The 56,837-nt window shown below is 61.0% G+C and carries 54 protein-coding genes (2 of these 54 only partly in view); 27 read left to right on the top strand and 27 right to left on the bottom strand.

Annotated elements, in window-relative coordinates; all coding sequences use genetic code 11:
- On the top strand, positions 1–917 hold the 3' portion of the coding sequence (locus CUJ91_RS29335) for an MFS transporter (RefSeq protein ID WP_114158100.1). Its footprint begins 397 nt before the window's first position; the window shows 917 of its 1,314 coding nt (coding positions 398–1,314); its start codon lies off the left edge, out of view; its stop codon occupies positions 915–917.
- A 163-nt stretch (positions 918–1,080) separates the two neighbouring features.
- On the opposite strand, the gene CUJ91_RS29330 is transcribed toward CUJ91_RS29335, so the two are convergent.
- On the bottom strand, positions 1,081–1,878 hold the full coding sequence (locus tag CUJ91_RS29330) for a hypothetical protein (RefSeq protein ID WP_107707020.1): 798 nt from the start codon (positions 1,876–1,878) through the stop codon (positions 1,081–1,083).
- 352 nt (positions 1,879–2,230) lie between these two features.
- Here CUJ91_RS29330 and CUJ91_RS29325 point away from each other — a divergent pair, with 352 nt between their 5' ends.
- A complete protein-coding gene (locus CUJ91_RS29325) occupies positions 2,231–2,524 on the top strand; it encodes a DUF1330 domain-containing protein (RefSeq protein WP_006047268.1) in 294 nt (97 codons plus the stop codon).
- Between the two features lie 105 nt (positions 2,525–2,629).
- Here CUJ91_RS29325 and CUJ91_RS29320 read toward each other — a convergent pair whose 3' ends face one another.
- From CUJ91_RS29320 to CUJ91_RS29310, 3 genes are all read right to left on the bottom strand, one after another.
- On the bottom strand, positions 2,630–3,481 hold the full coding sequence (locus tag CUJ91_RS29320) for a carbohydrate ABC transporter permease (RefSeq protein ID WP_006047266.1): 852 nt from the start codon (positions 3,479–3,481) through the stop codon (positions 2,630–2,632).
- The gene (locus tag CUJ91_RS29315; protein WP_029967068.1) at positions 3,478–4,368 is read right to left on the bottom strand and encodes a carbohydrate ABC transporter permease; all 891 of its coding nucleotides are present in this window, start codon (positions 4,366–4,368) and stop codon (positions 3,478–3,480) included. Before CUJ91_RS29315 ends, CUJ91_RS29320 begins: the two co-directional genes overlap by 4 nt.
- Before the next feature lie 98 nt (positions 4,369–4,466).
- The gene (locus tag CUJ91_RS29310) at positions 4,467–5,699 is read right to left on the bottom strand and encodes an ABC transporter substrate-binding protein (protein ID WP_006047264.1); all 1,233 of its coding nucleotides are present in this window, start codon (positions 5,697–5,699) and stop codon (positions 4,467–4,469) included.
- Positions 5,700–5,976: 277 nt separating this feature from the next.
- Between CUJ91_RS29310 and CUJ91_RS29305 the strand changes: the two genes are divergently transcribed.
- From CUJ91_RS29305 to CUJ91_RS29295, 3 genes are all read left to right on the top strand, one after another.
- Positions 5,977–6,747 (top strand): SDR family oxidoreductase, encoded by a 771-nt coding sequence (locus tag CUJ91_RS29305; protein WP_114157786.1) that lies wholly within the window; start codon positions 5,977–5,979, stop codon positions 6,745–6,747.
- A gap of 27 nt (positions 6,748–6,774) precedes the next feature.
- The gene (locus CUJ91_RS29300) at positions 6,775–7,851 is read left to right on the top strand and encodes an ABC transporter ATP-binding protein (protein ID WP_114157785.1); all 1,077 of its coding nucleotides are present in this window, start codon (positions 6,775–6,777) and stop codon (positions 7,849–7,851) included.
- Positions 7,852–7,914: 63 nt separating this feature from the next.
- Positions 7,915–8,775, top strand: a complete 861-nt coding sequence (locus CUJ91_RS29295; protein ID WP_114157784.1) for a MurR/RpiR family transcriptional regulator — start codon at positions 7,915–7,917, stop codon at positions 8,773–8,775.
- Here the strand turns inward: CUJ91_RS29295 and CUJ91_RS29290 are convergent.
- The 3 genes from CUJ91_RS29290 to CUJ91_RS29280 all read right to left on the bottom strand — a co-directional run bounded on the left by CUJ91_RS29290 (position 8,772) and on the right by CUJ91_RS29280 (position 12,272).
- The gene (locus tag CUJ91_RS29290; RefSeq protein WP_167450678.1) at positions 8,772–10,310 is read right to left on the bottom strand and encodes a Fic family protein; all 1,539 of its coding nucleotides are present in this window, start codon (positions 10,308–10,310) and stop codon (positions 8,772–8,774) included. The genes CUJ91_RS29295 and CUJ91_RS29290 overlap by 4 nt on opposite strands.
- Positions 10,311–10,554: 244 nt before the next feature.
- Positions 10,555–11,421 (bottom strand): IclR family transcriptional regulator, encoded by an 867-nt coding sequence (locus tag CUJ91_RS29285; protein ID WP_167450677.1) that lies wholly within the window; start codon positions 11,419–11,421, stop codon positions 10,555–10,557.
- On the bottom strand, positions 11,418–12,272 hold the full coding sequence (locus CUJ91_RS29280; protein ID WP_053859861.1) for an IclR family transcriptional regulator: 855 nt from the start codon (positions 12,270–12,272) through the stop codon (positions 11,418–11,420). The genes CUJ91_RS29285 and CUJ91_RS29280 overlap by 4 nt, the downstream gene beginning before the upstream one ends.
- A 277-nt stretch (positions 12,273–12,549) precedes the next feature.
- Here CUJ91_RS29280 and CUJ91_RS29275 point away from each other — a divergent pair, with 277 nt between their 5' ends.
- The 5 genes from CUJ91_RS29275 to CUJ91_RS29255 all read left to right on the top strand — a co-directional run bounded on the left by CUJ91_RS29275 (position 12,550) and on the right by CUJ91_RS29255 (position 17,781).
- The gene (locus tag CUJ91_RS29275; RefSeq protein ID WP_006047257.1) at positions 12,550–13,509 is read left to right on the top strand and encodes an MBL fold metallo-hydrolase; all 960 of its coding nucleotides are present in this window, start codon (positions 12,550–12,552) and stop codon (positions 13,507–13,509) included.
- A gap of 65 nt (positions 13,510–13,574) precedes the next feature.
- Positions 13,575–15,284, top strand: a complete 1,710-nt coding sequence (locus CUJ91_RS29270; RefSeq protein WP_114157783.1) for an FAD-dependent oxidoreductase — start codon at positions 13,575–13,577, stop codon at positions 15,282–15,284.
- Positions 15,285–15,331: 47 nt separating this feature from the next.
- Positions 15,332–15,568 (top strand): DUF2783 domain-containing protein, encoded by a 237-nt coding sequence (locus CUJ91_RS29265; protein ID WP_006047255.1) that lies wholly within the window; start codon positions 15,332–15,334, stop codon positions 15,566–15,568.
- Positions 15,569–15,669: 101 nt separating this feature from the next.
- Complete coding sequence (locus CUJ91_RS29260; protein ID WP_114157782.1) at positions 15,670–17,010, top strand: MFS transporter; 1,341 nt, start codon at positions 15,670–15,672, stop codon at positions 17,008–17,010.
- 69 nt (positions 17,011–17,079) lie between these two features.
- On the top strand, positions 17,080–17,781 hold the full coding sequence (locus tag CUJ91_RS29255) for a 4'-phosphopantetheinyl transferase family protein (protein ID WP_114157781.1): 702 nt from the start codon (positions 17,080–17,082) through the stop codon (positions 17,779–17,781).
- A gap of 124 nt (positions 17,782–17,905) precedes the next feature.
- Here the strand turns inward: CUJ91_RS29255 and CUJ91_RS29250 are convergent, their stop codons facing one another.
- The 7 genes from CUJ91_RS29250 to CUJ91_RS29220 all read right to left on the bottom strand — a co-directional run bounded on the left by CUJ91_RS29250 (position 17,906) and on the right by CUJ91_RS29220 (position 23,031).
- A complete protein-coding gene (locus CUJ91_RS29250) occupies positions 17,906–18,379 on the bottom strand; it encodes an Lrp/AsnC family transcriptional regulator (RefSeq protein WP_029967054.1) in 474 nt (157 codons plus the stop codon).
- A gap of 532 nt (positions 18,380–18,911) precedes the next feature.
- Positions 18,912–19,712, bottom strand: a complete 801-nt coding sequence (locus CUJ91_RS29245; protein ID WP_029967052.1) for an SDR family oxidoreductase — start codon at positions 19,710–19,712, stop codon at positions 18,912–18,914.
- 141 nt (positions 19,713–19,853) lie between these two features.
- Positions 19,854–20,009: a DUF3309 family protein gene (locus CUJ91_RS29240; protein ID WP_006047249.1), complete on the bottom strand. Its 156-nt coding sequence runs from the start codon at positions 20,007–20,009 to the stop codon at positions 19,854–19,856.
- A gap of 143 nt (positions 20,010–20,152) precedes the next feature.
- Positions 20,153–21,382, bottom strand: a complete 1,230-nt coding sequence (locus CUJ91_RS29235) for a YbfB/YjiJ family MFS transporter (RefSeq protein ID WP_114157780.1) — start codon at positions 21,380–21,382, stop codon at positions 20,153–20,155.
- Positions 21,383–21,458: 76 nt separating this feature from the next.
- On the bottom strand, positions 21,459–22,085 hold the full coding sequence (locus tag CUJ91_RS29230) for a TetR/AcrR family transcriptional regulator (RefSeq protein WP_114157779.1): 627 nt from the start codon (positions 22,083–22,085) through the stop codon (positions 21,459–21,461).
- 177 nt (positions 22,086–22,262) lie between these two features.
- Complete coding sequence (locus tag CUJ91_RS29225; protein WP_029967048.1) at positions 22,263–22,469, bottom strand: hypothetical protein; 207 nt, start codon at positions 22,467–22,469, stop codon at positions 22,263–22,265.
- 343 nt (positions 22,470–22,812) lie between these two features.
- On the bottom strand, positions 22,813–23,031 hold the full coding sequence (locus CUJ91_RS29220; protein ID WP_114158097.1) for a hypothetical protein: 219 nt from the start codon (positions 23,029–23,031) through the stop codon (positions 22,813–22,815).
- A gap of 482 nt (positions 23,032–23,513) precedes the next feature.
- Between CUJ91_RS29220 and CUJ91_RS29215 the strand changes: the two genes are divergently transcribed.
- Complete coding sequence (locus CUJ91_RS29215) at positions 23,514–25,697, top strand: serine/threonine protein kinase (RefSeq protein ID WP_114157778.1); 2,184 nt, start codon at positions 23,514–23,516, stop codon at positions 25,695–25,697.
- A 61-nt stretch (positions 25,698–25,758) separates the two neighbouring features.
- Here CUJ91_RS29215 and CUJ91_RS29210 read toward each other — a convergent pair whose 3' ends face one another.
- Positions 25,759–27,753 (bottom strand): SUMF1/EgtB/PvdO family nonheme iron enzyme, encoded by a 1,995-nt coding sequence (locus CUJ91_RS29210; protein ID WP_114157777.1) that lies wholly within the window; start codon positions 27,751–27,753, stop codon positions 25,759–25,761.
- Between the two features lie 378 nt (positions 27,754–28,131).
- Here CUJ91_RS29210 and CUJ91_RS29205 point away from each other — a divergent pair, with 378 nt between their 5' ends.
- The 9 genes from CUJ91_RS29205 (at position 28,132) to CUJ91_RS29165 (ending at position 40,795) form a co-directional block, all read left to right on the top strand.
- A complete protein-coding gene (locus tag CUJ91_RS29205) occupies positions 28,132–28,635 on the top strand; it encodes a DUF4399 domain-containing protein (RefSeq protein ID WP_114157776.1) in 504 nt (167 codons plus the stop codon).
- Between the two features lie 38 nt (positions 28,636–28,673).
- Complete coding sequence (locus CUJ91_RS29200; protein WP_107707005.1) at positions 28,674–29,108, top strand: DUF4399 domain-containing protein; 435 nt, start codon at positions 28,674–28,676, stop codon at positions 29,106–29,108.
- A gap of 265 nt (positions 29,109–29,373) precedes the next feature.
- Positions 29,374–29,655 (top strand): hypothetical protein, encoded by a 282-nt coding sequence (locus tag CUJ91_RS29195; RefSeq protein ID WP_006047240.1) that lies wholly within the window; start codon positions 29,374–29,376, stop codon positions 29,653–29,655.
- A 215-nt stretch (positions 29,656–29,870) separates the two neighbouring features.
- Positions 29,871–31,310, top strand: a complete 1,440-nt coding sequence (locus CUJ91_RS29190; protein ID WP_107707142.1) for an efflux transporter outer membrane subunit — start codon at positions 29,871–29,873, stop codon at positions 31,308–31,310.
- Between the two features lie 259 nt (positions 31,311–31,569).
- Complete coding sequence (locus tag CUJ91_RS29185) at positions 31,570–34,197, top strand: FHA domain-containing protein (RefSeq protein ID WP_107707004.1); 2,628 nt, start codon at positions 31,570–31,572, stop codon at positions 34,195–34,197.
- Positions 34,175–35,548: a beta-barrel domain-containing protein gene (locus tag CUJ91_RS29180; protein ID WP_006047237.1), complete on the top strand. Its 1,374-nt coding sequence runs from the start codon at positions 34,175–34,177 to the stop codon at positions 35,546–35,548. Before CUJ91_RS29185 ends, CUJ91_RS29180 begins: the two co-directional genes overlap by 23 nt.
- A gap of 37 nt (positions 35,549–35,585) precedes the next feature.
- Positions 35,586–36,338, top strand: coding sequence for a peptidylprolyl isomerase (locus tag CUJ91_RS29175; RefSeq protein ID WP_107707003.1), 753 nt, complete (start codon positions 35,586–35,588; stop codon positions 36,336–36,338).
- Between the two features lie 42 nt (positions 36,339–36,380).
- Positions 36,381–39,437 (top strand): peptidase domain-containing ABC transporter, encoded by a 3,057-nt coding sequence (locus tag CUJ91_RS29170; protein WP_029967038.1) that lies wholly within the window; start codon positions 36,381–36,383, stop codon positions 39,435–39,437.
- The gene (locus CUJ91_RS29165) at positions 39,437–40,795 is read left to right on the top strand and encodes a sigma-54 interaction domain-containing protein (protein ID WP_006047234.1); all 1,359 of its coding nucleotides are present in this window, start codon (positions 39,437–39,439) and stop codon (positions 40,793–40,795) included. The genes CUJ91_RS29170 and CUJ91_RS29165 overlap by 1 nt, the downstream gene beginning before the upstream one ends.
- A 19-nt stretch (positions 40,796–40,814) precedes the next feature.
- Here CUJ91_RS29165 and CUJ91_RS29160 read toward each other — a convergent pair whose 3' ends face one another.
- Together CUJ91_RS29160 and CUJ91_RS29155 are read right to left on the bottom strand one after the other, a co-directional pair.
- Complete coding sequence (locus CUJ91_RS29160) at positions 40,815–41,585, bottom strand: PP2C family protein-serine/threonine phosphatase (RefSeq protein ID WP_114157775.1); 771 nt, start codon at positions 41,583–41,585, stop codon at positions 40,815–40,817.
- Positions 41,586–41,590: 5 nt separating this feature from the next.
- Positions 41,591–41,878 (bottom strand): hypothetical protein, encoded by a 288-nt coding sequence (locus CUJ91_RS29155; RefSeq protein WP_006047232.1) that lies wholly within the window; start codon positions 41,876–41,878, stop codon positions 41,591–41,593.
- Positions 41,879–42,340: 462 nt separating this feature from the next.
- Between CUJ91_RS29155 and CUJ91_RS29150 the strand changes: the two genes are divergently transcribed.
- Complete coding sequence (locus tag CUJ91_RS29150) at positions 42,341–42,835, top strand: lecithin retinol acyltransferase family protein (protein WP_006047231.1); 495 nt, start codon at positions 42,341–42,343, stop codon at positions 42,833–42,835.
- A 40-nt stretch (positions 42,836–42,875) separates the two neighbouring features.
- Positions 42,876–43,130 carry a hypothetical protein gene (locus tag CUJ91_RS29145; protein WP_006047230.1) on the top strand — a complete coding sequence of 85 codons (255 nt, stop codon included), beginning with the start codon at positions 42,876–42,878 and terminating at the stop codon, positions 43,128–43,130.
- On the opposite strand, the gene CUJ91_RS29140 is transcribed toward CUJ91_RS29145, so the two are convergent.
- A complete protein-coding gene (locus tag CUJ91_RS29140) occupies positions 43,127–44,005 on the bottom strand; it encodes a LysR family transcriptional regulator (RefSeq protein WP_114157774.1) in 879 nt (292 codons plus the stop codon). The two genes, CUJ91_RS29145 and CUJ91_RS29140, sit on opposite strands and share 4 nt — an antisense overlap.
- 99 nt (positions 44,006–44,104) lie before the next feature.
- Between CUJ91_RS29140 and bla the strand changes: the two genes are divergently transcribed.
- Positions 44,105–45,052, top strand: a complete 948-nt coding sequence (gene bla / locus CUJ91_RS29135) for a class A beta-lactamase (protein ID WP_114157773.1) — start codon at positions 44,105–44,107, stop codon at positions 45,050–45,052.
- Between the two features lie 37 nt (positions 45,053–45,089).
- On the opposite strand, the gene CUJ91_RS29130 is transcribed toward bla, so the two are convergent.
- The 3 genes from CUJ91_RS29130 to CUJ91_RS29120 form a co-directional block, all read right to left on the bottom strand.
- Positions 45,090–45,440: a response regulator gene (locus CUJ91_RS29130; protein WP_006047227.1), complete on the bottom strand. Its 351-nt coding sequence runs from the start codon at positions 45,438–45,440 to the stop codon at positions 45,090–45,092.
- A gap of 5 nt (positions 45,441–45,445) precedes the next feature.
- Positions 45,446–46,918 carry an ATPase domain-containing protein gene (locus CUJ91_RS29125; RefSeq protein WP_006047226.1) on the bottom strand — a complete coding sequence of 491 codons (1,473 nt, stop codon included), beginning with the start codon at positions 46,916–46,918 and terminating at the stop codon, positions 45,446–45,448.
- A 242-nt stretch (positions 46,919–47,160) separates the two neighbouring features.
- Positions 47,161–47,631, bottom strand: a complete 471-nt coding sequence (locus CUJ91_RS29120; protein ID WP_181324824.1) for a MarR family winged helix-turn-helix transcriptional regulator — start codon at positions 47,629–47,631, stop codon at positions 47,161–47,163.
- A 95-nt stretch (positions 47,632–47,726) separates the two neighbouring features.
- On the opposite strand from CUJ91_RS29120, the gene CUJ91_RS29115 reads away from it, so the two are divergent.
- Positions 47,727–48,773, top strand: coding sequence for a squalene/phytoene synthase family protein (locus CUJ91_RS29115; protein WP_114157772.1), 1,047 nt, complete (start codon positions 47,727–47,729; stop codon positions 48,771–48,773).
- 118 nt (positions 48,774–48,891) lie between these two features.
- Entirely contained in the window at positions 48,892–49,140 is a 249-nt protein-coding gene (locus CUJ91_RS29110) for a hypothetical protein (protein WP_107706996.1), read from the top strand.
- Between the two features lie 213 nt (positions 49,141–49,353).
- Here CUJ91_RS29110 and CUJ91_RS29105 read toward each other — a convergent pair whose 3' ends face one another.
- From CUJ91_RS29105 to CUJ91_RS29085, 5 genes are all read right to left on the bottom strand, one after another.
- Complete coding sequence (locus CUJ91_RS29105; protein ID WP_114157771.1) at positions 49,354–49,671, bottom strand: DUF4148 domain-containing protein; 318 nt, start codon at positions 49,669–49,671, stop codon at positions 49,354–49,356.
- A 165-nt stretch (positions 49,672–49,836) separates the two neighbouring features.
- Entirely contained in the window at positions 49,837–51,366 is a 1,530-nt protein-coding gene (locus tag CUJ91_RS29100) for an alkaline phosphatase family protein (protein WP_114157770.1), read from the bottom strand.
- Between the two features lie 227 nt (positions 51,367–51,593).
- Positions 51,594–52,457: an ABC transporter permease gene (locus CUJ91_RS29095; protein WP_006047220.1), complete on the bottom strand. Its 864-nt coding sequence runs from the start codon at positions 52,455–52,457 to the stop codon at positions 51,594–51,596.
- Positions 52,458–52,473: 16 nt separating this feature from the next.
- Positions 52,474–53,268 (bottom strand): ABC transporter ATP-binding protein, encoded by a 795-nt coding sequence (locus CUJ91_RS29090; RefSeq protein ID WP_006047219.1) that lies wholly within the window; start codon positions 53,266–53,268, stop codon positions 52,474–52,476.
- 38 nt (positions 53,269–53,306) lie between these two features.
- A complete protein-coding gene (locus CUJ91_RS29085) occupies positions 53,307–54,326 on the bottom strand; it encodes an ABC transporter substrate-binding protein (protein ID WP_006047218.1) in 1,020 nt (339 codons plus the stop codon).
- A 242-nt stretch (positions 54,327–54,568) separates the two neighbouring features.
- Between CUJ91_RS29085 and CUJ91_RS29080 the strand changes: the two genes are divergently transcribed.
- Both CUJ91_RS29080 and CUJ91_RS29075 read left to right on the top strand, forming a co-directional pair.
- The gene (locus CUJ91_RS29080) at positions 54,569–55,246 is read left to right on the top strand and encodes a response regulator (protein ID WP_053859881.1); all 678 of its coding nucleotides are present in this window, start codon (positions 54,569–54,571) and stop codon (positions 55,244–55,246) included.
- Positions 55,236–56,633, top strand: a complete 1,398-nt coding sequence (locus CUJ91_RS29075; RefSeq protein ID WP_114157769.1) for a sensor histidine kinase — start codon at positions 55,236–55,238, stop codon at positions 56,631–56,633. Before CUJ91_RS29080 ends, CUJ91_RS29075 begins: the two co-directional genes overlap by 11 nt.
- A gap of 7 nt (positions 56,634–56,640) precedes the next feature.
- Here the strand turns inward: CUJ91_RS29075 and CUJ91_RS35280 are convergent, their stop codons facing one another.
- Positions 56,641–56,837, bottom strand: partial view of a transposase gene (locus tag CUJ91_RS35280; protein WP_006047215.1) — the 3' portion only. The gene runs 91 nt beyond the window's last position; 197 of the gene's 288 nt are visible here — the last part of the coding sequence; its start codon lies off the right edge, out of view; the stop codon is at positions 56,641–56,643.

Raw genomic sequence — 56,837 nt, 5'->3', positions numbered from 1 at the left:
CGAAAATTACCGCTGCATGGTTTCCCGCGAAGGAGCGAGGATTCGCGACGGGCGTGTGGGACTCGTCTTCGAAATGGGGACCGGCCATTGCACCGGCTCTACTCGTCGCGTTGATGGTCGCATTCGGCTGGCGCTCGCTCTTTCATGTGACAGGCGCGGTGGGTGTTGCCTTCGCGTTGCTGTTCCTGATGCTGTATCGCAACCCCGTGGACAGCAAGCGTCTTTCGAAAGATGAACGCGAGTACATCGAGGCGGGCGGCGGCGGGCATGAACGCTCGCTCGCCAATTCATCGCTACGGTGGCGTTCGCTATTCGCGCGACGCAGCGTGTGGGGCATGATTCTCGGCTACTTCTGCACGATCTGGCTGTGGAATATTTTCCTCGTGTTCTTGCCGCTCTATCTACTCGACCGCTTTCATATTTCGTTCGCACAGCTTGGCGTGTATGCGGGTATTCCGTGGGCAGGCGGCGCGCTGGGCGAGATTGCCATCGGCTATCTGGCGAAGAAGATGGTCGACCGCGAGATCGCTTCGCCGATTGCCGCAAAGCGTCTGTTGATTGCATGCTGCGCGGTGGGCGCCGCTGTATGCGCGATTGCGTTGCCGTTTAGCCATACGTTGAACGTGACGCTTGCACTCTTCACCGTCGGGCTGGCGTTCATTGCGGCCGTGGTGGGTTCCGCGTGGGCGCTCGCGGCGGACATCGCGCCTTCGTCGATGATCGCCTCCGTCAGCGCGATCCAGAACTTCGGCGGCTATTTCGGCGGCGCGTTTTCGCCGGTCGTCGCGGGATTTATTGTCGACCGCACCGGCTCGTATGCGCTGGCGTTTATTTCAGGCGGCGCGATTGCGGGGTGCGCGGCGCTGTTCTACTGGTTCATGGCTCGCGAACCGATTGTCGATGATGCGGTTGCGTGAGCGGTAGCGCGGCGATAACCACTGGAATGTGGGCAGTTCGCCGTTGCGGGGATTACGGAGTCGTGAAGGCGCTCGATGCGTGTGGGCGCGAGTGGATGGGATCGGGAGAACGCATATCTGCCGAATTCCATCCAGACGCGCGAGCGTACAACGCGCTCCGCGTCTACTGCGTGCCCGGCTGCTTTTGCGCGCCGGACGCGGGCGCCACTCGTGCCGATTCCTTGACCAGTTGATCGGTCATCGCGTCCGCGACCGGGTTCGAACTGCGGCGATTGAGTTCGACCGGAGCGGTCGGCGGCGGCGGGGGCAATGACGGATCGAGTTTCGCCGACTCGCGCACGAGCAGTTCCGTCATCAACGCACCAACGTCACTTGAACCGCGGCGGCGCAGGTCATCGTGACCACGCGAATCTTCGGCAGCGCGCTGCGCGGTCTTCGATCTGGTGTTGTTTGCGTGTTGCGGTTGTTGCCCTTGTTGCGGCGGTTGTACCTGCTGCTGCGTTTGCACGGGTTGCTGCGCTTGCACCGGTTGCTGCTGTATCGGCTGCGTCGGTTGCTGAACCTGCGGGAGCTGCGCCTGCGTTTGCATGTCCGCCGCGGGCACGTTCGCGACGCTGGTGTTCGGAACGCCCTGCAACGCCGGTGCCGCCGGCAGCGCAGGCTGCGGCGCAACGGTCGGGGTCGGAGCCGGCGACGGCCGCACGTCCACGCGGCTCACCTTCGTGCCGCCAGGCGCGTTGCTATTAGCCTTCGCCGATGTCTCCGGCGACGCCGGGCGAGCAATGCTGCCCGCAATCACGTGGGTCTCGGCAGGGCGCGAATCGGTAATCTCGGGTGCGGTCAGCGCGGCCTCGGGCGCGGCAGCCGACTTCTTTTCCTCGCGCGGATAGAGCAAATAGGCGCAGATCACCAGGTCAGCCAGCACAAGGCCGATGATCAACGTCTTTCCGGTATTGGTCATATCTAAAACTGAATCTTCATCGAAAGGCACAGGTTCATGATAAACGACGACTCGTTGCCTTACCGCGAACAGCGGTCGCTGCGTTTCAAACACGAGCGGCCAGCCATCGACACGTCGCGTGGATCGCAGGGAAGAGTTTCCATACAAGTTGGCCGTTTGTCATGCGCCGTGGTTCAACTTTTTGGGCCATCTTTTTCGGACATGTGGCGCGATTCGCAGGGCAAACATTCGGATCGGCCCGCCGCGCCGATAGTCCTTTACGCAATAGGGCCATGACTGGCCGCCGCGTATTCTCCGGGGCGTTCTCTGTTACGCTCCTGCATTCATGACCGTCACTAACGAGGAGCGTCAAATGAGCAAGGGGTATTGGGTCACCACGTATCGCAAGATCAACGATCCGTCGAAGCTGGCCGCCTACGGTCAGTTGGCCGGGCCGGCAGTAGCGGCTGCGGGCGGCAAGTTCCTCGTGCGCGGCGTCGCGGACGAAGTTCATGAGCAGGGCTTGAAGGAGCGGACGGTGGTGATCGAGTTTCCGTCGTATGAAGATGCAGTCGCAGCGTATTCACGCGACGACTACAAGAAAGCGCTCGACGCTTTGGGCGACGCAGTAGAACGCGATCTGCGCATTGTGCGCGGCGCGGAATAAGCACAAGGATAACGGCAAGCGGGCTCAGCGGAACACGCACTAATTGCCAGCATCACCATGACCGCGCCGAAGATTGCAAACCTCGGCGCGGTGGGCAAAAACGTACTACTTCACCGCCCCCAAAGCCAGGCCCTTCACCAGATACCGCTGCAACCACGCAAACACGACCGAAACCGGTAGCGTTGCGCACAGCGTCGCGGCCATCACGAGATGCCACTGGACCACATACTTGCCGGCGACCATGTCGGTGACCTGCACGGTGAGCGTTTTGTTTTCCGGCGAGCGGATTAGCGTATACACAACGGCGAATTCGTTCCACGCGTTGATGAACGTGAAGATCGCGGTGACGACAATTGCCGGCACGGCAAGCGGCAGGAACACTTTGAAAACGGCACGCGTTCGTCCACATCCTTCCAGCCACGCCGCTTCCTCGAGATCGCGCGGCACCGTTTGAAAATACGAAGAGAGCATCCATACGGCGAACGCAATATTGAACGCCGCATACGAAACGATCACGCCGATTTTCGAATCGACAAGATTGCCGTCGCCATAAGGGATCATGGCGGCAAGCCGGAATAGCCCGACGACCAGCAGGATAGGCGACAGCATCTGCGTGACGAGCAGGAACTGGCGATACGGTCCGCGTCCCCGGAACGGGAAGCGCGCCAAGGCGTAAGCGGCGGGCAAGCTCACCGCGAGTGCGAGCAATGTCGACAGCAAGCTGATAACCGCACTGTTGCGCAGCGCCACGCCGAAATTGGCCGCTTGCCACATATCGGCGAAGTTGCTCCACTGCCAATGCACCGGCAACCAGCGCGCGGGGTAAACGAAAATCTCCGAAGCAGGTTTGAGTGCGGTGAAGAGCATCACCGCAAACGGGAACAGCACCACGATCACCAGCGGCGACAACGCGAGCCAGCACCACAGCGAGCGTTTCGTTTTCGTGCTGAGCGTCATGACGGTTCTCCTTCTTTTGCCGGCTGCATGCGCAAATACGCCATCGAGAAAACGAACAGCATGACGAGCATGATCAGCGACACGGCCGCGGCCTCGCCGGGTCGTCCGAGCCTGAAGCCGAGTTCGTACAGATACGTGACGAGAATATGCGTGCTGTTATCCGGGCCGCCTTGCGTCATGACCCAGATGATCGGGAACGAGTTGAACACGTAGATCACGTTCAACAGAATGGTCATGTTGATGAACGGCCGCATCAACGGCAGCGTCAGCTTGCGAAACTGCTGCCACGCGCTCGCGCCGTCGATGCGCGCCGCTTCGTAAATGTCGCCGGGCACCGAGGACAATCCGCCGAGCAGAATCGTCACCGTGAATGGAATCGACACGAGAATGCCCACCGCGATTTCCACGGGAAACGCGAGTTCCGGGGTCGCGAGCCAATGAATCGGGCCGCCGATCAAGCCGAGGCGTTGCAGCGTGACATTGACCATGCCGTAGTCGTCGTTAAACGCCCAGCGCCAGACAACCGCGGTCATGGTGAGGGAAACCGACCACGGCAGCATGACGATGGTTCGCGCGACGCCGCGCCCATAGAAGTCCTGATTCAGCACCAGTGCAACAGGCACCGAAATGGCGACTGTGCCGCCCACCACGAACACGGTCCACACGATCGTACGGCGCGCGGCCGCCAGGAACGTGGGGTCGCTGAAGATCGAATAGAAGTTCTGCAAGCCCGTGAAGTCGCGAATCGCCCCGAAACGCGATACCTCATGCAGCGATTGCCACACGATGTTGAAGATCGGATAGCTGATGATAAAAAGCGCCAGCACCAGGCTCGGTGCAATCAGTAACCACGGCGCTTGCAGACGCGAAGATGCGGAACGGCTCATACATGCTCGATCGTGAGACGCGCCCGCATGAAGCATGCGGGCGCGTCGGAATGGGCCGGATAGTGACGGCTTACCGCGACGTCAGAGCGTCGCCCCGATCAATGGCCGAGCGACTTGTTGGCTTGCGTAGCCGCCGCATTCAGCGCATCGGCGGGCTTGGCCTTGCCCAGGTAGATGGACTGCATCGCGTCGGTCACGGCCTTCGCGGTGTCTTCCCAACCGGTCACGGTCGGTGCAAAACGCGCAGTGGGCAGCAAGGCGACAAATGCTTTGGTATCCGGATCATTGAACGCCGGGTCCGACGATTCCGCCTTGGTGGTCGGCAGGAAACCTTCGGTTGTCGTGAACTCGACGCGCGGTTCTTTGGTGAACAGATAGTCGAGGAACTTCCACGCGGACTTCTTCACCTTCGAGTTCTTGAACATCACGATCGAGTCCGTGACTGCGTAAGTGGCGTGCGTAGTGCCCATCGGAATCGGATCGATGCCGTACTTCAGGTTAGGCGCTTCCTTCTTGATCTGCTTCGCGAGGAACGGCGCCGAAATCATCATCGCCACGCGGCCTTGCTTGAAGAGGTTCTGTACGTCTTCGCGGCTGTAACCGGTAACGCCCGGTTGCGTCAGACCCTGATCGATCAGCGATTTATACAGCGTGGCCGCCTTGACGCCCGCCGCCGAGTTGAACGCCGCCTTGTTGTCCTTGCCGACTACTTCGCCGCCGTTCGTCCACAGCGCATAGTAAAAATAGACGTCCGTTTCGATTTCCTTGCCTTGCAGACCGAAGCCGGCAATGCCTTGCGCCTTCAGTTTCTTCGATGCCTCAATCACGTCGTTCCATGTTTTCGGGCCGTCCGGATAGCCGGCTTTCGCGAGCAGATCCTTGTTGTAGTACAGCGCGCGTGCGGACGCGGCGATCGGCAAACCGTACACCTTGCCGTTGATTTCGCCGGGTGCCAGGAACGGACCGATAAAACGTCCCTTGAAATTGGCGTCCATATAGCCGTCGAGCGGTTCGGCCACGTCGTCCTTCACGAAGTCGAGCAGCCAGCGCGTGCCGACAATCGCGAGGTCGGCGTTCGCGTTGCCGGAGATGTCCGTTTGCAGTTTCTGTTGCAACGTATCCCAGTTCACGTCTTCGATCTTGATGGTGGTGCCGGGATTGGCCTTTTCGAAATTGCGAGCCATCTTTTCGAAGTACGGCGCGGTTGCGTCGCTGTAATGCGCGACGGTCACGCGAACCGTGTCGGCCTGAGCCGACACGGCGATACCTGCAAACGCGAGCGCCACGGCGACTTTGCCAAGCGCGAGGGAAGCACGGGCATGCAACGACATCTCTCTCTCCTCATAGGTCCGCTGCCGTCGCCGGCTGCTGTGGGTTGAATTGTTTGAAAAAATCCTACACGGCTAAAAATGCGTTGTCACGTAGGGTCTGCGATATTTTTTCTCGCCGCGGTTTGTGCATAAGATGCCTGTAAAACAGGGATATTCTCGATGCGGGCTGCGCGCCCGTTACCCAATATCCGGGACGAAGCGGCTTGTGCGGTGCGTCGCGCTGTAAGAAATTTACACGGTCTGCGAAGTGCCGGGCGTGTGGAAAAGCGAGGGCAAAATGAATCGAGTCGTATTAGTGACGGGCGCTTGCGGTGGCATCGGCAGCGTGTTGTGCAAGCGTTTCGTGGAGGAAGCCGATACGGTGCTGGCGCTCGACATCGACGGGGCCGCGCTCGATCGCCTGGCGAAGCAGCTCGGTGCGCAGGTCACGCCGATTGCAGTCGATCTCGGCGACGCCGCCGCGGTGCAACAAGCCGTCGCCGCGGCGGTGGCGAAGCGCGGACCCGTTGACGTGCTGGTCGCCAACGCGGGCGCAGCCGAGGGCCTCACGCTCGCCACCACCGACGCCGCAAGCTGGCAGCGCGACATTCATCTGAACCTGAACGGCACATACAACACGGTCGAAGCCGTGCGCGCGTCGATGATCGAGCGCGAGCAGGGCGCGTTGGTGTTGATCGGCTCGGTGAATGGCATGGCCGCGCTCGGGCATCCCGCGTATAGCGCGGCCAAAGCGGGCTTGATCAGTTACACGAAGGCGCTCGCGCTCGAACTGGGCCGCTATGGCATTCGCGCGAACATCGTGTGTCCGGGCACGGTGAAGACACAGGCATGGCAGGCGCGCGTCGACAAGAACCCGCAGGTCTTCGAAGATTTGAAAAAGTGGTATCCGTTGCGCGATTTCGCCACGCCTGACGACATCGCCGATGCCGTGCTGTTTCTCGCGTCGCCTATGGCGCGCGTGATTACCGGCGTCGCGCTGCCCGTCGACGGTGGCTTGATGGCAGGCAACCGGCTGATGGCGCAAGAACTGACGCTCGAATCGCTTTGAGCGAAACCTGCAGACGACGAGGACAGCATGGCAGCAGTGCAACTGAGCGGCATCTTCAAACGCTACGGCGACACGCAGGTGGTGCACGGCATCGACCTTCATATCGACGACGGCGAGTTTGTCGTGCTCGTCGGCCCGTCGGGCTGCGGCAAGAGCACGTTGATGCGGATGGTGGCCGGGCTCGAGGAAATCAGCGGCGGCGATCTGATGATCGGCGGAACGCGTGCGAACCATCTCGCGCCGCAGCAGCGCAATATCTCGATGGTGTTTCAAAGCTACGCGCTGTATCCGCATCTTTCGGTCTACGAGAACATCGCGTTCGGGCCGCGCATTCGTAAAGAGTCGCCGGCGAATTTCAAGCCGCGAATCGAGGCCGCGGCGAAGATGCTCAATCTCGGCGGCTACCTCGACCGCTTGCCGCGCGCGTTATCGGGCGGTCAACGTCAGCGTGTCGCGATGGGCCGCGCGGTGGTGCGCGAGCCGTCGCTGTTTCTGTTCGACGAGCCGCTGTCCAATCTCGATGCGAAGCTGCGCGTCCAAATGCGCACGGAGATCAAGGCACTGCATCAGCGCCTGAAAAACACGGTGATTTACGTTACGCACGATCAGATCGAAGCCATGACGATGGCCGACCGCATCGTCGTGATGAACGCGGGGCGGATCGAACAGATCGGGCGTCCGCTCGAACTGTATGACCGCCCGGCCAATCTTTTCGTCGCGAGCTTTCTTGGCTCGCCGTCGATGAATTTCGCCGAAGGCATCGTAGTGGATCACTCGCAGGGACTTGCGCTGAAACTCGCGGACGGTGGCGAGATCGTGCTCGAAGGCGCGCCGCTGTCGGCGAACGTGGGCGCGAGAGTCACGTTGGGCGTGCGGCCCGAACACATCGAGACGATCACGCAGACGCCCGACGCAATCATGGAAGTCGAGGTGGTCGAACCGACTGGCGCCGAGACGCATTTGTACGGGAAAATAGGCGGCAACACGTGGTGCGTGACGACGCGTCAACGCTCGAAGGTTGAGCCCGGCGAGCGCGTCGCGTTGCGCTTGCCGGCTGCTCATATTCATCTGTTCGATACGGAGAGTGGACGCAGACTGGTCTGAACCGCGTGTTGCCGATTGAAGCTGCGAGCGACGCGGATTCATTTAACCCTTAAGGAACACCGGGTGTCCGCACCGAACTTGATTCCCCATATCCGCAGCGCACTCGCCAGTTTGCGGCCCGCAGAACGCAAGGTCGCGGACATGGTGCTGAACGACGTGGACTTCGCGATGCGCGCGAGCATCACCGAACTCGCGCAGCGCGCCGATGTCTCCGAGCCTTCGGTCACGCGTTTTTGCCGCGCGATCGGCGCGCATGGTCTGCGCGACTTCAAGATGCAACTGGCGCAGAGCGTGGCGGGCGGAATGCCATATTCGTCGGCGGCCATTGCGCGCAGCGACGACGTGCAGACGCTGATGGACAAGGTAGGCGAAGCCGCCGTCGACGGCATCACGCACGCGCGCGGCGCGCTCGATCCGGCGGTGGTCGAAAGCGCGATTGCAGCGCTGTCCAGCGCGCGGCGCGTGTTCTTTTTCGGCGTCGGCTCAGGGTCCGGTCTCGTCGCGCAAGATGCGGCGTTGCGGTTCCTACGGCTCGACATCGCGTCCACTGCGTTTACCGACGCGCACTTGCAGCGCCTCTACGCCGGGATGATGGAGCCAGGCGACGTCGCCTTTGCCATCTCGCATTCGGGCCGCAGCGTCGAGGTGAACGAGAGCATTCAGATTGCCAAGGAACGCGGCGCGACGACGATCGCCCTGACCAATGTCGGCTCGCGGCTTGCATGGCTCGTGGATATTGCGCTGCTGCTGCGCGTGCCGAGTCCCATCGATCCGAATACGCCTGGCGTATCGCGCCTCGTGCATCTTTGCATCATGGACGCGCTCGCAATCGGCGTCGCACTCAAAGCGGGTCCGAAGACGCTGGAGAAGATGCGGCATGCGAAGGCGAGGTTGTCGTCGCATGGACCGCAAACGGGCGATTAGGGAATGTTGTCTTCGGAGAAAGCTTCGGTGATCGCATTGACGATTTGCGCGGCCAGATTCGGCCGCTCATCGAGAAGCGGATAGCGTTTGCGCAAGCTGTTGGAAATGCTGTTGCCGTTTTGCCGGACGCTGCGAATGATGCTGTCGAGATCGTTGTCCGGCGCTTCCAGGAAATTTTTGATCGCACGCCGCGCCGTGTCGTTGGCATGCAGAAAGCGCGCTTCGTTGCGCATCTCGTGGCGCAGCGTCACGTCGATGACATCCGCGAGATAGCTGACGTGGGCGGTGAAGTCCGGGTAGCGCCACGCGGGCAGCGCGTCGTCGTAGGCGCGAAAGTGCAGGTTGAACTCGACGCCGTCGTCGGCCGTTTCCGTTTTCCCGAACGTGTACTGATCCGCGTAGTGCTTCATCAGCGGGCGCGAAAACCGTTCGAGCACCTTGTCGTAAGCGGCGCGATCGCGCGTGCTTTGTGTGATCGTCGCGGACACAGGCAGGATGATCGGCGCGGGCACGGCTCCATCGCGGCGCAATACGTCGTTGATCAGAAAGCGCGAGATGCGGCCGTTGCCGTCGGCCATCGGATGCACATAGACAAAGCCGAACGATGCCGCCGCCGCGCGAACAATCGGCGCACCGCCTTGCGTGCGTTGAAGAAACTGGCTCAAGCCCGCGAGCATTGCTTCGACCTGCTGCCAATGCGGAGCAATGTAATCGACCACCGGCTCATAGCGCGCGACGTGTCCCACATAGACCGGCGAGCGGCGAATGCCATAGCGCAACGCCGACTTCCCCAGGATGCCGCGTTGCAGGGCAACGAGCGTCTCGGCATCGAACGGATTGGCATGCCGGCCGCACTCGCTTTCCATGACCGCGGCAAAGCGGCGGATGCGATCCTCCTTGTCCTGTTCGTGCTCGATGAGAAAACTCGCGCGGCTCTCCTTCACCGTCAGCCAGACGGCACTGCGCATGATGAGGTCCACGCCGTAATCGGCTTCGAGTTCGGCCAGTGGCGACGCAAGGTCGTACGTTTCTGCGCGCCGCACCGACTCCGCGCGCCGGATCACCGGGCAGAAGTCGCGATTGCCCGGCAGATTGTCCCGCACGCGCCAGCGCGAGTTGTTGACGGTCGTGCCCACGACGAACTCGTCGGGGTTCAGCGCATCGACGTAATTGCCTCGCGACGCGCCTTGCGCATCAAGACGCTCGGGGCGCAGCCATTCGTAAAAAAAGCACGCGCGGCGCGCATACGCGCCGGTCGGTTCTCTCGCGATCCACGCTTCCAGTTCCCCGCGAACGGACTTCAGCGCGAACAGCCGCGCGAGGAATTCCAGATGGATGCCTTCGTGGCGGAAGGCGAATGTCAGATGATCGGTCGGGCTCGAAACGGGGCGATAGGCGGCGGGATAGACCTCGCGGCTGATGTCGCCGTCAGTGGCGCTCGAGCGCGTCCGGCCGATTTCGCTCTGAACGGCGAACGGGTGGACCGGTACGACGCCGTACGTGTTGGCCAGCCATTGATATCCGATGTGCGGCATGGGGTCGATCCGGGTGCGCTCGAGAGGGCGGGAAGCAGGTCGTCTGCATCAGTTTCGATTATTCCACGTTCAAAACGATTACAAACAGCGCTTTTTCCAAAAAAACGCTTATTTGGACCCCGGCCGTCCGCATCGTTTCGATTATTTCTCTGCCGAAACGATTACAAACCGCCGTTTTTCAAAAAAACGATTACCGGACCGAGGCCGCCGACGACGCGGCCGACGCCGCGCAGAAACCCTTGATTCAGCCCATCCAGCCAAACCGCCGCGACAACCGCAGCGTTGCCGCGCGCAGCGTCTGCGCCGGGCCGGCCGCGGCGGCGCTGTCGAAGCTGCCGCTCGGTCCCATCAGCGCGAGCACGAGGCAAATGCTGCCCGTGTGGTCGAACACGGGCGCCGCGAGCGTGTCGATGCCCGGCACGGGCCGGCTCAGCGCGGTATCGATTCCGTCGGCCCGAATCTGCGCGAGACGCTGCGCATAGCTTGCGTTCAGCGTGGGCGGCGCGCTTTTGCCGGCGAAAACATCGGCCTCGTTCGCCCCTGCGAGCCGCAAGTGATCCTGCGCGAGCAGCCCGGCACGCACGTCGTCGGCGACATGGGCGGCGAAAACGCGCCCGATCGCCGTGTTCACCAGCGACATCACCGTGCCCACCCGCAAGCTCACATGCAAGGGCCGCGGCGATTCTTCCAGCCGCACGACCGTCGGTCCAAGCGGACCGAGCACCGCCATGGCGACGCTCATTCCCGTCGATGCCGCCAGTTCGACCACTTCGGGCTCGGCCTCGCGCGTCGGCGAAAGACGCTGCAGGCTGATCAAGCCAAGCTCCAGCGCAAGCGGCCCGGCTTCGAAACAGCCGGACGCGCCGCGGCTCAGCAAGCCGGTCTTGAGCAGGCTCACCAGATGCGGAAACGCTTTCGCCGGCGGCATGCCGGCTGCGGCGGCGAGGTCGCGCAAGGTCAGCGGCCGCGCTGCCGCGACGAGCGCGGCCAGCAGTTCGCCGGTGCTGTCGAGCGACTGGATGCCGCGCTGCGGCTTTGTATCCGTGGAAACAGCCGTGGAAGCAGGCGCGGAAAGCGGCGTGGAAGAAGGGTTGTCAGTACGAGCGGTCACGATGCGGACGATGCAAGCAGTGAGGGTTGGGCGGCAAGCTCGGCGCCGATCTCGCGAGCCGCGCCGAGCAACGCGCGGGCGATGCGGCCATCGGCGGCCACGTCGATCGAGCCGGTCGAGCCGATCACCGTCAATGCCAGCGCGAGGCGCCCGTCCGGATCGAACACGGGCGCGCTCAGGCTGCTGATGCCAGGACTCGGCGCATCGACACTGCTTTCGAGGCCGCGCGCGCGAATCTTCTCGAGCGACGTCTGGAACGCGGCGTCGCGCGGCGCGGCCGTCGCGCTTTGGTCGGCGCCCGACTGATTCGCCCACATCGCGTCGAGCGTTTCGCGCGGCAGGTACGCACAGAACACGCGTCCCGTCGACGTCGCCGGCAGCGACATGACCGTGCCGACATGCAGATTCACGTGCAGCGGAAAACCCCCATGTTCATAGCGAACGATGGTCGGCCCCTGCGGCCCGGCGATACAGATCGCGACGCTAAAGCCGATTGCTTCGGCGAGCGCCGCCACCCGCGGCACGGCGGCGCGAAACGCCGGCTGATTTTCCAGATGCAACAGACCCAGCCGCAGCGACAACGGCCCCGGTTCATAACGGCCCGACAGCTCGTCGCGCTTGACGAGACCAAGCCGGCTTAGGCTCACGAGATAAGCATGGGCCTGTCCGGGCGCCAGGTCGGCGGCGATGGCGAGGTCCGATAGCGCGAGCGGCATGCGCGCCTGCGCGAGCGCGAGCAGCAGCCGGCCGCCGACTTCCACGCTCTGAATGCCGCGCTGCGTCTTGCCGCCTTCCGCTATTTCAGTACCGCTCGCGCCTTTGCCGGGGGCCGCTTTCGCTGCTTTGCTCACGCCTGCGCTCGTCCGTAAAAAGGGTCCATGTTAACCGAACCGCGACTGCGAACTGTCACCGTCCACGCTTCAATGTTAGGCGTTTGGTGATTTGCGTATAGCGATACATTTCGCTATTGACAAATAAACAGGCGCGGCCATAAGATGCAATCACCCCGACACACCGGCGCAGTCACAGAGTCAAAAACGGGGCGAGACAACCTTCAATACCGCCAGCCCGCGCCGCAGCGCGCAGCCGGCCGTCTCGCCTCACATCCAACTTTTGAGGGAGACGAGCATGGCAAAGGCATTTGCATCGCAGGCCGATCTGGAAGTCAAAAAAGTCACGTGGACGAAGTTGTCCGAGAACGCCTACGCCTACACGGCCGAAGGCGATCCGAACTCGGGCGTGATCATCGGCGACGACGGCGTGCTGATCGTCGACACGACCGCCACGCCGGCCATGGCGCAAGACCTCATCGCGAAGATTCGCAGCGTCACCGACAAGCCGATCAAATACGTCGTGCTCTCGCACTATCACGCGGTGCGCGTGCTCGGCGCGTCGGCGTATTTCGAGGAAGGCGCGCAGGAAATCATCGCGAGCCGCGGCACGTACGAGATGATCGTCGAGCGCGGCGAAGCGGACATGAAGTCGGAGATCGAACGCTTTCCGCGTCTTTTTGCCGGCGTTGAAACGGTGCCGGGCCTCACGTGGCCGACGCTCGTGTTCGAAAAGGAAATGACGCTGTTCCTCGGCAAGCTCGAAGTGCGCATCGCGCATCTCGGCGCGGGTCATACGAAGGGCGATACGGTCGTGTGGCTGCCGTCGCAAAAGGTGCTGTTTTCCGGCGATCTCGTCGAATACGACGCGGCGTGCTATTGCGGCGACGCGCAACTCGAGCAATGGCCGGCGACACTCGAAGCACTGCGCGCGCTCAATGCCGAAAAGCTCGTGCCGGGCCGCGGCCCCGCGCTGACCACGCCGGAAGACGTCAACAAAGGTCTCGATTACACGAAGGATTTCGTCACCACGTTGCTGCAGCAAGGCCGTGAAGCGGTCGAGCAGAAGCTCGATCTGAAGGCCGCGATGGCGCACACGCGCAAGGCGATGGACCCGAAATTCGGCCACGTGTTCATCTACGAACATTGCTTGCCGTTCGACGTTTCGCGCGCTTTCGACGAAGCAAGCGGCATCACGCATCCGCGCATCTGGACCGCGCAGCGCGACAAGGAAATGTGGGACGCGCTGCAAGCCTGACGGCATCGCATACAAAAGAACAGGCAAGCGCAGCACAGCAAAGCGGAGCAGGACGGAGACACAACATGAGCATCAACTACCAGACGCTGTCGTTCGAATATCAGCCGTGCCGCGAACAGGACGCGCGAAACGGCGCGGAGCAGACGGTCTATCCGGTGATCGTGGTCGGCGCGGGGCCGGTGGGTCTTGCCACCGCAATCGACATCGCGCAGCAGGGCGTGCCCGTCATACTCGTGGACGACGACTGCTCGTTGTCCACGGGTTCGCGCGCGATCTGCTTCTCGAAGCGCTCACTCGATATTTTCGATCGCCTCGGATGCGGGCAGCGAATGGTGGACAAGGGCATTAGCTGGAATGTCGGCAAAGTGTTCCTCAAGGATGAACTCGTCTACTCGTTCAATCTGCAGCCCGAAGCAGGTCATCATCGTCCGGCGTTTATCAATTTGCAGCAGTACTACGTCGAAGGCTTTCTGCTCGAACGCGCGCAGCAAATGCCAAACATCGAGATTCGCTGGAAAAGCAAGGTGGTCGGTATCGAGCAGTGCGGAACGCCAGGCGCGCGCGACGCGTCGGTTACGCTGACGGTGGAAACGCCCGACGGGCAATATGCGTTGCGTGGCCGGTATGTCGTCGCCGCCGACGGTTCGCGCAGTCCGATCCGCAATCTGATGGGACTCGATAGTAAAGGCGTGACGTTCAAGGACCGCTTCCTGATCGCCGACGTGAAGATGGAAGCGGACTTTCCGACCGAGCGCTGGTTCTGGTTCGATCCGCCATTCCATCCGAATCAATCGGTGTTGCTGCATCGTCAGCCGGATAACGTGTGGCGAATCGACTTTCAGCTTGGATGGGACGCCGACCCGGTGCTTGAGAAAACGCCCGAGCGCGTGATTCCGCGTGTGCGTGCCTTGCTCGGACCGGATGCAAAGTTCGAACTGGAATGGGTCAGCGTCTACACGTTTTCGTGTTTGCGCATGGAACGCTTCCGGCACGGCAACGTGCTGTTCGCGGGCGATTCCGCGCATGGCGTCTCGCCGTTCGGCGCACGCGGTGCGAACAGCGGCGTGCAGGATGCGGAGAACCTCGCATGGAAACTGGCAATGGTATTGGAGGGCAACGCATCGGATGCGTTGCTCGACACCTATGCCAGCGAGCGCGAATTTGCCGCCGACGAGAACATCCGCAACTCCACGCGTTCTACTGACTTCATCACGCCGAAGAGCCCGGTTAGCCGCGTGTTTCGCGATGCCGTGCTGAAGCTCGCGCGTCACCATCCGTTTGCGCGGCAACTGACGAACAGTGGTCGGCTGTCGGTGCCGGCGGTGTTGAGCGATTCGCCGCTGAATACGCCGGATAGCGACACATTCGAGGGCCCCATGGTGCCGGGCGCCTCATGTGTCGATGCACCGGTGCAGGCGGCCGGCGAATCGGCGTGGCTGCTTCAGCATCTCGGTCAGCAATTCACAGGCGTGCTTTTTTGCGGCGATCAAGGCATCGACGCCGCGACCGAAACTGCGCTGAAAGCGCTTCGTACAAGCACTATTCCGTTGAAGCTCGTGGTGATCGCGCGCAGCGAAACGCCGCTGGCAGCAATCGCAGATGCAAAGATTCTGCGCGACACCGAGGGTCTCGCGAGCGCGCGCTACGACGCGCGACCCGGCACGTTCTATCTGATCCGCCCGGACCAGCATGTGTGCGCGCGCTGGCGGCAACTCGAACCGCTTGCTGTCGAGCATGCGTTAAAGCGCGCGTTATGCGTGCAAGGCACGGCCTGAAAGAACGCCCCGCGTTCGCAGCAAAAAATAGAATCCGGAGACACATCATGGCACTGATCACGCAACCGAACCTCGCGCGTCCCGATGACTTTTACGAGGCGTTGATCGACATGCATCGCGGCCTCGACGATGCGCGCAGTCAGTCGGCGAATGCGCAACTCATTCTGCTGCTCGCGAACCATATCGGCGATCACGCGACGCTGCTCGAAGCAATCCGGCACGCGCGCGAAGGCGTGGCGGACGTATCGCCGGAAGGCGGCGAAGTTCATCCGCTCGCGGCCTGATCAGAGCACGCGCACTTCAGCGACAACCACAACGCGGCGCATCAAGACGCCGGACCCGCGGGTCCGTTGGACCCATCACGCCTCATGTCTGGAGATAACCGATGAGTCAGTCCCTCTCGCCAGCGCTCGAGCCTGGTTCAAGCGCCGCTGCGCACGACGATCTGCTATACCGCAAGGTATCGCTGCGCATCATTCCATTTTTGTTTCTTTGCTACGTCGTGTCGTTTCTGGACCGCATCAACATCGGCTTCGCGCAGTTGCAGATGAAGCACGACCTCGGGTTCAGCGACGCAATGTACGGACTCGGCGCCGCTGTGTTTTACATCGGCTATGTACTGTGCGAAGTGCCAAGCAACCTGCTGCTTGCGAAGTTCGGCGCGCGCCGCACGTTCACGCGAATCATGTTGCTGTGGGGCCTGGCGTCGGTCGGCATGATGATGGTGTCGACGCCCGCGCATTTCTATGTGCTTCGCTTCATGCTCGGCGTGTTCGAGGCGGGCTTCTTTCCTGGCATCGTGCTGTATCTGACGTACTGGTATCCGGCGCGGCGGCGTGCGGCGGTGCTGTCGATATTTTTCGCCGGCGTGGCAGTCGCGGGCGTGCTCGGCGGGCTCGTGTCGGGCTGGATCATGCGCGATATGGGCGGCGTGCTCGGCCTGTTCGGCTGGCAGTGGATGTTCATCATCGAAGGGGCGCCCGCGCTTATCCTCGGTCTGATTGCCGCGGTTTATCTCGTCGACGGTCCGCAGCACGCGCAATGGCTCACCGCTGATGAGAAAGCGCAATTGATCGCGCAACGCGACGAGGACCGCGCGGCTTTATCGCAGCCGTCGCACGCATCGCATTCATCGCGCTCGTTCACGCAGGCGCTGCGTAATCCGCGCGTCTATCTGTTCGCGTTCATCTATTTCTCGCTGACTTGCGCATCGTTGACGCTCAATTTCTGGATGCCGTTGATGATCCGCGACTTCGGCATTCGCGATGTTCTCGCGATCAGTCTGTACAGCGTCATTCCGAATGCAGTCGGCGCGGTCGGGCTGATTCTGATTGCTCGCCATTCCGATCGGCGCGGAGAACGGCGCCGGCACTTCGCGGTATGCACGATCGGCGGCGGCATCGCGCTTTCGCTTTTGACCCTGCATTTGAGTAGTTTTCCTGCGATGCTCGCGATTCTCTCGCTTGCCGCCGTGCTGATTTTCGCCGCGTTGCCGATCTTCTGGACGGTGCCGGCGAGCTATCTGTCGGGCACCGCGGCGGCGGGCGGCATTGCGCTGATCAGCAGCATCGGCATTACGAGCGGCATTGTGAGCCCGTGGGTGATCGGGCAGATCAAGACGCATACCGGCAGCATGGACAACGCGCTTTATCTGCTGACCGTGTTGCTGTTCACAAGCGGGATTGCATTGCTGCTCGGCGTGCCGAAGGAAACCAGACGGGTTTAACGGCGCGGTGCTTTATAAAAGGACCATCGTGTAGAGTCGCGGTAATTCCATTGCGCCTCGACTCTTGCGATGTCCGCCCTTATCGCCCCCGTTCCGCTGCAGCATGAAGGCCCGCATGACCTGTCGTTGTGGCGTGTCGATCTGTCATTCGACACGTCGCTCGACGCCGCGGTGTTCGCATCGCTTTCCGACGACGAGCGCGCGCGAGCACGCAGCTTCCGCCGCGCCGAAGACGCGCTGCGCTTCGCCACAACGCGCGCTGCGTTGCGCGAGTTGCTTGCGCAACATATCGGCGAAGATGCGCGCGCTCTGCGCTTCACGGTCGATGCAAACGGGCGACCGCGTCTCGCAGATTCGACGGCATTCGACTTCAACGTGTCGCACGCGGGCGCATGTGGCTTGATCGCGATGTCGTCGGCGCGGCGCGTGGGTGTCGATATAGAGCAGTGCAGCGATACGTTCGATTGGCGCTCCATCGTCACGTTGACGCTTGATCCGCACGAGGCGGCGTGGACCGAGCGCCTTGATCGTTCCGCGCAAATGGCCGCGTTCTACGATGCATGGACCGCCAAGGAAGCGCTCGTCAAAACGACAGGCGCGGGCATCGCGCGCGGGTTGCAGCATTTGAGCGTGCTGCCGCGCGAGGGCCAGCGCGTGACGCTGCGCGGCTCGATTCCCGATGATATGCGTGCGATCGCCGCGCAATGGATAGCCGCGCCGCGCGGCTACGCGGCGTGTGTTGCGTGGTCGTCGACGCCGCTTGCTTCGTAGCAAACCCACTGTTGGGCTCTTTTTGCAGCGCTTGTTATTGCGCCCATGACGCAACTAACGGTCAGCCCCGCCCGGCGCCTCCGGACAACAGCGCAAAGCGCTCGCAACGACTCCTCAGCGCGCATTAAACCTGCACAGACGGAATGCTCTTCATGCAGCGCAGCGCGAACATCGAGCGGCTATGACGAATGCCCGCGATCTTGTATAGCTTCTCGCGCAGGAAGCGCTCATAACCCGCCGTGCCGTCCACAGCCACCTTGACCAGATAGTCGTAATCACCGGAGACGAGATACGCCTCGAGTACTTCGGTGAGTGTCGCGAGTTCCGCGCCGAAACGCGCGAGCGCGTCGTCGTCGTGACGATCGAGCGTGACTTCGAGCAGAACGATATCCGCCAAGCCGAGCTTCTGCTGATCGAGCAGCGCAACGTAGCCGCGAATGTAGCCTTCGGTTTCGAGTTGGCGTGTGCGGTTCCAGCATGCCGTGGTCGACATGCCGACGAGTTCGGCCAGTTCCGCATTGCTCACGCGTGCGTTCTTTTGCAACGCGCGGAGGATTCTGCGGTCCTGATTGTCCAGCTCGCGGGTCCGGCTGTTCATGGGCTGACTCGGAAGATTGTTCGTTCAGACGTGATTCTATCGGAAGAACGTTCCGTTAGTCGCCGCATGGCACACCGCTTTAGGAAGCCTATCCAGCGAGCGTCCCGGTATATTTTTAGGGTGCATTCGCGCCCGGGAGAACCGTCCGGATCGCCGATCTTATGGCGTCCACGCGCGGCCACAAGCCGCTACCGGTATGACGCTGCTTTTACCGAAGCAGCCTGAGCGGAAACCGCGGCGCTACCCCGTCGCAACGAACGCTCGCTCGGGCCCGAACGCATGTATGGCATTACGTGAAAGAGACGCGCGGCCACAGAAGGGCCGCGCCGTGGAGCGTGTTTCGAATGATCAATGGAAGATGAGGTACAGAATGACCAGCACGATCACCGGAACACCGAGAAGCCAGCCGAGTAGGTAAGGCATGATGTATCTCCTTTCGTATCGAGTTGGAATACGGAGAGCATTCAGCATGGGCCGTGCCTGAGGTGTCCGCGATATTCGTGTGATTAGCGCGTGAACGCTGCACCACCGTCTAGCCGTTGTCGATGAATCCAGGATAGAGCGTCATGCCGCCGTCGACAAATAAGGTTGTGCCCACAACGTAGTCGCTTTCATCCGATGCGAGCCACACGGCCGCCTTGCCGATGTCTTCGACTTCACCCACGCGGCCATAAGGAATCAATTGCAGTAGCTTTTGCTCTGCCGCGCGAGTCTCCCACGCGTCGCGATTGATCTTCGTGCGAATCGCGCCGGGCGCAATCGAGTTGACGCGAATGCGCTCGGGCGCGACTTCCTGTGCGAGCGATTTCATGAACATCTGAATCCCGCCTTTCGACGCAGCGTAGTTCACATGCCCGGCCCACGGAATGACTTCGTGCACCGAACTCATGCAAATGATCTTGCCGAGTGCTTTGGATGCGGAGGTCGGCCCGCGTCGCCGGAACTCTTTGACAGCGGCTTGCGCAGTGAGAAACTGTCCCGTCAAATTGGTGCCCAGCACTGTTTGCCATTCTTCCATCGACATATCGGCAATAGCGCTGTCCCTCTGCAAACCCGAATTCGCGACGACGATGTCCAGTGTGCCGAAGCGCGCGCGGCACGCGTCGAACATCGCATCGACATCGGCCGGATTCGATACGTCCGCTTTAACTGCGAACGCGGTGCCACCCGACTGGTTGATCTCGTCAGCGAGCTTCTCCGCCGATTCCGCATGCGAGTGATAGTTCAGCGCGACGGACGCGCCCGCATCCGCAAGCGCTCGCGCAACGCCATAGCCAATGCCGGAGCTCGCGCCCGTGACCAACGCAAACTGATTGGCGAGTAACTTTTCCATCGCAATTCCTCGGCGCTGAAAAGCGCATTCGTCTAGCTTCAGATGTAGCGAGGCCGCCGGATCTGCGAGCAGTTCACTGCATCGCAATCCGGCGGCCGGGCCTGCGTTTGACTTACTGATGTGAACGTGTCACCGCAATCGTTATATCACGCCGGCGACAAGCAGCACGATCACGACGATCAGCACGACGCCAAGACCACCCGTTGGCCCATAGCCCCACGAACGGCTATGCGGCCAGGTCGGCAACGCGCCAAGGAGAAGAAGAATCAGCACAACCAGAAGAATAGTTCCCAACATGTATGACCTCCGCTTGGTTGATGAAGCTCTCCTGTCCGCGGCTTTGCGCACTTACATAGTGAGCGCGCAAAGAGAAGACGGACCGGACAGCATCGTCACCTTTGAGGAGCAAGGCATGTGCCCAACGCGGAACATACGCAGTGTCACGCCGCTAAAGAACCCGCGGTTCTGATCCGCGAAACAATCAGATCAGCGATGAACGCGACGCCAAGCGCCGCGGCGCCGCACATGAAGATCAACGCGTAGTTGTTATGCGAGTGCGAGAACAGATACGAGTAGCCATACCCGCCGAGCGCCTGGAAGAGAGCGAACGCTGTCGTCGCGCGGCTCCATGAGGCACGCTGTTCCGTGTGGTCGTGCGGCACGAGTTCATGAATGCGGCCGAGTGCGAGCGGCACGATGCCGGGCGTGAAGACTCCGAGAATGACAGTCGACAGTGCCAGCACCCACGCATTGCCGGAAAGCGCGATCATCGCGACGGCCACTGCCTGCAGCAACAAAGCCACGCGATAAGCCTTGCCGTAACCGATACGATGCGCAATGTTGCCCGCGATCAGCGGCCCCGCGATGGCGGCGAGCCCGTACAACACCCAATAGTTCGCGCCGATTGCCGCGCCCCGGCCCAGACCGCGCGCCACGTAATCGACGAGAAGAATCATCGCCGGCACGAGTCCGAGTGCGTTCGCGGCGTATTGCGCGTACAGCACGCGAAGCGCAAGCGTGCTGGTCTGCGCGCCATGATGATGAGCGGGCGCCGCGGCGGGAGCGGGCGGATTCGTCGACGGCCAGCCGAACCAGCTCACTACTGTCAATACGAGTGCAACAGCGCCGAGCCCGAGCCATGTGGTTTGCAGGCCGAAGTGCAACAGCTCGGGAATCAGCGTACCGGACGCAGCAATGCCGAGCCCGAGTCCGAGAAAGATCATGCCGCTGACAAAGCCACGGCGCGCTGCGGGAATATGCGGAAGAATCGAGGTCGCCACCAAAACCATGATGGCGCCGCCGGAGATCCCCGACAGCAAACGCCACACGAAGAACCAGCTTATCGACAGCGGATACGCACACGCGAAGAACGCCGCGGTCACCACGGCCATCAGCATGCGCAACGCGGTCCGGTTCGATAACGCGGACGCAAGCGGACGGCCGATCAGCGCGCCGATCAGATAGCCCGCGAAATTCGCGGCGCCCAATGTGACTGCTTGCGACGACGTGAACCAGTGCGCCTGGATCAGAGACGGAATGAGCGGCGTGTACGCAAAGCGCGCGAGGCCGATGGCAACGAGACTGCCGGAAAGCCCGGCGAAAGTGGCAAAGAGCGCGCGGGCGTCGAGCGATGTCGAGCTCGACGAGGACAAGGAGGGCGCTGTGGACATGACGGTTCCTTTACCGGCCAACGTGCATGACGCCGCGCCGGATGTCGGTGAAAGTGCGAAGGGATCGCTCGTTAGGTTAGACGCGTGTCTTTGACGCGCCGTGTTTGGCCGGCAGCGCCGGCAAGCCGAGCAGCTTCAGCGCGCCGGCAACCGCGCTCGTCAGCACGGCACGCTGCGGATCGACGCGTGCCAGCACACGCATGCCTAGAATTGTGGCGAGTAGATGAGTGGCGGTTTCGTCGGCGGAAACGGTTTTGGCAATCGCGCCGCTCTTTTGCGCCGCCACCAGGCAGCGATAAAAGAACTCGCGGATCTCGGCGATTTCGGTTGCAACGAGCTGACGAAATGCTTCGTCCTCCGATGAAATTTCGAGCGCCGAATTAACCAGCATGCAGCCGCGCTTGTGCGGATCGGACACCGACCGCTCGATGGTTTCTTCGAAGAAGCCGGTAATGGCCTCGGCAGGCGGCATGGTGCTTTCAAAGCGCTTGATGCGCTCGCGCAGCGAATGATCCAGGTAGTGCTCGAGCGCGCGCAGATACAGCCCGCGTTTGTCGCCAAAGGCGTTGTAAAGGCTCGGCTGCGTGAGACCCGTGCATTTGACGAGATCGCGCGTGGACGTCGCCTCGTAGCCTTTCAGCCAGAACGTTGCGCTTGCTGCTTCGAGCACCTCTTGCTCGTCGAATCCGCGGGGTCGCGCCATGATGAATGTCCTTTACCGCCTGCGTCGGTGGTTTTGTATCAATCGATATAGAACCGCATTATATATCGATCGACACAGAATGCAAGGGACGATGTGTGGCGGCGCGCATGGACGCCGCCGCGTCACGAGCGCAATGACGTGGCGCGGCGGTTTCCAATTGAGGACATCTCGAGCGTCCTACAGATAAGTGCCTTTGATGCGGCCTTCGAAGATGGCGGTGTTGATCGAGAAGTCGTCGACATGGCCGAGCGCGCCACCGTCGACGGTGACGACGACGGAACGGCCGCCGCGCACCAGCTTCAACTGCTCGGCGCTGAGCGTGACTTCTTCGTGGGCGGCCTCGGCGCCGCGAGGCAGGTCCTTGATGATGACGGTGGATTTCATGGCGATACTCCTTGAGGTGAATGGGCGAGCACGGCGGAGTGCTCGCTCATGTTTCTGCAAGGGATATGCCAATTTGCACGCGATAAAGAGCCGATCCGCAACGCGTCCGCCGATGCCAGGCCAGGCAAGGATGTGCATTGCGCGGCCTTTAATCGCAAAGCGCGACGATGCAAAACCAGCGGCCAGATGTATGGACACAGCAGACAGAACGCACCCGAACTGTTGGGCCGCGTGTACGCCGAACGACGCACGAGATGCACGCGTCCCGAAACGCCTCGCGGCAACAACAAAAGCGGCACGCGTCGATGACGCGTGCCGCTGTACTGCCTTGATAAACGCGAATCTAGCTGTGCCGTGTATTGCGCGTCGCCGCCACTTTCACGATGGTTTGATGCGCCGCGGGAAAGCCGGGCGGATATTCGACGACGCGAGTCGCGGTCGGCACGAGCGGCGCGGCGCTCGAGAGCCGCGCCCCAATGCGTGCGCCGCCGACAATGGCGGCCATCGCCTCACGGTCGAGTTCGACGTTGTCTGCGAGATCGTTGATGAGAAGCTTGGCCATGATGTGTTCGCCGCGAAAGTCGAGCGATTGGCCGGTGCGATGATCCGGCGTGCGCTCGCGGGTGTCGTCAGATGTGCTGAGGTCTCGTCGCACTATGAGTATAGGAAATCTGTTTTTAATCTGCCTGCCCGATTCAAGGATGCACGGCCTGTGCCAGATTTATTCAAGGTTCCTAATAAAAGTTATGGTGCCTTTATGGATAAGGCTTGCAGCGCTAAGCCGCGCGTCTTTTCCTATCCGTGGAAGCTGCGACGAGCAAGGCGAGTGGTGGCATTCACCCGACAACCCGCCGCATTATGTTGGACGGCGCGCGACAAGCGCGAGCCGCGCATCGCGCGGGGCAATCCTGGTTTGCGAAAGAACAGGCCGGGAGCTAGTATCGAAGCGGCACATGTAACTGGTTACGACAGCTTTCCTAACGGCCGGCAGAGCCTTGGTCGAACGCGATCGGGGCTCACGGCAACGGCGGCAATTCGCACAACATGGCTAGCCTTGCGCGTGTGATTCACGACTTCCAGAACGGCGAGCTGTCACGTGACGAGTTCGTCGCTCAACTCGACAGCACGTTGGTGACCGAAGGCCTCGGTCCGACGCAGCTGCTGGAGACGCTTGGCGCCGCGCATCGTAAAGCGCCGCTGCCGGAGGACCTTTATATCGAAGTGCGGCGGCGCATCGAGCAACTGCGTGTATCGAACGTGGCGGCCGGCGGCGAGGAAACCGGCATACAGACTACGGTGGAGATGCCCTCAGTGGTGCCGGCCGGCGCGGGGCGCACGGGCGCGTCCGCGAGTAGCGCGAACGTGCCCAACGGCGCAGGCTTTGACCAGATCAAAGGTATCGGCGATACGCTGAATAACCGCTTCGTTCTCGAAGAGTGCCTCGGCGTCGGCGGAATGGGGACGGTTTATAAGGCGCTCGATCTGCGCAAGCTCGAGGCGTCCGACAGAAAACCGTACCTTGCCGTCAAGGTGCTCAACGTTCAGTTCCGCGGCAATCCGAATTCGCTCGTCGCGTTGCAGCGCGAGGCGCGCAAGGCGCAGGTGCTCGCGCATCGCAACATCATCACGGTGTACGACTTCGATCGCGACGGCCCCATCGTTTATCTGACGATGGAGTACCTGTCGGGCAAGCCGCTCAGCCAGTTGCTGCGCACGCCGGGCTATCAGGGCATGCCGGTTCGCGCCGCGCTGCCGATCGTGCGCGGCATGTGCAGCGCGCTCGCGTACGCACACGAACGCGGCTTCGTGCATTGCGATTTCAAACCCGCCAATGTTTTTCTCACGACGAATGCCGAAGTGAAGGTCATCGACTTCGGTATTGCCCGCGTGTTTCAGCGGCCCGAAGAAGAAAGCGATGCAACCGTGTTCGATCCAGGCAGCCTCGGCGCGTTGACGCCTGCGTATGCGAGCCCGGAGATGATCGAGCATCGCGAGCCCGATCCGCGCGACGATATTTATGCGCTCGGCTGTATCACGTATGAGTTGCTGACGGGGCATCATCCGTTCGACCGCTTGTCCGCGACGCAGGCGCGCAATGCCGAATTCAAGCTGCAGCGTCCGCCGAATCTCGACGCGACGCAGTGGCGTGCATTACGGGCCGCGCTTTCCTTCGACCGCGCGACGCGCATGCCGAGCGTCACGCGCTTCATCGCCGAGTTCGACAACGAGGCGCGCGCGGAAAAGTCGGGGACATTGGCGAAGGCGGGACTCGCCGGCTTCGCGGTGATTTGCGCAGCGGCCGTGGCCGTGTATGCGTGGCGCTCGGCGCCGAATCGTCATAGCGAAACGCAGTTGGCTGCGAGCGCGTCGCAGGGGCGGGTGGAGGAAGCGGCGTCGTCGGCGACGCAAGCGAGCGAGGCAGCGGCGACAGCGGCGACCAGCACCGCAAGTGCAGCAACAACGAATCCGACCACAGCAACGTCCCCATCGGCGACCGCTTCAGCGGCAGTAGTAGCCCCCACCCCGCCTGCTGCACCCAAACCCAAGCCCGCACTGACACTCGCAGCGGTCGCTCCGACGCTCGCACAAGTGCCGTGCTCGGCGTTATCCGCGTCGACGCAGGACCACACGTTGACGGTGCGCGGCTATCTTTCGCAACGCTATGGCGTCGCGCGACTAAAAGACGGCCTCACAGCGCTACCCGGCGTGGACACGCTAAAGCTCGACGTCGATCCGGTCGCGGACGACAAATGCGACACCGTCAAGGCGCTTGCGCCCTACTGGACGCAGAACTGGCAAGCGGGGCACGTCGCGGGCTTGCAGGTGCGGCCGCCGAGCGGCCAATTGAACGAGGGCGATCCACTGGTTGTCGACGTGAGCACGCCCGGCTACGACTCGTATGTGAATCTGGACTACTACCAGCTCGACGGCAATGTCGTTCATATGGTGCCGAGTCCGCGCGCGAAGGACAACCAGGCGCCGCCGCACTATTCGGCGACGGTCGGCAGCGGGGGCGACTGGGTCATTTCAAAGCCGTTCGGTTCGGAGATGGTCGTGTTGCTGATCACGCCCGCGCCGCTCTTCGATAAGCCGCGCCCGGAAGCCGAATCGCGCGCCGACTATCTGCGCGCACTGGACACACGGCTCTCGCAAATAGCGACGAAATACGGCCGCGAGCGGATCGTGGCGGACTTCGCGCCGATCACCACGAAGCCGCATACGCCATGATGTTTTCGTCGAGCGAGCGCTGCGGAGCTTGATGCAATGAGTTAATTGCCGGCGCGGCGGATCACTTCAGATCTTTGACTACGCGGAAACCATCTTGCGATTGACGCACGCCCGCGCTGTATTTGAAGCGCGTCGCGCTCAGCATGTAGCCGCCGCCTTCACGCCACGAGCCGCCGCGAATCACGCGCATGTCGCAACCGGGGTTTTCCCACGCGCGGCCGTCGACGGGCGCTGACTGATACGAGTTATGCCAGCAGTCGGCGGTCCATTCCCATACGCTTCCGTTCATGTCGTAGAGGCCGTACGGATTCGGTGCAAAAGAACCTGCCGCTTCGGGACCTTCTTTGTGCCACGGCTCGCCGCAGTCCTTGCAATTGGCGTTGCCCTTGCGCATCTGATCGCCCCACCAGTACGCGCTCGTCGTGCCGCCGCGCACCGCGTATTCCCACTCGGCTTCCGTGGGCAGACGGTACGGTTTGCCCGTCGTTCGCGTGAGCCACTTCACGTACTGCTGCGCGTCGTCCCAACTCACGTCGCGCGCGGGAGCTGACTTATTGGCATTCGTTTCCGGCGAGAGTTTCGGGCATGCATTCGCCGCGACGCAGGCATTCCACTGCTCGACTGTCACTTCGTATTTGCCGATAGCGAACGGCGCACCAATCGTCACGTGATGAACCGGCTTCTCGGACGGATCGTCGCTGTTGCTGCCCATCGAGAACGAGCCTGCGGGCAACGCGATCATGATCGGACACGTGGCACAGTCGCGGCTTTCGCCTGCTACTGGCGCACGCGTTGCAGGCTTTTGCGCGGTGGCTGCAGCGGGCGGTGCTGGCGGTGGAGTGGTGCTCGCGGCTGGCGGTGCGGAAGCGGCACGCGGGCGCTCTTGCGCGGCCGATGCAGTGGGCGCAGCAGGTGTCGCCGGCCGCGCTGTGGGCGGCGGCGCAACTGACGGCGCAACCTGCTGTGTCGACGGGTTCGGCGCAGGCGCATTCGCCGACGCCGCCCGCAACCTATCGATTCGCGCATGCGCGAGCGTGGCGAAGCGCCCATTCGGATAGGCCTTCAAATACGCTTCGTAATCCGCGGGGTAATTGCTGTCCTTGATCGAATTCCAGAAGGTGATTTCGTATTGCTCGGTGCTGTCTTTCGGCAGAATGCCTCGGCTGTGCAGTGTGACGACTTGCTCGTTACTGGCGATGAGTCGCGTATCCCTAACCTTTACGTTGCTCGTCGTTAAGGTTGAACCGGGCAACGACGACTCAACCCACGGTTGCTGTTCCCCTCCTGTCGCGTGTTTGACTTCCGCGGCGACTCTCGCGAGCAGGCTCATCAAAGGCTGCGTGGGCTTCTCGTCGAGTGCGCGCAGTAACGCTTGCGTATAGATGCCGTGGCTGGAGCCGTCGGCCGCAAAGCCGCCTTGCGCCGTTGCATAGGCAACGACCGTGTTCGGCGGCAGTGCTGGCGCCGCCTGCGCGACATCGCGCGTGAATGGATTGTCGAGACAGGTGTCGAGAATCGCAATGTTCAATGGTGCATTGCGCGACGTGTGCATTGCCTGCAACACGTCATCTAGATCGATGCCCTCGCGAATTGGCGAGGCCGGCGAACGCACGTCGAGACCGGCAGGAACCAATAGCGTTTGTCCGCCGAGCCGCATGCCATGACCGGCGAAATAGAACAGACCGACATCGCCCGCACGCAGACGCTCGCGGAATTCGCCAATCGCTCGCCGCATTTGCAGCGGCGTTGCATTGGCAAGCACGACGACGTCGAAGCCGAGCGCGCGCAATTGCTTGCCCAGCGCTTGAGCATCACGCGGCGCGTTTCGCTCTATGACTTTCGACGCATCGGGACCATAGGCCCCATTGCCGATAACGAGCGCGATGCGTGAAGCGCCAACATGGTCGTGCTGCGGACCGAACGGCGCGATCACGCTATTAGCCGGTGCGGCTAAATTTGTCACGCTCGCACTCTCACGCGGCGTTGCGGCAAATGCACCGCCGCAATCCACCAGAATGGCCCCGGCCATCCACATCAGCAGGAATATTCGCCACATCTTCGCATCCTGTTTGTTCCGGACAGAACATAGGTATTCGCGCACCGCATTGCCGCTGGAATACGTTGCGATTCGCCGATACCCCCGCCCGAAAAGCGAAGCATCGACGCGCTTTCGATCATCCGCGTTGCAACGTATCAACAACCATAGCACGCGCATGGCGGGCAACAACCAACACTTTTACCGAGTGCGCTATACGGTTAACGAGTGTGGCGTATCTTTTTGGCAAGTTACGTCCTAAGCTAATTCACAAAGCAACGTGGCACGGTCGTTTTAACTACGCGGCTGGCGCATCGCGCGCCCCGCGATCAAGCACAATCACCCATCGCTGCCTTGCGCAGTCGAGATGGTCACGACCGCTCTTCGGGAGAGTGCGCCATGCGAAGAACCGACGTCCCCGCTGTTCCCAACCCGAGTCCCAGAAGCACGCTGCGCCTATGTGCATTGCGTGCGATTTCGCGGACGGTGCTCGCCGTGTCGATTGTCGGCATGGTTTTGCCGGTGGTGGCATTCGCGGATTCCACGGCATCGCCTGCCGGTGCGGAGGAGTACATCATCTGGCCGCCCGACGGCGCCGTGATTCACGGCGGCAAGCTCTGGGTGCGCATGGGCCTGCGCAATATGGGTGTGTGCCCGAAAGGCGTCGCGTTTCCCAACACCGGGCATCATCATCTGCTGATCGATACGGACCTGCCCGCGCTCGATCAGGAGATTCCGTCGGACCGTAATCACCTGCACTTCGGCGCGGGCGAGACCGACGCGCGTATCGAGTTGCCGCCAGGCAAGCACACGTTGCAGCTGATTCTCGGCGACCACAATCACGTGCCGCATGCGCCGCCCGTGTACTCGAAAAAGATCACCATCACCGTGCAGAAAGACTAGCGCGTTCATCGCGGCCTGCTCAGGACGGAGAAACCTTCATGTATAAGTTCATTGCAGTCGCGGCGCTGGTGGCGTCGGCGACATGGGGCGCGGCGGATTTCGCCGTGGCGGCCGGGGCGGCGTCGCCTTCCGGCGCACATGCCTATATCGGCTATCCCAACGACGGCCAGGTGGTTACGGCCAACAAGCCGTTTCGCGTGTGGTTCGGTTTGCGCTATATGGGCGTGGCGCCGAAAGGCGTGAAGTATCCGAACACGGGACATCATCATCTTCTCATCGACACCGACTTGCCGCCGATGGACCAGGAGATACCCTCGGATCGCAATCACCTGCATTTCGGCGCGGGCGAAACCGAGACGATGATTCAACTGCCGCCCGGCAAACATACATTGCAGCTTCTGATGGGCGACGACACGCACGTTCCGCACAACCCGCCGGTGTACTCGAAGAAGATCACGGTCATCGCGCGTTGACGTTAGCGAGCGCCGATGTTACGCCGCAGCCAACCATTTCACACCTGCTGTTGGCCGCGATCCATCACATCGACGCTGATGCTTTCTGGTCACACGCTGTATTGCCCGGTCGACGTATTGTCCAAAGCCTTTATTCACGGCACTTCCATAAATTTCTTTGGATAGGGAAACGAAACTGGCACAGCCCATGCGTTAGTTAGGTTCGAGTAGACAAGTTGCTCGAAACCAACCGCAAGACTGTGACCTTCCGTTCCGGAGATTTGCCATGAACACGCTGACGATCAAAGACCTGTCCATCACCGAACAACTCGACAGCAAGGCGATGAGCGCCGTGCGCGGCGGCACCGGCCACCTGTTACCGCCGTCGTATCTGAATTTCGCGCCGATCTATGCGCCGAACTTCAGCAGGAACGTCGACGCCACTCAACTGATCAGCACGACGATGAATATCCAGAGCGTCAATGGCAGCAACGGCGCGTTCATTGAGGGCGCGACGACCAACCTCAACCCGCATGTGACCGCGAGCAACAACATCTACATGCCGTAAGCGGCGCGTCCGCTAGCTGCGGTCCTCAAAAAGTTCGCGCACCCAATCGTTCTTTTCACGCGACACTTCCTTACCGCACATCTCCCGAGCTTTTGTCATGCGCCGCTTCGATGGTGAAGCGGCGTCGGAGATGCTTTACTTAAATGGTGCGCGCGGATTGTGCAGTGAAGTCGGCGTCATCGGAGAAAATCGTGTCAGCGTTGCCTGATTCAAAGATGGTTCAGCGCTTCTTCAACCACTCGACAACGGCGGCGTTGCGCGGGTTGTGCGCGGCAACGATCTGCGCGGCCTCACTGTGTGCTTGCGTCGACGTCGGCATGCCCGACTACAAGCGGCCCGATACGCCTGGCAAGACTTCCTGGACGGGACAGAGCGGCGCGCCGGTTTCCGCGGCGGCCACCATTGAACCGGATTGGTGGAAAGGCTTTAACGATCCGGCTCTCGACTCGTTGATTGCCAAAGCCATAGGCGGCAACTTCGACATCAAGATACTGGCTGCGCGTATCGACGTCGCGCGCACGCAGATCGGCGAAGCCAAGGCCGGCGCGTTGCCGACCATGGACCTCGGCGCCGGCGCGAGTTTCCAGAAAACAACCGGACAGACCTTCGCGAAGCAATACAACGTCGCGGCGCAGGTGAACTGGGACATCGACATTTGGGGCAAAGTGGAAAAGGGCGTGCAGGCACAGAAAGCCGAATTCCACGCGAGCGAAGCCGACTGGCGTGCGGGTTATCTCGAACTGGTGTCGAACGTGTCGAGTACCTATTTCCAGATCCTTCAATTCGACGACCAGATCGAACAGCAGCAAAAGACACTCGTCACCAATCGCCAGATTCTCTCGATCTACGAAGGCCAGCGCCGCAGCGGACTTGTTCCGCAGACGCAGGTGCTGCGGCAGCAGGCGGAAATCAATCGCCTGACGAATCAGTTGCTTGAACTGCGTCGCTCGCGTGACCTCGCGAATAACGCGCTGTGCACGCTGACCGGTGTACCTGCCGGTGAGTTTCAATTGCCCAAAGGCCATCTGCAACAGCGCGTGCAATCGCCGGGAGTGCCCGACGGTCTGCCCGCACAACTGCTCGCGCGGCGCCCAGACTTGGTCGCCGCGGAATTCAGAGTACTCGAGGCGTATGACCTCGTGGGTCAGGCCAAACTCGCGCAATTGCCGACCATCAGTCTGACCGGGCACGGCGGCACGGCGAGTTTCGCGCTGACTGATTTGCTGAAATCGTTCACCTACGGCTTCATGCCGAGCATCAACATTCCCCTGCTCGATCCCGGTGTGCGCGCACACGTCAAGGTGACGCAGGCGCAATCGACGGTGGCGGAACAGCAGTACCGTGCGACTGTAATGGGCGCGTTCGAGGAAGTGGAAAACGCGCTGGTGAATCTGAACGCGCATAAGGCGCAGCGCGTTGAATTGCAGCAACAGGTGGATCGTCTGCAAATCGTGGCCGATCAGATTCAGTCGCAACTGCGGCTCGGCGTGGTGTCGCAACTGGAAGTATTCGAAACCGAGCGCACGCTGCTCGAGGCCCAGTTGTCGTTGCTGGCGAATCATCAACTGATTTTGTCCGATACGGTGCTGCTTTATAAGGCGCTCGGCGGCGGCTGGCCGAATGTCGATGTGCAGGCGCAATTGAAAGAGAAGTAGAAAAGAAGCAGAGCAGAAGTAAAGGAGCATTGAGCTAATCCGCTCAGGCGCGCATGTGAAACCCGTTGCGGTTTCTCATATCGTGTGCAGCGGCTTATCACCGACGACCGGGAATTGACACTCGCAATGCGTGACTTACAATCGTTGAGGAACCGTGTTTCCGCCGGTTCTTTCAAACAAGATTCTCTCGCCGTCGTCCTTCGTGCTGACTCCGTTGCGCTCTCGCAGCAGCGGGTAAACGATTAGTGATCCGGATAAAATGGCCGACGGCGAAATATCCATTGCCGAGAAGCGCGCGACAGTCGAAACCGCTTTCGACGTGCTGCTGTCTCCGCTTGCGTCCGCGCAACGCCCGGCACTGGACGCGATCCGCATTGTCGATAGCCTGTTCGCCATTGGGCGCAGCGAAGCGCCGTTCAACGACTACCCCGCCGAGTGGATCGCGCGTCTGTCGCGCCGTCATGCACGCGTGTTCATCGAGCACGGCGCGGTTTATGTCGCGGACCTCGGCAGCAAGAACGGCACCACGGTCAACGGCGTTGCCGTGCGCGAGACGCCGGCGCGCGTGCGCGCAGGGGACGAACTGTGCTTTGGCGGCGATCTCTGTTATCGCGTGAGTATCGAGCCGCGCGCCCGCATCGTCGCGAAAAGCAGCGCGGTGGTCGCGCCGCGCCTGCTACTCGTGCCGCAGCGCGGCGATCTCGGGCTTCAGCCGGTTGAAGTGCAGGCGTTTCCGTTTCTCGTCAGTAAAGCGGACGAAGTCTTTTCTCGCTACAAGGACCGGTATCCGCATCAGGTCAATTACATCTCGCGTCGGCATGCGCACATCTTTCTGAAGGGCGCGGAGCTTTACGTCGAAGATCTCGGCAGCACGAACGGCACATTCGTCGGTGGAATACGGCTCGGCGAATCCGCGCTGCCGCTTGCCGATGGCGACGTCGTTGCATTTGGCGGCGACCACTTCGTCTACAGGGTGACGCTGCAAAAACCGCCCGAAGTCGAGCCGACCGTGACTCAGCTGCTCCTCAATCCCTCAGTCGCCAAACTCGCGGATGTCGCCGATGTCGACGCCGACAAAACGACCTTCGTGGGCGCGGCCCATTCGTTTCTCGACATCTTCTGCGTCGACCCAGCGAGGCAACGCGAGGACGAAATCAACGAGGCGGCGCACGTTGCATCTGGACATGCGGGACGCACGCCGCCGACTAGCGGTGGAGCGGCGGGTGCATCGGCAAAAAGTGCGAACGGATCGCATAGTGCGGACAGCGCCCTGAATGAATCGAATGGCGGCCGCGTCGCCGGCGTTTCCAGGCGCAAGCAGCGGCGCTGGCGCCTCATCGCAAGCGAGTTGAGCAAGGCTTTCGCAGGCGACGATCGCGCGAGCATGCGACGCTTCGCCATGTGGGGCGGCGCGGGCGTCGTGTTGCTCGGCGCCGTCGCCTTCACACTTTATATGCGCGGTTCCTCCGAACGTGAACTGAAGAACCTGCTGGCGAGCGGCGACTATACGAGTGCTGTGCAATCCGCGAAGAACTACCTGGTGACTCATCCGGCGGACACGAAGGTGAGCGCGCTTGCAAGCGAAGCGCTGCTGAAGGCAAAGCTGCCGGATTGGCTCAACGTGCTGCAAAAGTCGCAATTCGATCAGGCCGATGCGCAACTCGCCGAGATGAAGTCGTTGACCGCGAATAACGCCGACGCACTTTCGCTTCTCGGCGAATTGCAATGGGTGGGCGATCTCGAACGCTTCGTCGCGGGGCGCGGCGGTGTCGAGGCACCGATCCGCATGTATCAGGACGAAGCGGCTATCGGCGGTTTGCTGCAACGCTGGGACGACGATCCGAAGAGTCATCAGCGCGCGCTCGACAGAATCGCGTCATATGTACCGGTTTTTACAGAACCGTACGCGCAAGCCATGAGCCATTTGCGCAAACTCGAGAGCGACGACTCCGTTTATCTCGCGGCAATCGGACGGTTGGACGGCGCGATTCGCACCGAGTTGGCGCGCGACAAACCGGCGGCATTGCCATCGGTACTCGACGATTATGCGCAGCGCTATCCGCGTCTCGCGGGACTCGACCGCGTGCGCGACGATTTGCGCCAATACACGGCTTTGCTGGAAGCCGCGCTTGGCCGTCAATTGAGTACTTTGCTCGCGCTGATGAAAACCGCGCGTTTCAGTACGCCGCCGTTTCAGGAGCAATATCGGCAACTGGCCGCGACGCGTTTGCCATCGGCCGATGTCGTTCAGCGGCACGACGCAATCGCCGCTGCGTGGCGGCGCGGCGACGCACAACAGGCATTGACCGGATTGCAGTCGATGCCGACGGGGCCGTGGTCCGATGTACTGGCCGCCGAGTTTGCCCACAAGAAAGCACTCCTCGATCAGTACAACGACTTGCAGAAAACGCGCAACGGAAAAGATTACGACCAGCGTCTGCTTTCTTTCTATGCGAGCCTCGATCCGTCAACGGATGTGTGGTTCGCCCAATCCATTCAGAAAGACGTCGCCGCGTTGCACGATAAAGCACTGGCACGCGCGCAAGATCTGATGCTGCGCGCACAGAGCCTGTGGAAGCAGTATCGCGCAAGCGGTCCGATCGGCGGCACGCAGCGCCTCGAAGCAGGCATCTCGCCGGGCTTTCGCAACGAGGCGCGCTTGCTGTCCGATGCGCAAACGGCCGCACAGCAGGGTATGCGCATCTATTCGCAGTTGAAGGCGGAATATCCCGCGGATTTCGACCGTTTGCTCGCCGATATAGAAGCGGAAACAACATTGCAGCGCCGCTCGCTGACCGAGTTGCGCATGGTGCTGGATCCGGCGCTGCTAAAAGCGAAGCTGGCGTTAATTGGAGGCGAGCAGAGTGAAGCGCGACAGTTACCCTAGGTCGCTGGCGCAAGCGCTGGAAGACCACAGTGTCGAAGGCATTGCGATACTCACTGCGGAGCCCGTGCGGATCGCGCGTGCGCTGATCTGGGCGATGGTCGCGCTGGTGGTCGCAGGCTTGCTGTGGTCGTTCGTGGGACGTGCCGACGTGATCGTCAGCGCACAGGGCACGCTATCGCCGGAATCGGAAGTGCGCCGCATTTATGCGCCTATCGACGGCGAACTGGCCGACCTCTATATCGCGGAAGGCCAGCCCGTGTCGAAAGGCGATGTACTCGCGCGATTGAATGCGCGCGGCGCGATCGAGGCCGCAAGCAATGCGTTGCAGGCGCAATTAAAACTCGAAGACGCCGAGCGCGACTGGAAGCAGTTCCCGCAGAAGAAAGCGCTGATGGAGAGAAAAGCCGCGGCATTAAAGGCGCAAATGGAAGTGGAAGCACGTCTGCACGAAAACCGTGTTTCGGAAGGAACCACCAAGCTCGCCGAAGGACAGAAGGCTGAACTCGACGAAGCGCGCAGTGCGCTCGACAACGCGCGGCGGGTACGCGAGGCCGCACACCAGGAACTCGACCGCTATTCGCGGCTATTCGCGCAGCCGGGCGGTGGCGGTATTGCAGAATTGCAGGTAGAGCAAAAGAGAACGGCGTCGATGGAAGCGGACAACGCATACCGTGTTGCGCAATCGAAGCTCGCCGAATTGGATTTCCGCTTGAGTCACGAGTACGCAAAGGCGAATGCGGAACTCGAAACGAGCGGCCAGCAGGCTACGGATCTCCAGCTTCAATACGACGCAGCAGTGCGCGACGTCGCCGACGCGGAAGGCAAGGTGCGGCTGCAACTACAAAGCGCACGGCTCGTCTCGGAAGCCGCCGCGCGAATCCGCTTCGAGAACATCGACAAGGACAACTTTCTGCTGATTCTCGCGCCCGTTTCCGGCGTGATTACCGATGTCACGTCGACGCAGCGAGGCGACAAGATTCAGGCCAATTCGCCGCTCGGAGGCATCGCGCCAAAAGACGCGAAGCCGGTGTTGAAGATCGAAATCGCCGAACACGATCGCGCGTTTCTTCACGAAGGATTGCCGGTCAAACTGAAGTTCAACGCATTTCCGTATCAGCGTTATGGATTGATCAACGGCACGCTGGCCTATATTTCGCCGGCCACCAAGCCGTCATTGACGGACAAGCAGCCGGTCTATGAAGGCCGCGTCACGCTCGACAAAAACTACTACGAGATCGCCGGTACGCACTATCCGTTGCGTTACGGCATGACCGCGAGCGCGGAAATCGTCGTGCGCGAGCGGCGGCTGATCGACCTCGGCCTCGATCCGTTCAGACAGGTGGCGGGTTGACCGCGCGGATCACATATCAACCAAAGGAGCGGACAACATGACCGCAATAGTGCGAATTGACGATGAAGTCGTGGATGTGGGCGAGTTCATCCGGCTTCTCAAACTGACTGGCCAGTTCGAAAGCCTGATAGAGCAGATAGTGCGCGACAAGCTGACGGTGCACGCGGCGAAGAAGCAGGGCATCGTCGTCACCGCCGACGACATTCAGGAGCGCGCCGATCAGTTTCGCCGCGTGCGAGGGCTGCATCGCGCGACGGATATGAACCAGTATCTCGACGTGCTGAACGTGAGTCTCGACGAATTCGAGGCGTTCATCACGGACGGCCTGTATCAGGAGAAGATGCTCGACCAGGTCGGCAACGAAGCGGCCGTCAGAGACTACTTCGCGCTCAATTCGCCGAAGTTCGATGCAATCGAAGTGAGCCATATCGTGCTCGACAGCGAGGGCAAGGCGAAAGAAATGATCTCGTATCTGCGCGACGATCCCGATAGTTTCGCCGACATGGCGCGCGAGCATTCGATTGCCGATACGCGAGAAGCGGGCGGTGTGATCGGCAAAGTACTGCGTGGCTCGTTAAAGCCGGACATCGAGGCAAAGATCTTTAACGCGGCGGTGGGCGATCTGCTCGGGCCGTTTCCATCGGCGGATCGCTCGTGCTTCGAGATCTTCGCGGTGACCGCGAAATACCCAGCGACGCTCGACGCCGACGTGGCCGCTGAAGTCAGGCGCCTTTTGCGCGAAAGCTGGCTGATCGCGCGTGCGCAGGAGCATGTGATCGAAGCGCGCTAACCGGGCGCCACCGTCAGAAGTAGAACCGAGGTCCGCACGCTTATGGATGCACCCCAGACCGCGCCGTCCGCCGCCGAATTTCTTGCCTCGGTGGAGATACTGTCGCCTTTCTCGCGCGATGAGATCGAACGTCTAGCCGAATATGCGCAAGCGCGCTTCTATTCGTTTGGCGAAACCGTGTGCTCGACAGGCGAGACAGCCGACGGTTTGTATATAGTCCGCTCGGGCTCGGTACGCATCTTCGTCGAGGAGCATGGTAAGGAAACGAGCATGGGCGTGCGCAAGTCGGGCGAGATCTTCGCCGACATTGCAATGCTGCGTACCTATGTGCATGAGGCGTCGGTGCGGGCGTCGGCGAAAACGGAATTGCTGTTTATTCCGCGCGCGGCAATCGAGCCCGTCATGGCCGGCAATCAGGCGGCGCTCGCGTTTGTCGCGAGCTATGTGGCGATCAATTCGGCGGGTGGCTTTGTCGCGCAGCTATTCGATTTGCGCGGCAAACTGAACAAGGCTGAACTCGAAGAATATGTGCGTAGCGTCGGCGTTAAACGCGTGGCGGCGGGCAAGGAAATCCTGCGGCAGGACGCACGCGACGACCGGCGCTTATACGTCGTACGCCAAGGCGAGGTACGCATTGTCCGGCACGAAGAAGGGCGCGACTATACGCTCGCCACGCTCGGCGAAGGCGAGATATTCGGCGAAAAAGCGTGCTTGATGCGCCAGGAGCAAATGGCTTCGGTCATTGCGTCGACAGACGCGCGGCTGCTGGTGATTCCCGAGCGCACCGTGCATTTCATCCTCGAACGCAATCCCAAGTTGCGCGAAGTACTGGACGAACGCATTCGTTATGGCGATCGCGAATTACAGCGGCAAAAGCGGCTCGAGCAACGCCGCAAGCTGCCGCTCATGCTCGATTTGCAGAGCAAGCCCGCGTTGGGCGAGAAGATAATCAAGCGCTTCGCGTTGGTCGAGCAAGCGGAAGAAATGGATTGCGGCGCCGCGTGTCTCGCGATGATCTGCCGCCACTACAGTATTCCGATGACGCTCGGCAAATTGCGCGAGCTCGCGAATGTGACCACGCAAGGCGCGACGCTCGACAGTCTCGCGCGCGCGGGCGAATCGCTTGGCTTCACCGCGCGTGGCGTGCAGTGCACGTTCGATTCGCTGCGTGGTTTCGATTTGCCGTTCATCGTGCATTGGGAAGGCTATCACTATGTCGTGGTGTACGGCCTCTCTACCGAATATGTATGGGTCGCCGATCCGGCGCTCGGCTTTCGCAAATTGACGGTCGAAGACTTCGAGCGCGGCTGGAGCGGCACATGTCTGCTGTTTACGGGCGGGCCGCAACTCGTGCAAATGTCGGCGGCGCGTTCGCCGTGGATACGCTTTGTCGGCTACCTGAAGCCGTACAGAAAAATTCTCGGGCACCTGTTTCTCGCCACATTCGTGATTCAGGTGCTGGGTGTGATTCCGCCGCTCATCATCCAGAATATTCTTGACGGTGTGATCGTGCATCAGAACGTGAGCCTGCTGCATCTGCTGATTGGCGGGCTCATCATTGCCAATGTGTTCTCGCAGCTCATGTCGTCGATTCGCGCGTATCTCGCGAATTTCATGGTGCGCAATATGGACTTTGCGATGATGTCGCAGTTCTTCAAGCACACGTTGTCGCTGCCGTTCTCGTTTTTTGCCAAGCGCAAAACCGGCGACATCTTCGCGCGCTTTCAGGAGAACCAGACCATTCGCGCATTTCTCACCGAATCGACGGTGACGACCGCACTGAACCTGCTGATGGTGTTCATCTACTTCACGATCATGTTCGTCTACAACGTGAAGATGACGCTCGTGTTGATCGGATTCGTTATTCCTATCATGGCGCTGACCGCGTTGGCCACGCCGAAGATCAAGAACTATGCGCGCGAGGTGTTCACGGCGTCGACGGAATCGAAGTCGTTTCTCATGGAGGCGCTGGCCGGCGTGGAGACGGTCAAGGGCATGGGCATCGAGCGGCCCGTGCGTTTGCGCTGGGAAAAGAAATACGCGAAAGCACTGGAAGTGCAGTACCGTGCGCACGCTTTCAATATTCTTGTCGGGCTCGGCAGCCAATTGCTGAACGCCGCCACCACGATTGCAATTCTATGGGTCGGCGCGAATCTCGTGCTTGCGCGCGAAATGACAATCGGCCAATTGATTGCATTTAACGCATTCATGGGCAGCGTGTTAGGCCCGTTGATGGGACTCGTCGGCTTATGGAGCATGCTGAACGATGCGGGCGTCGCGATGGAACGGCTCGGCGACGTGCTCGACATCGAGCCGGAACAAAAGCCGGAAGATCTGCCCTCACGCGTGATGTTGCCCGAGCTGCAAGGCGAAATAAGCCTGAACGGCGTGTACTTCCGTTATGGCGAGAACGACTCCGCCTATGTGCTGGAGAACATCAGCTTCGACATCAAGCCCGGCGAACTGGTCGCGATTGTCGGGCGCAGCGGCTCGGGCAAAACTACGCTCGCGAAGTTGCTGGTGGGCTTTTATGCGCCGAGCGAAGGCAAGATGTCGATCGACGGTTATGACCTTAGCGTGGTCGACAAAGCCTATTTTCGCGCTCAAATTGGCTATGTGATGCAAAGCAATCTGCTTTTTTCCGGCACGATTGCCGAGAACATCGCAAGCGGCGACGATGCGCCTGACCGCCGCCGTATAGAAGAAGTCGCGAGAATGGCCGACGCGCACGCGTTCATCAGCAAGATGCCGCTGGGCTATGAGCAGATTGTCGGCGAACGCGGAATCGGTTTGTCGGGCGGTCAGATTCAGCGGCTGTGCATTGCGCGCGCGCTGTATCACGATCCGCGTCTGCTCGTTTTCGACGAGGCGACGTCCGCGCTCGATTCGCAGTCGGAAAGCAACATTCTCGGCAATATGCATGACATTCTGAAAGGCCGCACGGCGGTGATCATCGCGCATCGGCTGAGTACGATCATGCGTGCCGACAAGATCCTTGTTCTTTATGAAGGGGCGATTGTCGAACAGGGCCGTCACGAAGAACTGCTGCAACGCGGTGGCATGTACTACCAACTCGTGCAGAAACAACTGAGTGCGTGATGATGAAGATACTCGACCAGATTGAAGACATCAGTCCGGCGATTTCGTATGCGGGTTTGATCGAGCGGATTGAAATTCTGCGCTCGACGCTGCGATGGTCGTCGCGACTCGAACGCACCGACATCGACAAGCTGTTGAGGCAGGCCACGTCGCTGCGCGATGAAGTCATGCAACTTTCGCACAAGGAGCGCTTCGTGCAGGCCGCGACGTCGGCGGAGCCGGAGCAGCGCGCCGAGCAGTCGCGCGGGGCGCGCAGGCAGGCACTGCTCGCGCGCAGCTTCATTTTCGAAGGGACGTTCGGCGACAATGCGCGGCTCCTGGAATCGCTGGAAATTGCCGAGAAGGCCGCGCCGACAGACTTGCCGGTTCTGATCGACGGCGAAAGCGGCACCGGCAAGGAACTGATGGCGAAGGTCATTCATGCCAACGGCTCGCGTGCGGATAAGCCATTTATTTCCGTGAACTGCGGTGCGATTCCGGACAATCTATTGGAGTCGGAATTGTTCGGGCATCGCAAGGGTGCGTTTACGGGCGCTTCGAATGACCGCAAAGGTAAATTCGAAAGTGCCCACACGGGTACGATTTTTCTCGACGAGATCGGCGAGTTGCCGCTCGCCGGTCAGGTGAAACTGTTGCGCGTGCTCGAAGCGCACGAGATTCAACGCGTCGGCTCCGACGAAACCATTGCGGTGGATACGCGCATTGTCGCGGCAACGAATCGCAATCTGCGCAAGCTGAGCGAGGAAGGCAGATTCCGGGAAGATCTGTTCTACCGGCTTAGTGTGATTCACGTCACGTTGCCGCCGCTGCGCGAACGGCGCGATGAAATTCCGCTGCTGATTGCATGGTTCGGCGACGAAGCTGCCGGCACGCTCAAGCGCAGACCAGTCAGATTAACCCCTCGTTTACGGGACTTTCTGCTCAACTACGCTTATCCCGGCAATATCCGCGAATTGCGTAACGTGATGTACCGCATCTCGTGTCTTGCCGGCGACATGGCGGATGTCGACCACTTGCCGACCGACATGCGGCCCGCCGCGCCCGGTTCGGCGGCGGCCTTGCAAGGCGTCGCGAATGGCTCGGGACAGCAGCCGATCAGCGTGGCGAATCTCATGTCGCTCAGCGACGCGAAGCGCGCGGCGAGTGACGACGCCGAGAAAGCCTTTCTCGAACGCGGACTGCGCGAAGTGAACGGCACCGTCGCGGAATTGGCGCGCCGTATTGACATGAACCGCTCGCATCTGCAAATGCTGCTGAAAAAACACGGGCTTCATTCGAAGGAGTTTCGCAATCGCAATGTTGTGCCTTTGGACCGGAACGGCGCAGACGAGCGCGAAGAAGACGATGGCGAGACATAAAGCGACGATGTCCGCTCTGTCATGGCGCGGGATTCAGCAGCGTTTTGTCGGCGGCATAAGGATCTTCCGCGCGCACGACGACTGCCGTGATGTTGTCCCGGCCGCCGCGCTCGAGCGCGAGGCTCACGAGTAGATCCGGCGCGTCGGCGTGGGCGGCTGTGTTGAGCACCGCCAGCATGTCGGCCTCGTCGACCTCGTTGCTCAGGCCGTCGCTGCACAGCAGGAAGATGTCGCCGTCCGCGACTTCGATTGCATCGTCGTCGAGTTCGAGCAGATCGGTCGCGCCCACGGCACGCGTAATCATATGCTGCGCGGGATGATGCCGCGCTTCTTCATCGGTAATGACGCCGAGCGACTTGAGTGCTTCAACCTGACTGTGGTCGCGCGTGAGTTGGCGCAGTTGTCCGTCGCGAACGAGATAGAGGCGGCTGTCGCCGGCCCACACATAGCCGCAAAAGCGATCGCACGCGAGAAGCACGACGACAGTGCTGCCGATGCGCTGCACCTGGCGGCGCGCGGCCTCTTCTCTCAACTGACGATTCGCGACCTGCAAATGCGCGCGTGCGTCCGCGATAAACGCCTTCATGCTGACGGGCGGCGCGAGTCGGTTTAGCGCGTCGATCACGAGGCGGCTCGCGAGGTCGCCGACCGCGTGCCCGCCCATGCCGTCCGCGACGGCCCAGCGTCCCAGTTCGGCGTCGTCGAGGCAGGCATCTTCATTGACTTCGCGCACGCATCCCGCGTCGGAACGCGCGCACGACGTCCAGCGGAATTGGCTCGCGCAAGTCACAACGGCTACACCATATCGTTTCTGCTGCGTGCGTCGGGAGCGACGCTAATGTTCGAGTTCGCGCCGGTATTGCGCACGTCGACCGACTGGAACTGGTTGATCATCTGGTTAGCATAGAAGTTGTTGGACACCTCGTACAGGTTCACGACCGGCCCAATGCTCGGCGTTTCCCGCACATAAGGCTGAATCCATCCATAGACCCACGGCGCACCGCCTCCGCCGCGAATCGCCGCCATTGCTTTGCGGTCGAGTGCGAGGTTCAGCGAAAGATCGTTCACAGAAATAGAAGCCATGTCGTTCTCCGGTTGACCGCGTGCGCGACGCGCGCGGTTTTTATGGATCTGGGCGAGATAGTGCAAGCGCTATGCCAATTCATAAGCGGCGTCCTGCGTTTCTTCGGTAATGCGTTGACTGGCGTGGGACTGCGGTCCGCTCGGAGCGTGTTAGGCGAGTCGCGTGCAAAGCGATAGGTCGGGCGGTAGCCAACGTCCATGCGCCGCAACCGGTGTGGCGCTCAACACTTTCTCAACGCATCGCGAGGCTTCCAAAAAGCTCTCCAAAGCACAGCTCGTGACGTGACAAAAGATCGGGAATCGCCAACACATCGACCCGATTTCTGTCGGTTCAGCGCACACACTCGCGTCGTTAAAAGCCGCGCATTTTCGCGCAAAGCCCTATAAACAAGGGCTTCCGAGCGCATGGCCCGGATGATGCAAAAGACCTCGCAACAGTGTTGGAAACAAACGAGGCAAGCCATGAACACGAACTCTCTTCAGACGACAAGCGATGCGGCCGATGAACCGTCGTCCACCATCGACTTGCCGATCGGTTCGCATCTGGTCTCCACCCGCTGCGGTTACGAACATCACGGCATTTATGTGGGCAATGGCCGTGTGGTTCATTACGCGGGCTTTGCCGGTTCGGCGCATCGCGGCCCGGTTGAAGAAGTCGAACTCGACCGCTTCGCCGCCGGGCATCCGCTGACGATCAGAGCGACGCTCGGCGCGCGCTACCTCGGCGAAGAAGCAGTGCGCCGCGCGCGCTCACGTCTCGGCGAGAACCGCTACCGCCTCTTGACCAACAACTGCGAACACTTCTGCGCGTGGGTGCTGCTTGGCGAAAGCCGCAGCGAACAGGTGCATTGCAGCTTGCGCCATCCGCGCACCGGCATGCACGTGCTGATGTGCCTCGTGAAGGCATTCGTCGAGGCCGGCGCGAAGAACAGGCAGTTTGCCGCGCAAGTGGCGTGAGTTATCGAAAGAGATGAGTGAAGGAACCGAGGAGAGCATCATGGCTGCTGCTGAAAAGACCTTGCACTGGGCCGTCGACAAATGGCTTGCACCTACGCCGTCGATGCCGGCACGAGTGGTCGAGTTCTGCCACCGCGCATCACTGCATCAGCGTTTCGTGCGCGTTGAGGCGCTGCGTCCGGGCGGCCTGCTGTCGATCTTCTTCTTCCGTCACGACGACGGCTCGTGGAATGTATTCCCGCCGCAAGCCGAGCGCCCCGCGATGAACGGCTATCGTCGCACGGGCTTGTGCTAATCCGGCGTGTGTGTGGCCGCTTCCTTGACGAGCCATTGACTGAACAGCAGCATCGCGGGCGTCATCGGCTTGCCCTTTAGCCATGTGAGCCAGTAACTGCCGGCATGGACTTCGACATCGAACGGACGCACGAGGCGGCCCGTATTGATCTCTCGATCGAACATCAGCGCAGGCGCGAGTGCGATGCCCGCGCCCTGCATTGCCGCTTCGACCATCAATCGCGAAGAATCGAACACGGGTCCGCGAATGGGCCGCGGTGGAATGCCCGCAGCGGCGAACCAGTTGCTCCAGTCATCCGCGCGATAGGAACGCAGCAGCGTCTGGTCGGCGAGATCCGCGGGCGTCGACAAACGCGCTGCAATTTCCGGCGTGCATAAGAGCGCGAGCGGTGCATCGAGCAGGCGCGTCGCGAGCGAACCGGGCCACGTGCCGTCGCCGAAACGGATTGCGAAGTCGAGGCCTTCGGTCGCGAGATCCACGAGATTGTTGTTCGTCAACAGCCGCAATTCGACGAAGGGATGAGCCTCTCGAAACGATTTTAGCCGCGGCATGAGCCAGCCGACCGCGAACGTACCCACCACGCCGACCGTCAGCACTTCATGAAAGTGGCCGCCTTCGAATTGCTTGAGCACGGCTTCGATGCGATCGAATGCGTCAGTCAGGACGGGACGCAATGCAAGACCCTCGTCGGTCATCGCGAGACCGCGCGGCAAGCGCTTGAATAGCGTGGTGCCGAGACGTTCTTCGAGCGATCTGACCTGCTGGCTGACAGCGGCCTGGGTGACATTCAGTTCGAGTGCCGCGCGAGTAAAGCTCAAGTGCCGGGCGGACGATTCAAAAGCGCGCAGCGCGTTAAGCGGAAGATAAGGTCTCATGGCCGAGGCATAAGTTTTTCTTGTGAGCGCATTAACTTATCATCGTTTGTCAGCGGCGGCGGGAAAACCGATAGTTGCGGCTTCACACAAGGAGCGGCAATGATCACGAGAAGAAAATTCGCGGGTGCGATGCTGGGCGTTTCGATAGCTGGGGTTGCGTTCGGCAACAGCGGCGCGTGGGCCAAGAACGCGGAATCGGGCAAGGCAATCAATGGAGCGCGGCAGCGGCAACAGTTCGCCAAGGCGGATGCGATTCGCGCGCGGCTCGAAGAGATCGAAGCACAAAGCGGTGGACGGCTCGGCGTGTCGATCGTCGACACGACCTCGGGACTGCACGCCGGCCTGCATGCGGACGAGCGCTTCCCGATGTGCAGCACGTTCAAGCTGCTCGCCGCGGGGGCGATCCTCGCGCGTGTCGATCGCGGCGAAGAAGATCTGCAGCGGCGCATCGTCTATCCGGAAAGCGAACTGGTGCCGTACTCGCCGGCGACGTCGAAGCACACTCGCGAGCGCACCGGCAACGCGGGCATGAGTATCGCGGAGTTGTGCAAGGCGGCGATCACGCTCAGCGACAACACCGCGGCTAATCTGCTGCTGCAAAGCTTCGGCGGTCCTGCTGCACTGACTGCATTCGCGCGTAGTCTCGGCGACGGCATCACGCGGCTGGACCGCAATGAGCCGACGTTGAACGAGGCGACGCCTGGCGATCCGCGCGATACGACGACACCGAATGCAATGCTCGGCAATATGCGCGAACTCCTGCTTGGCGAGCGTTTGAAGTCGTCATCGAGAGTGCAATTGCTCGCGTGGCTCGCGGGCAATGAGACCGGCGGCGCGCGTCTGCGCGCAAAGCTGCCGAAAGATTGGGGCGTGGGCGACAAGACCGGCACGGGCGATCACGGCACCGCGAACGACGTGGCGATTTTCTGGCCGCCGGGACGCGGCCCGATTCTTGTGGCGGTCTATTTGACCGGCACTGCGGGCGACGCCGCGCGCAACAACGCGGCGATTGCAAACGTCGGCGCGCTGGTGGTGGAGTCGGTTTGACGCTGCAAGGCGGTGGTGAGCCGCAGTAAGAGAAGCGCTACACCGACATCCGCTTGAGCATTGCGAGCAACGCGTCGAACGCGATCGGCTTGCGCGCGTATTCGATAGACGGATTGGGTTGCACTGGAATATCCGCGGCCGCGCTGCATAGAATGATCGGAATGTCGCGCAGTTCGGGATCGGCGTAAAGCGCCGCGCACAGTTGCAGCCCCGACATGACCGGCATCATGCAGTCCGATACGATGATGTCGGGCCTCGTTCTGCGTATTTGCTCGAGCGCGACGGCGCCATTCGATGCGGTCAATACCGTATAGCCGTGGCGCTCGAGCAGCAGCCGCCATACCGTGAGGATGTCGAATTCGTCATCCACGACCAGAATGGTTTTCATGGGTGCTACGCCGGTCGCCGCGGCTGCAACGTCGCGGACAGACCTGATGCCGAAGAAACCGTGGCGCTGAGCGGGCTTTCGATAACATCGAGCCCTTGCGATGAGATCACCAGCTCATGCGTGGACGGATCATGTGCACTTTCGCGCTGCTTGACGATGGAGATCGCGCGCCGCAGTCCCGCGTCTGTCTCAGCGTAACGGAGCAGCACGAGGTTCTCGGTGAGTGCCGAAACGCGCGTGGTTCTCGAATGGCCGTGATCGGAATGGAGCGGCATTTCTTCTATGACCAGCGTCGTAATGCCGGCCTCGCGCAATTGATGCAGCAACGCGTTAAGGAACAACCCGAAGCGCTCCACGCGCAACGCGGAATCGCGGAAGCCTTCCACTCCGTCGATCACCATGCGCGTCGCCCCCATGTTCTTCGCGGTGGCGAGCGCCTTCGCGGCGATTTCGTCGACGGCGAGTTCAATGGCGGGCTGCCATTGAATCAGGAGACGGCCGTCTTCATACGCTTCGTTCAGCGGGATCGAAACGGCCTCGGCTTTGCCGAGGAGCCGTTGCGGTCCTTCGTAAAAGCCGAGATACAGACAACGTTCGCCGCGCGCGACGCCCGCTGCGAGAAACTGCAAACTCAGCATCGTCTTGCCGACGCCCGACGGTCCGATCAACGTCGCGGTCGAGCCTTGCGACAGACCGCCGCCGAACATGACATCGAGATGCGGCAAGTCGAAACCGACCCGTGCTTTAAGATCGACCGGTCCACTCGGCGCGGCGCATTGCGCTTCGAGACGCGGGAACATCAGAAGCCCGCTTTCGGCGATGCGAAAGTAGTGCTTGCCCATCAGATGATTGCGCGCACGCATCTTGTGCACTTCGATTTCGCGCGCGCGGCGCATGCCGTCGCTATAACGGTTGAGTTCGATCAGACCGTCGACAAGCGTATGTTCCGGATGCGGCTCGTTGCCGGACAGCGGCGCGAGAAGCAGCGTCGTGCAGTCCATTGCCGCGACGAGAGCGTTGAGTTCATGAATGAATTTGGACAACGACAGCTCCGTCTCGCTGAACTCGCGCGCGCTACGAAAGCCGTCGATGATCATCAGGCTCGGCCGGTAATCGTAAATGCTCGACGCAATGAGTTTCAGAAAGCCGTCCAGGCCGTCCTGCATCAGTTCGTGATAGCCGGAGACAAAAAGCATTTGCTGCGCGACGGCTTTTTCGTCGAAGAAAGTCAGGCCTTTCAGGTGCGCGAGCAACTTGTCATGCGATTCGGCGATGAGCGTCATGTACAGCACTTTCTCGCCGCGGCTTACGCGATGAAAGCCGATCTGGCTCGACAGGATCGTCTTGCCGGCGCCCGCCATGCCTTCGAGAAGATAAACACCGCCGCGCACGAGACCGCCGCCCAGGATCTCGTCAAGGCCGGGCACGCCCGTTTCGACGTTAGTGCGAGAGAGGGGCGGCGATTCGTGAATGTTCATTATCGTGTGTGGTTGGACTGCGACTAGCGGCGCTCGCTGACGTCAGTGCGTTGCTTAAGCTAACTACGTCAGCAAAGTGCGTTCCCGCTGTTTACCCGCAGTGGCGTGAATACGAAGCAGCGAAGATTGAAAAGTTGTGTTCGGCAAGCGCCCGAAAGTACAAAAGAAGTACGTGCGACGTGGCATATCGGGCGCGGCGGCATGAAGTCATCGCCATTATCAGACGCCACTGCTTGCCGACGCTACCCGCGCAAATTGCGTACGAAACTTTCGAGGTGGCGCTGCACCGTGCCGGCTGTTTCCAGTTCGATGCCTTCGAGCATCTGCTTTTCAATGATTTTCACCGCCTGCTCGCATTGGCGCAGTACGGTACGGCCCTCGTCGGTCAGTTGCAGCAGCACGATGCGGCCATGCGTGGGATCGGGCTCGCGGCTCACCCAGTTGCGGCTCGCCATCGCGTTCATCACTTCGTTGGCTGATTGCGGGGTGATGAACGAGCGCTCGGCAAGCTGCGCGTTCGACGCTTGCCCTTTCGCTTCAAGCACGGAGAGCGCGGTAAATTGCGCGAGGGTCAAGCCGAGCGGCGCGAGGGCTTCGCTCATACGACGCCGCAAGATACGGTCGAGGCTGCCGATCACATAAGTGAGCCGCAGGCTGGGTCGGCGAGTACGCGTGGCGCTGGGTTCAAGAGTCGAATTCTGGTTTTTGCTCATTGTCGGCACGAGATTCAGGCTATCCCGCATCTTAGCGCGGCTTGCCGTATACAATTGCCCACCGCCTGAATTTTGCCAATACTGACATCGCACCCATGCCGACTCCGACCCGGGCCTTTCTTCTCGGTCCGCTCCTGAAAGGCGTATCACGCTCGTTCTACCTTACGCTTCGCGTGTTGCCGGTGGGCATGCGCGATCCAATCGGCCTCGCCTATCTGCTCGCGCGTGCCGCCGATACCATCGCGGATACCTCACTGATCGCGCCGGAACAGCGGCTCCAATTGCTGCTGTCATTGCGCGATCAGATCAACGGCGTGGCAAACGACGGCGCGCTGTTTCAGCGCATGGCCGCTGAAGTGGCGGGCCAGCAGAGCCAGTCGGACGAGAAGCTGCTGCTCGAATCGCTCGGTCCCGCGCTAGACGTGCTGACGCAATTGAGCGAGCCGGACCGCAAGGCCGTGCGCGCGATTGTGTCGACGTTGACCGAAGGCATGGAATTCGACCTGCGCACGTTCCCCGACGAACGCTCGGGCCGCATCGCGGCGCTGCGCGAATATGGTGAGCTCGACCGCTATACGTATCTGGTGGCGGGTTGCGTCGGCGAATTCTGGACCACGACGACCTACGCGCATATGCCCGGCACGCTGAAGGAGCGGCCGGACATCATGGCCGCCCGCGGTGTGCGCTTCGGCAAGGCGCTGCAAATGACCAACGTATTGCGCGATTGCGGCAAAGACCTGCGCATTGGTCGCTGCTACCTTCCGCAAAAGATGCTGGAACAGCACGGCCTTAGCCCGCAAGATCTTTTGCTGCCGGCCAATTCGCTGCGCGCGCGTCCGCTGATGGTCGAATTGTTGCGCAAGACGCTCGATCATTTCCGTGAGGCGCTCGATTACACACTCGCGATTCCCGCTTTTTCCGTGCGCCTGCGGCTCGCATGTTTGTGGCCGATTCTGATCGGCCTCGAAACGCTGCTGCTGCTCGTGGACAACAAGGCGTGGCTCGATCCGCAGCAGGTTTCGAAGGTGCGGCGAAACAAGGTGTATGGGATCATCGCGTCGTCGCTGGTTTTAGTTTCGTCCAATACATTGGTGCGTCGATCAATCGAGCAGCGCATTCGGGACATCGAAGCGCGCTTCTGACGCGGCCTCCCTGTGATCGCGCGATTTAACCTGCATCAGAAGACACGCGAGAATCGGGAAACCCCTAACACCGCGCGCAGAGGGTTCGCGTTAGTCTCCTCGAAGGAGGAGACGATCCATGAGACAGGCGTTCAATATTGCGGTGGTGCTGTTGCTTGGCTATCTGCTGGCCGACCGGGCGCTCATGCGCGCGCAGGCCGGTGAAGTAGGGACGATCACGTGCCATCAGGGCGCGGAACTCGTCAAGGCGAACGCGTTCAAGAAGGGTTTCGGAGAAGCCGGCGCAAGCAGCCAGGGTGAAAATTTCCTGTCGAGCTGCCTCGTCACGGGCCGCGGCCAAGTGGGCGATCTGATCGCTCGCGACTGATTCGCCAATCGGCTCGTTGCACGCACAACTGTCGGCATTGGCAAAAAAGCGCCTGGACCGGTGCGATCCAGGCGAAGTCATCGGTAGCCGATGACGGAGGTAACACATAACGAACTGGCCCGCGATCGGAATGACCGGTCGCGGGCCAGTTCGTTTGGAACGGATCAAACGGGATGCGCCCTGGCGGCGCGATAAACCGCGAACCGTTCCTTCTTAGTTGCCGAAGTAAATGGACTTCGCGCCATTAGCGGACCCAGTGCGGCCCGATTGCGATGAGCCGGAAACTGCGCCGCCGTAGCTCGATATCGCCGGCTGGGCGGTGCCGTTCTGTTCGGCAACGCGGTTTTGTGCAGCCTGTAGATCGGCAGGATAGTAACGGTCGGCACGGCTCGGCTCGTAGCCTGCCTTTTCCAGTTGAACCAGTTCGGCGCGCACTTGGGCGCGAGTCACGGGCTCATTGGACTGCGCGAACGAAGCGACAGGAGCGGCCAGGACAGTGGCGATAACAACGGCTTGAATGAGCGATTTCATGATTAACTACCTCCAGTTCGGTCTTTATTGCGCTACGAACCTTGTTGTTCGCAGCCAGTGATTACATTGTAGGTCTGCAAACTGGAGAGAGTAATGGCGCATTTCGGTAAACTTCGTTGCTGGAAATGAGATAAACGTCTGGAGCTATCGAGCCTATATGCGCTCTCAATCGCCGCGTGTATCGGGAGCCTGATGAGCCTCATGCGCGCCTTCCGACAGCCGTGTGAATGCGTGGTTCGTGCGCGCGTCGCGTTGATCGCGCGCCTGATAGAAGTCTTTGCTAAGCCACTGTCCGACGCCGATCATCGCCGAACCTAACGCGCTTTTCATGCGCACCCAGCCGTTCTGCGCACGCGCGACATTCGTCGCCGACACGACCGCCTCCGTCGTCAATCGATCCAGTTCCGCGTGAAGAAAGTCCGCGAAATGGTGCAGCCCCTGCTGATTGTTATTCGACGACTTCTTTTCCAGTTCGACGTGCTCGGGAATGAGCGATTGATTGCTCACGCGAATGAACTGCGGTGTATCGGTACGCGCCGCGCCGGTAGTGCGGATTGCGAGTCCGACGCTTGCCGAAGCTTCAGTGCGCTTGCCGAGCGGCGCCATCTTCCACTTGTCGCAGAGATACTTCAGCAGGCTGCAATGATCGAATTGCGCATGGCAGACGCCGCTATCGCACCACGGCGAAACGAGAATGGCGGGCACGCGCACGCCGAGGCGCTTGAAGTCGAACGCGTTCGTATGCTCGTCTGGCGCCACCGCATCTGGCGGCGGCACCACGTGATCGTAAAAGCCGCCATGCTCGTCGTAAAGAATCACAAATAAAGTGCTTTCCCACAACGGCTGGTTCGAGCGCAGGGCATTGTAGGTATCCGCGATCAGCTTTTCCGCTTTCATGATGTTGTGCGGCGGATGATCGTCGTTCTGGGCCTCGCCGAAGTACTTCGGCTCTATCAGTGCAAACTCGGGAAATGCGTCTTCGGCCCCGGCGGCATCGCGGAAGAACGTATCGAAGTAGCGGTAATTCGCGAGGTTCTCGGGCTTCCGCTGATTCTTCAATAGCAACGACGCGGGAAAGTCGTAGAAATAAACTCGCCAGCGTTTTTGCGCTTCGTTCAGGCGGTCAAAAATCGTGTCCTGGTCCTGTTCGGTGTACCACTTCGGATTAAGTGCATCGAGGCCGGACGGCATACCGACCCGTCCTTTCGAAGTGCCGCTAAGCGCGAAGTAGCGGTTAGGCCAGGTCGGGCCGGGCATCGACGAAAACCATCGGTCGCAAACGGTGAAGTGCTCGCCGAGCGTATGCAGCGCCGGCAGGAAGCCGCGTGGGTAGTAGCCCATGATGTCTTGCCGCGCGGCAAGACTGCTCTTGGGATAATCGTCCGTGAAGGAGCGTACGAAGCCGCTGTTGTCCCCGTCGATCTGCCTTAACACCGCCGAATGCCGGTGATCCGGATCGAGCTTCATTTGTCGCGCGTACGTGGGACGAGGTGAGAAGACGTGGCCTTTGCCGTCGTCATTTGTTTTCGCCGCAGCGTTGCGTACGCCGTCCAGATCCTTGTGGACTTCGTCGAGGCAGCCGAGCATCTGATCGAAGGAATGGTTTTCCATGAGCAGAACGACTACGTGGCGAATCGGGTCGTTCTGCGCAGGGGTTTGCTGTTGTGCCGCTTTGCCGAATGGGACGTCGTCCATGTGCATCGCTCCAGCAGGAAGTACGCAAGACTGAACTTGTCATGCGTGAGCTTGCAAACGTAGCGCAAAACGCGCGCTAGTGAAAGCGTCCCATGGAAAGGCCCGCACGCGCGCGGCGCTTGCAACAACTCAACGATGCAAAGAAAAAATGCCGCTCGGTCGGCGACCGAACGGCATTTCTTTTACTGCCAAGCCGTGCTTTTACACCACGGCGACGCGACTGAACTTCAAACTGCGGCGGGGCGCCATTTCAACAAGCGTTGTTCGACGGCCGTCAACAGATAGTCCGCGGCGAGTGCGACGACGGCGAGCACGATCATCGCCGCGAACACGCCGCTTGCGTTGAACGCGCCCTGCGCAGTGGAAATCAAAAGGCCAATACCTTGCTTCGAGCCCAGGAATTCGCCGACCACCGCGCCGACGAGCGCAAAGCCAAAGCTCACGTGCAAGCTCGCGAGAATCCAGCTCAATGCCGAGGGAATCACAACCGACGTCGTCACCTGGCGACGAGACGCGCCAAGAATCTGCGCATTCGCAATCATGTAGCGATCCGCTTCGCGCACGCCCTGAAACGCATTCGCGAACACAACGAAGAACACCATCACCACCGCGAGCGCGACTTTGGAAGCCATGCCGAGGCCCAACGCGATCACGAACACGGAACCCAGCACTACACGCGGAATCGAGTTCGCGATCTTGATGTACAGGCTGAACACGTCCGACAGCAGCTTGTTACGTCCGAGCACGATGCCGCAGAATATGCCGGCAACCGAACCGATAATGAAGCCGAGTCCGGTCTCTTCAAGCGTGACCCAGACCTGCGTGAGAAGCGGCCCTTGCGAGGTGCCGTTCACGAACCAGTCGACGATCTGATCGAAAATCGCGCTCGGCATCGAAAAGAAGAACGGGTCGATCCACTTCAGGCGAGCGGACAGTTCCCAACCGCCGAGCACGACCACGAGCACCGCGATACGCAGAGAAATCACCAGTAGTTGACGTTGGCGAATACGTTTTTGCGCGACCCGTTCGACGTGTTCGAGCGAAGCAGTGTCGATGCCCGTGGGCATGGTCTGTTGAGGAGTTGTCGACATGTTTGCCTTTCCTTGATTAACCGATCTGCACTTCTTCGCGCAGGTCGTGCCAGATGTCTCGCGAGATTTCGATGAAACGCGGGTCGTAGCGAACTTCCGACGTGACGCGCGGACGCGGCAGGTCGATTTCGTAAACCTTCTTCAGCGTGGCGGGCCGCGCGGTCAGCACGAACACGCGATCGGCGAGTGCAATTGCTTCCTCGAGATCGTGCGTGACGAACACCACCGACCCCGCGCCGCCCCACAATTGCAGCAGTTCATCCTGCATCAACGTGCGCGTTTGCATGTCGAGCGCCGAGAACGGCTCGTCCATCAACAGGATCTCGGGGCGGTTGATGAAGGTCTGCGCGAGCGCCACGCGTTTGCGCATGCCACCCGAAAGTTGATGCGGATAATGTTTGCTGAACTTGTCGAGGCCCACGCGGCGCAGCCATTCGTTCGCTTCGTCGTAGGCGGCGGATTTCGAGCGGCCGCGATACAGCGGACCGGCCGCGACGTTGTCGATGACCGAGCGCCAGGGGAACACCGCGTCCGCCTGGAACACGAAGCCGATGCGCGGATCGATGCCGTCAACGGGCGCACCCATCACGCGAACTTCGCCGGTAGTGGGCTTCAGCAAGCCGGTAATCATGCTGAGCGTCGTGGATTTGCCGCAACCCGTCGGGCCGACGATAGCGACAAACTCGCCGCGCGCCACCGACATGCTGAAGTCGCGCAACGCAACGGTGGCCTTGCCGTCCGGCGAAATGAAACGGCAAGACACGTTGCGCAACTCAATCGCAGGCGTCTCGCGTGACATGGGTTGATTCATCGGCTGATGCCTCGCAGTTCTCTTGTTGTTGATCGGCGTTACTTCGCCGCGGTCTTGACCGGCGCCGCCACGAAGTCGTTCGTGTAGGTCTTGGCGAGGTCGATATGCTTGCCCTTCACCGAAGGATTGAATGCGGAAAGTACTCGCAGCACGGTCTCTGGGCCGTCGGCGGGCATCTTGCCGTCCTTCGTGAACATCGGCAGCGAGGCCTTCAATGCGCCGATATACAGATCCTTGTTGCTGCCGTAGTAGTCCTTCGGCATCTTCGCGGCGATGTCTTCGGCGCTATGCGTGGCGATGAAGTTCAGCGTCTTTGCGAAAGCGTGCGAGAGTTTGGCGGCGTCGCTCTTGTGCGATTCGGCCCACGCGCGTTGCACGTAGAAGCTGGAAGCCGGATAGGTGCCGCCAAGCGCGGCACGCGTGCCTTCGAGCGTGCGCATGTCGATCAGTACTTTTGCATCGCCGGTCTTCAGCAACTGCGAGACTGTCGGCTCCGTGGTCATGCCGGCGTCGATCCGGTTCTGCTTGATCGCCGCGATGAAGCTGTTGTCCGCGCCCACCGGCAGCAGCGTGTATTGCGTGGACGGCACGCCCGCGCGTTGTGCGAGGTACTGCGTGAGGAAACTCGTCGATGAGCCGAGGCCCGTCACGCCGAGCGTCTTGCCCTTTGCGTCGGCCATGCTTTTGAAGGTGTCCGCGGCTTTCGTGGAAACCATCTCCACTTCACCGGGCACCTGGCCGAAGATCACCAGCGCCTCGACTTCCTTGCCTTTGCTCTGCAGGTCGATGGTGTGATCGTAGAAGCCCACCACGCCTTGCACCGCGCCTGCGAGCAGTTCGTTTTCCGCGTCCACGCCGGCCGGCTGCGAAAGAATTTCGACGTCGAGGCCTTCGTCCTTGAAGTACCCGAGTTGCTCGGTGAGTCTCGCCGGCAGGTAGATGATCTTGGCGGCGCCGCCGACCATGATCGTGATTTTCTCCGCATGAGCGGCGGTCGAAGCAGCGGCGAGGGCAAACGCAACACTGGACACGGCGGCAATCTGGCGCAAGGTACGCATGAGGCAGTCTCCTGGGTTTAGTCGCCGCCCGATGTTGCGCGCGGCGCTTTTTGGATGAATGACGGCGATTATAGAAATTGAAAACCTTCTGCGAGCTTTCGGCGCTGTAGGGAAACCATGAGTGTTAACCCCGAAGTGCCGCGGGGCGTGCGTCGCGCGCTGCGCGGCACATCGGCTCGCAATACGCGCAAAGCCCTTTTTTTTACGGCACAATCGACGCCCTGACTTTTGCCGTTCCCGCCATGAAGCTGCTGCTCATCGAAGACAATCCCACGCTCGCGCACTGGCTCGCGAAGATGCTCGAGCAGGAGGCATTCGCGCTCGACGCCGTGCAGGACGGCGACGCGGCAGACCGTTTGCTGCAGTCGAATCACTACGACGTCATTCTGCTCGACCTGAATCTGCCGAAGCTGTCGGGCAAGAACGTGCTGCGCCGGCTGCGTCAACGAGGAGACGCCACGCCGGTTCTGATTCTGACGGCGAGCGGTTCCATCGACGAAAAAGTGGAATTGCTCGGCGCCGGTGCGGACGACTACCTCGTGAAGCCATTCGAAGTGCGGGAACTGATCGCGCGAATCAAGGTGGCGATCCGGCGGCAGTCGCCGTCCAAGGCAAGCGAAGTGGTGTGCGGCGATCTCGCGTTCGACATCGACACGCGCCAGTTCACGCTGAAAGGCGCGCCACTCAATGTGACGCCGCGCGAGCGCTCGGTGCTCGAAACGCTCATCTTGAGGCTCGGCAAAACGGTGACTAAGCCCGCGCTCGTCGACGCCATTTTCACGCTCGCCGATGAGCCGAGCGAAGACGCGGTGGAGATCTACATCTCGCGATTGCGCAAGAAGCTCGACGGCAGTTCTGCGGCTATCGTCACGCTGCGCGGACTCGGTTATCTGCTGCGCAAGAAAGAAGATGACCAATAGTTTGCGGGTCCGCTTGTTATGGTGGTTGCTGGTGCCGCTTGCACTGTACGTGTTCGTGACCGGCAAGGCGGCCTACGACAATGCGCGCCAAACCGCCGATCTCGTGCAGGACAATCAGCTCATTTCTTCCGCGCGAATGATTGCCGGCGAAGTGGAATGGGTAGACGGCTTTTTGCGCGTGGATGTACCGCCTGCGGCGCTTGAAATTTTTGCGTCGCCCTATCGCGATCAAGTCTTTTACAGCGTCAATGTCGACGGTCGGCATTTGCTTGCGGGCACGCCGGACTTTCCGCCGCGCCCCACGCAAGCGGCCGATACGCCCGACCACTACGACACCACGCTCTACGGCCAGGACGTGCGTGCTGTGGGAATCGTGCGGCTCATGTACGACAACGGCGCGACACGCCGCGTGCGCGTCACCGTCGGCAAGACCGTGCGTTCGCGTGACGCGATGGCCGAGCAGTTATGGCAACCGCAACTCGTGCGGCAGATCGAAATGATCGCACTGGCCGTTGCGCTCGTGTGCATCGGCTTGACGTTCGAACTGCGTCCGCTGATGAAGGTGAAAGAAGAGGTTGCCGATCGCGACCCGATGCAACTCGAACCGATTCGCGTAGACCGTTTGCACACTGAATTGCGGCCCATTGTCGAGGCGATTAACCAATGCATTGCGCGCCTTGGCGTGCAGGTTGCCGCGCAACGCCGCTTTATCGCCGACGCCGCGCATCAGTTGCGCACGCCGCTTACGTTGCTCGGCACGCAATTGCAGTTTGCGCGGCAACAGGGCGGCGTCAATCCCGCGCTCGACGAAGCGCTCGCCGCCATGCATCGCAGTAACCGGTCGATGGTCGGGCTCACCAACAAGTTGCTGTTGCTTGCGCAAGCAGAGGCGGCGGACAACAGTCAGGTCGTTGTCGAGACAGTCGACCTCGTGCCGTTAGCCCTCGAAGTAGTCGAAGATCTCGCGCTGCTCGCGCAAGGCCGCGAGATCGACCTGGGCGCCGAGCTTTGCGATAGCGCGCCAGTGGCAGGACACCGCGGCCTGTTGCAAGCGCTAATTGCGAACCTCGTGGAGAACGCGATTCGCTATACCGGCAGGGGCGGGCATGTCACCGTGTCAGTGAAAGCCGATGCCGATAGCGTCACCGTTAGCGTGGTCGACGACGGTCCAGGCATTCCCGCCGAGTCCCGTAGCCGCATATTCGAACCGTTCTTTCGCGCGTCGACGGATACGGAGGGCACCGGTCTCGGACTCGCCATCGTGCGCGAAATAGCGGACGCACATGCAGGCAATATCACACTCGACACGGGCGAGGGCGGCAAGGGTGTGCATATCGGCGTATCTTTTCCGCGTGCGGCGGCGGCAGTGCATTCACGCGCCGCCTGATAATGCGTTACGTATCGCAGCCGTCAGCGTATTCCGCATTGCACTCAGGCAAGCGCTCGTTCACCTGATCGAGCACGCCCGACTTCTTCCACGCCATATACCGGAGATAACACGTTTGCTGTGGCGGAAACGTTGCGGGCAGCCGGTGCCATTTTTCATTTCTCTGCTGCAACCAGAGTATTGCATTGAGAATCTCGCGGTCGC

It is taken from the genome of Paraburkholderia graminis, assembly GCF_003330785.1.
Lineage (GTDB): Bacteria > Pseudomonadota > Gammaproteobacteria > Burkholderiales > Burkholderiaceae > Paraburkholderia > Paraburkholderia graminis.
Note: the sequence above shows the minus strand (reverse complement) of the source record. Positions and strands in the feature narration are given on the sequence as shown.

Coding starts and splice junctions, on each gene's coding strand:
- CUJ91_RS29330 (WP_107707020.1), bottom strand. CDS start 1,878: ATGACCAATACCGGAAAGACGTTGATCATCGGCCTTGTGCTGGCTGAC.
- CUJ91_RS29325 (WP_006047268.1), top strand. CDS start 2,231: ATGAGCAAGGGGTATTGGGTCACCACGTATCGCAAGATCAACGATCCG.
- CUJ91_RS29320 (WP_006047266.1), bottom strand. CDS start 3,481: ATGACGCTCAGCACGAAAACGAAACGCTCGCTGTGGTGCTGGCTCGCG.
- CUJ91_RS29315 (WP_029967068.1), bottom strand. CDS start 4,368: ATGAGCCGTTCCGCATCTTCGCGTCTGCAAGCGCCGTGGTTACTGATT.
- CUJ91_RS29310 (WP_006047264.1), bottom strand. CDS start 5,699: ATGTCGTTGCATGCCCGTGCTTCCCTCGCGCTTGGCAAAGTCGCCGTG.
- CUJ91_RS29305 (WP_114157786.1), top strand. CDS start 5,977: ATGAATCGAGTCGTATTAGTGACGGGCGCTTGCGGTGGCATCGGCAGC.
- CUJ91_RS29300 (WP_114157785.1), top strand. CDS start 6,775: ATGGCAGCAGTGCAACTGAGCGGCATCTTCAAACGCTACGGCGACACG.
- CUJ91_RS29290 (WP_167450678.1), bottom strand. CDS start 10,310: ATGCCGCACATCGGATATCAATGGCTGGCCAACACGTACGGCGTCGTA.
- CUJ91_RS29275 (WP_006047257.1), top strand. CDS start 12,550: ATGGCAAAGGCATTTGCATCGCAGGCCGATCTGGAAGTCAAAAAAGTC.
- CUJ91_RS29270 (WP_114157783.1), top strand. CDS start 13,575: ATGAGCATCAACTACCAGACGCTGTCGTTCGAATATCAGCCGTGCCGC.
- CUJ91_RS29265 (WP_006047255.1), top strand. CDS start 15,332: ATGGCACTGATCACGCAACCGAACCTCGCGCGTCCCGATGACTTTTAC.
- CUJ91_RS29260 (WP_114157782.1), top strand. CDS start 15,670: ATGAGTCAGTCCCTCTCGCCAGCGCTCGAGCCTGGTTCAAGCGCCGCT.
- CUJ91_RS29255 (WP_114157781.1), top strand. CDS start 17,080: ATGTCCGCCCTTATCGCCCCCGTTCCGCTGCAGCATGAAGGCCCGCAT.
- CUJ91_RS29250 (WP_029967054.1), bottom strand. CDS start 18,379: ATGAACAGCCGGACCCGCGAGCTGGACAATCAGGACCGCAGAATCCTC.
- CUJ91_RS29245 (WP_029967052.1), bottom strand. CDS start 19,712: ATGGAAAAGTTACTCGCCAATCAGTTTGCGTTGGTCACGGGCGCGAGC.
- CUJ91_RS29240 (WP_006047249.1), bottom strand. CDS start 20,009: ATGTTGGGAACTATTCTTCTGGTTGTGCTGATTCTTCTTCTCCTTGGC.
- CUJ91_RS29235 (WP_114157780.1), bottom strand. CDS start 21,382: ATGTCCACAGCGCCCTCCTTGTCCTCGTCGAGCTCGACATCGCTCGAC.
- CUJ91_RS29230 (WP_114157779.1), bottom strand. CDS start 22,085: ATGGCGCGACCCCGCGGATTCGACGAGCAAGAGGTGCTCGAAGCAGCA.
- CUJ91_RS29225 (WP_029967048.1), bottom strand. CDS start 22,469: ATGAAATCCACCGTCATCATCAAGGACCTGCCTCGCGGCGCCGAGGCC.
- CUJ91_RS29220 (WP_114158097.1), bottom strand. CDS start 23,031: ATGGCCAAGCTTCTCATCAACGATCTCGCAGACAACGTCGAACTCGAC.
- CUJ91_RS29215 (WP_114157778.1), top strand. CDS start 23,514: ATGGCTAGCCTTGCGCGTGTGATTCACGACTTCCAGAACGGCGAGCTG.
- CUJ91_RS29210 (WP_114157777.1), bottom strand. CDS start 27,753: ATGTGGCGAATATTCCTGCTGATGTGGATGGCCGGGGCCATTCTGGTG.
- CUJ91_RS29205 (WP_114157776.1), top strand. CDS start 28,132: ATGCGAAGAACCGACGTCCCCGCTGTTCCCAACCCGAGTCCCAGAAGC.
- CUJ91_RS29200 (WP_107707005.1), top strand. CDS start 28,674: ATGTATAAGTTCATTGCAGTCGCGGCGCTGGTGGCGTCGGCGACATGG.
- CUJ91_RS29195 (WP_006047240.1), top strand. CDS start 29,374: ATGAACACGCTGACGATCAAAGACCTGTCCATCACCGAACAACTCGAC.
- CUJ91_RS29190 (WP_107707142.1), top strand. CDS start 29,871: ATGGTTCAGCGCTTCTTCAACCACTCGACAACGGCGGCGTTGCGCGGG.
- CUJ91_RS29185 (WP_107707004.1), top strand. CDS start 31,570: ATGGCCGACGGCGAAATATCCATTGCCGAGAAGCGCGCGACAGTCGAA.
- CUJ91_RS29175 (WP_107707003.1), top strand. CDS start 35,586: ATGACCGCAATAGTGCGAATTGACGATGAAGTCGTGGATGTGGGCGAG.
- CUJ91_RS29170 (WP_029967038.1), top strand. CDS start 36,381: ATGGATGCACCCCAGACCGCGCCGTCCGCCGCCGAATTTCTTGCCTCG.
- CUJ91_RS29165 (WP_006047234.1), top strand. CDS start 39,437: ATGATGAAGATACTCGACCAGATTGAAGACATCAGTCCGGCGATTTCG.
- CUJ91_RS29155 (WP_006047232.1), bottom strand. CDS start 41,878: ATGGCTTCTATTTCTGTGAACGATCTTTCGCTGAACCTCGCACTCGAC.
- CUJ91_RS29150 (WP_006047231.1), top strand. CDS start 42,341: ATGAACACGAACTCTCTTCAGACGACAAGCGATGCGGCCGATGAACCG.
- CUJ91_RS29145 (WP_006047230.1), top strand. CDS start 42,876: ATGGCTGCTGCTGAAAAGACCTTGCACTGGGCCGTCGACAAATGGCTT.
- CUJ91_RS29140 (WP_114157774.1), bottom strand. CDS start 44,005: ATGAGACCTTATCTTCCGCTTAACGCGCTGCGCGCTTTTGAATCGTCC.
- bla (WP_114157773.1), top strand. CDS start 44,105: ATGATCACGAGAAGAAAATTCGCGGGTGCGATGCTGGGCGTTTCGATA.
- CUJ91_RS29130 (WP_006047227.1), bottom strand. CDS start 45,440: ATGAAAACCATTCTGGTCGTGGATGACGAATTCGACATCCTCACGGTA.
- CUJ91_RS29125 (WP_006047226.1), bottom strand. CDS start 46,918: ATGAACATTCACGAATCGCCGCCCCTCTCTCGCACTAACGTCGAAACG.
- CUJ91_RS29120 (WP_181324824.1), bottom strand. CDS start 47,631: ATGAGCAAAAACCAGAATTCGACTCTTGAACCCAGCGCCACGCGTACT.
- CUJ91_RS29115 (WP_114157772.1), top strand. CDS start 47,727: ATGCCGACTCCGACCCGGGCCTTTCTTCTCGGTCCGCTCCTGAAAGGC.
- CUJ91_RS29110 (WP_107706996.1), top strand. CDS start 48,892: ATGAGACAGGCGTTCAATATTGCGGTGGTGCTGTTGCTTGGCTATCTG.
- CUJ91_RS29105 (WP_114157771.1), bottom strand. CDS start 49,671: ATGAAATCGCTCATTCAAGCCGTTGTTATCGCCACTGTCCTGGCCGCT.
- CUJ91_RS29100 (WP_114157770.1), bottom strand. CDS start 51,366: ATGGACGACGTCCCATTCGGCAAAGCGGCACAACAGCAAACCCCTGCG.
- CUJ91_RS29095 (WP_006047220.1), bottom strand. CDS start 52,457: ATGTCGACAACTCCTCAACAGACCATGCCCACGGGCATCGACACTGCT.
- CUJ91_RS29090 (WP_006047219.1), bottom strand. CDS start 53,268: ATGAATCAACCCATGTCACGCGAGACGCCTGCGATTGAGTTGCGCAAC.
- CUJ91_RS29085 (WP_006047218.1), bottom strand. CDS start 54,326: ATGCGTACCTTGCGCCAGATTGCCGCCGTGTCCAGTGTTGCGTTTGCC.
- CUJ91_RS29080 (WP_053859881.1), top strand. CDS start 54,569: ATGAAGCTGCTGCTCATCGAAGACAATCCCACGCTCGCGCACTGGCTC.
- CUJ91_RS29075 (WP_114157769.1), top strand. CDS start 55,236: ATGACCAATAGTTTGCGGGTCCGCTTGTTATGGTGGTTGCTGGTGCCG.